Consider the following 40,780-nt stretch of genomic DNA (forward strand, 5'->3'; position numbering starts at 1 on the left):
ATGCCCTTGAGGTAGTCGTCACCCAGGTGCGGCCCGGTCACTTCCGCCGGGCGCAGGAACGGCAGCGCCAGGCACCAGGCGCACACCTTGCCGCGTGCGTTGGTCAGTGGAATCAGTAGCCGCTCGGCATCGAGCTGGCCTTCGTCGAGCCAGTGCACCCGGCCCAGGGCATGGGTGCGCAGACGCCGCATCAGCGCCGCGGGCAGCTCGACCCGCGAGCCGGAATCGTGGTTGCCGGCGATCATCACGATGTCGAGCTTGGGCTGTTGCTCGTGGGCACGGACGATGAAGTCGTACAACCGCTCCTGGGCCTTGACCGGCGGGTTGACGGTGTCGAACAGGTCGCCGGCGATCAGCAAGGCATCGGGCTGACGCAGTTGCAGTTGGCCGAGCAGCCATTCAAGGAAACAGGCATGTTCGAAGTCGCGATCCTGGCCGTGCAGGCTCTGACCAAGGTGCCAGTCGGAGGTGTGAAACAGACGCATGAATGACCTGTGTGATGAAGTCGGGCCAGCAGCGGGCCAGATGGGGAGGAGGGCGGTGCGCGTGGCGGCTATGGTAACTCATTGGCAGCGTTCGCCGGGCATGTGCGAAGGTGCCATGTGGGCGTTGGCTATCCCGAATCGGCAGCCTTTGCAGCGCCTGACGGCGGGCCGTGAACCCGCCTGGGGCACGGCTTTCCTGGCTGCCAATTTGGGCTAACGCCTGCGCCTGCAGGGGCCTAGGATCGAAAACGTCAGCACCCACTACAACAAAGTTCTCGGCCCATGCGCCGATATGACGATCGGCGTTGACTCAACCTACAGCGACTGCCTCATACAATAAGGTCAAGATCATGAGCGTATCCGAGAGTTCGCCGGCAGCTTCCACAGAGCTGCGGCGCGGCGCCCTGAGCGTCGGTTTCATCATCTTCTTCGTCATCTCGGCCGCCAGCCCCCTGAGTGTGCTGGCCGGTGGTTTCCCGATCGGCATCATGCTCGGCAATGGTGCCGGCACACCGGCGTTGCTGCTGCTGGCCCTGGCCGTGCTGCTGACCTTCGCCGTCGGCTACACCACCATGGCCCGCCACGTGACCAACGCCGGCGGCTTCTATGCCTTCTCGTCACGCGGCCTGGGCGGCATGGCGGGCGGCGCTTCCGGGGTGCTGGCGATGCTGGCCTACAACATCCTGCAGGTGGGCTTGTACGGCATGTTCGGTGGCGTGGTGTCAGGCACCATGTCCAGCGTGTTCGCCATCGACCTGCCGTGGTGGGCCTATTCGCTGATGGCCATGGCCAGCATCGCGGTGCTGGGCTACCGCAACATCGACCTCTCGGCGCGGGTGCTGTCGTTCATCGTGGTGGCCGAATACCTGGCGATTCTGGTGCTGGACATCGCCATTCTGCGCAGCGGTGGTGACAGCGGGGTCAATTTCGACTCGTTCAAATCTGAATACGTATTCAGCGGCACGCCGTCGATCGGCCTGCTGTTCTGCTTCGCCGCCTTCATCGGCTTCGAGGCCACCACCATCTATGGCGAGGAAGCGAAGAACCCGTCGCGGGCCATTCCCATCGCCACCTACGTATCGGTGCTGCTGATCGGCTGCTTCTATGCGCTGTCGATCTGGTCGATGGTGGTGGGCGTTGGCGCCGACAAGATCGTCTCGGTGCTGCAGGGGCTGGCGGATCCGACCACCTTCATCTACGGGCTGTCAGATCACTTCGTCGGCCCGCAACTGACCCAGGTCATCCGCGTGCTGTTCATCGTCAGCATCTACGCCGGCCTGCTGGCCTTCCACAACTCGGCGGCGCGCTACTTCTACGCCATCGGCCGCGACGGCCTGCTGCCGCGGGCGCTGGGCTCGACCCATCGCATCCACCAGAGCCCGCACCGCGGCTCGGCCTTGCAAAGCCTGATCGCGGCGGTGGTGGTGCTGATCTTCGCGGCCATGGAAGCCGACCCGATCCTGCAACTGTTCGCCTGGTTCTCGAGCCTGGCCACGCTGTGCCTGATCCTGCTGATGGCGATCACCTCGGCCGCCGTGCTGATGTACCTCAAGCGCAATCCGCAGCTCAAGCTGGGCGTGCTGCGCCGCGTCGTGTTCCCGGTGTTCTCGTGCCTGGCGCTGAGTTTCGTGCTGATCATCGCGGTGGTGCACTTCGAGGTGCTGACCGGCTCCAGCAAGGCGCTGTCCTACGCGCTGTGCTCGCTGATTCCGGCGGCGTTGATCGTCGGCCTGGTGCTGGCCGCACGCTTGCGCCGCAGGTCCCCGACCTGCTTCGAGGCACTGGGCAGTCACAAGCTCTGACCTACAGGGGAGGGCGGCGCGCCTAGCGGCGCCCTTCAAGCGCCATACGCACGGCAAGGCCGATGAGCACCGTACCCATCAACCAGCGCTGGACGATCTGCCACAACGGCCGGCTGACGAAGAACGCCGCGATGCTGCCGGCCATGACGGCGATCAGCGCGTTGACGCTGACACTGATGACGATCTGCGTGAAGCCCAGCACCAGCGACTGCGCCAGCACGCTGGCATGCTCGCCGGGGCTGATGAACTGCGGCAACAGCGACATGTACATGACCGCGATCTTCGGGTTCAGCAGGTTGGTGACCAATCCCATCATGAACAGTTTGCGCGGGCTGTCCTTGGGCAGGTCCTGCACTTCGAAGGCCGAGCGCGCACCAGGCTTGAGCGCCTGCCAGGCCAGGTACAACAGGTACAGCGCACCGCCCAGACGCAGCGCGTCATAGGCGTGCGGCACCGCCAGCAGCAAGGCGGTGATGCCCAGCGCCGCGCAGGCCATGTACACGACGAACCCCAGCGCAACGCCGCCGAGGGAAATCAGGCCGGCTGCGCGGCCCTGGCAGATCGAGCGAGAGATCAGATAAATCATGTTCGGACCGGGCGTCAGCACCATGCCGAGCGATATCAGCGCGTAGGCCAGCCAGTTGGACAGTTCGGGCATGCAACGACTCCTCAGCACCGGGGCAGTCGCGGCCAGCGCGCGTGCCCCAGGCGCGATCGACACAAGGGGATGGTGGCGCCGAGTGTGGCGCCTGCAGCAGGCCCGCGTTAGTCACAGATCGCCTGGAAAAACGCCATACAGCGCGGCGCGGTCAGGCGCTGCGGGTGGGCGCCGAGCGCTGTGCCTGGATGTTCTCGGCAATGCGCTGGGCCGTGTCGATCAGGCGGTCGCGTACCGCGTCCTGGCGCAGCAGACGGAAGTCGTGGCTGCTGCCCACCGCCGAGATACTGCCCAGCACATCCTTGTGCTCGACGCTGACGATCGGCGCGGCGATGCCGGTGAGGCCGGTGTTGAGTTCCTCGTGGGTGATGCAGTAGCCGTCGCGGCGAATCTTCTTCGCGGCGCGGGCGAATTCCGACCACGGGCGCTGGCTGTAGGGGTGAGCGGGGTCGTTGGCGATGTGCTGCTCGAACAGCTGTTGCAGGCGTTTGCCCTTCTGCGCGGCGACCAGCACTTTCGATTGCGCGCCGCGAAACAGCGGCAGCGGATGGCCGCGGCCAAAGGCGAAGGTCGCCGTGTCGTAGGCCTCGGTGATGTAGGTGTTGATGATGTGGCCGTCGTAGAAAACGCTGGCGAACACCGCAAGGCCGGTGTCGCGGGCCAGCTGGTTCATCAGCGCGCGGCCGGCACTGAGGATCGGATCGTACTGACGCATCATCCAGTCCAGTTCGATGATTCGCGGCCCCAGGCCGTAGCTGCCGGCACCGACTCGGGTGAGCAGGCCGGCTTCGCACAACTCCTTGACGTAGCGGTACACCGTGGCCCGCGACAGGCCCATGCGCTCGACGATGGTGTCCGGGTCGATTTGCAGTTGCTGCGCACCGAACAGGTCCAGCACGCCCAGCGTCTTGCTCAAGCTGCCCATGGCAGGCTCCTCATTAGGTGCGGTCGGGTGAAAAGGCGAGTCATTTGGCACTGCGATTGGCTGAGACTATATCGCTAATAATCGAGATTAAAAAGCGCCTTAAAATCTCATTTGTCTCATATTTTGAGTAAAAAACTAAAAATAGCTTGTCTGGATTTTCGAATGATGGAATAAATCCTGAAAAACAACGCCAGCCTGCGAGGCCCGACCCATGAATGGTGCTGAACTCATCCTCAAAGCCGCCGCCGCCAGCGGCGTCGAGTACTGCTTTGCCAACCCGGGAACCACTGAAATCCCGCTGGTGGCGGCCATCGCCAAGAGCCCGGCGCTGAGCTTCAAGCCAGTACTGTCGCTGTTCGAAGGCGTATGTACCGGTGCTGCCGACGGCTACGGGCGCATCGCCGGCAAGCCGGCCATGACCCTCACTCACCTGGGCCCAGGTTTTGCCAACGGCATCGCCAACCTGCACAACGCCCGCCGTGCCAACACGCCAATCGTCAACGTCATCGGCGACCACGCCTCCTGGCACGTGAATTACGACCCACCGCTTGCCAGCGACATCGAAGCGCTGGCCGGTGCGGTGTCCGGTTGGGTGCGCACCTCGAGGCATGCCGAGCGTGTCGGTGAAGACCTGCAAAGCGCCGTGCAGGCGGCCTGGCAGCCGCGTGGACAGATCGCCAGCCTGATTCTGCCGATGGACCTGCAAGCCGCCGAGGTCAGCGCCAGTGCTGGCGCCTTCGCCCCGCTGCAGGCGCCGGTGCGGCGCTTTGCCGGCGACAAGGTCGAGCAGGTGGCGCGCGAGCTGGCCGCAGGCAAGCGCCTGGTGTTCATCGTCGGTGATGTGGGCCTGAGCGCCGAAGGCCTGCAAGCGGCCGGGCGCCTGGCCAACCTGCCGGCGGTGCGTATGTTCGCCGAGACCTTCCCACGGGTCAGTCACCGCGGTGGCGGCCTGCCGGACCTGGACCGGCTGCCGTACTTCCCCGAAGTCGCCATCGAAATTCTCGAGCAGTACGACCTGGTGGTGTGCGCCGGTGTGCCCGAGCCGATCAGCTACTTCGGCTACGAAGGCATCCCCTCACGCCTAGCCGAACGCTCGCGCCTGCTGTCGCTGGCCGAGGTCGGCGACGATGTGGTCGGCGCGCTCTCGGCACTGGCCGATGCGCTCGATGCACCGGCCTTCACTCCGGTCGAACAAGGCATCGAGCTGCCGCCCGGCGAAGACGCGCTGAGCCCACAGTCGATCGGCCGCGTGCTGTCGGCAGCGCTGCCCCACGACTGCATCGTTTCCATCGAAGGCGGCACCTGCGGCTACCCGTTCTTCACCGCCTCGGCGCGGGCTGCCCGCCACCGGGTGCTGACCAACACCGGCGGCGCCATCGGCCAGGGCATTCCCGCAGGCTTCGGCGCGGCCCTGGCCGAGCCTGGCAACACGGTGTTCTGCCTGCAATCGGACGGCAGCGCGCAGTACACCATCCAGACCCTGTGGAGCATCGCCCGCGAACAACTGCCGGTGGTGATCCTGATCGCCGCCAACCACCGCTACGCCATTTTGCAGAACGAGCTGCGCCGCTACGGGGTGACCGAGTTCGGCCCGCAGGCCCTGGCGCTGACCGAACTGGATCGCCCACGCGTCGACTGGAAAGCCCTGGCCAAAGGCTACGGCGTGCCTGCCAGCAGCGTGCGCAGCAACGCCGAACTGCATGTGGCACTGGCTCAGGCCATTGCCGCGAAAGCCCCTTGCCTGATCGAAATGGAGCTGTGAACCATGAGTGAGATCGCGCTACTGCCCGCTGTTGAAACCTTTCTCGCCAAGCCCCAGCGCCTGTTCATCGGCGGCAGCTGGCAGGAGGCTACCCATGGCCGGCGCTTTGCCGTGGAAAACCCGGCCACGGCCACCGTGTTCAATGAGGTCGCCGAGGGCGATGAAGCCGACGTCGATGCCGCCGTCGCCGCCGCCCGCGCCGCCTTCGAAGGGCCGTGGCGGCGCGAGTCGCCGGCGCGGCGCAGCGTGCTGCTGTACCGCCTGGCCGAGCTGATCGAGGCGCACAACGAAGAGCTGGCGCAGCTGATCACCCTGGAAAACGGCAAACCCATCGGCAATGCCCGGGGCGAAGCGGCCAGCGCCGCCAATATCGTTCGCTACTTCGCCGGCTGGCCGACCAAGATCGAAGGCAGCACCCTGCCGGTGTCGCCGGCAAGCGGCGCGCCGATGCTCAACTACACCCTGCGTGAGCCGGTGGGCGTGTGCGCGCTGATCGTGCCGTGGAACTTCCCGCTGAACATGTGCGTGTGGAAGCTCGGCCCGGTGCTGGCAACCGGCTGCACCGCCGTGCTCAAGCCTGCCGAGCAGACCCCACTGGTGGCCGTGCGCCTGGTGCAGTTGATCGAGCAGGCCGGCTTTCCGGCGGGCGTGGTCAACCTGGTCACCGGCCTTGGCCTGCGCACCGGCGCGCCGCTGGCGGCGCATGCCGATGTCGACAAGATCGCCTTCACCGGTTCCACCCAGGTCGGTCGGCTGATCGCCCAGGCCGCCACCGGCAACATGAAAAAAGTCTCGCTGGAACTGGGCGGCAAGTCGCCGAACATCATCCTGCCTGACGCCGACATCGTGCGGGCGGCCAAGGGCGCGGCTGACGGCATCTTCTACAACCAGGGCCAGGTGTGCACCGCCGCATCGCGGCTGTACGTGCACGAGTCGGTGCTCGACCAGGTACTTGAAGAGCTGCGTCGGCATGCCCGCAGCCACGTCATCGGCGCTGGCCTGAACAGCTCCACCACCCTCGGCCCGCTGGTTTCCGAACGGCAACTGGCGACGGTCAACGGCTACCTGGAGCGCGGCGTCGCCGAAGGCGCCGAGCTGATCGCCGGTGGCAAACGCCCTGAACACCTGGAACGTGGCCACTTCGTCGAGCCGACCGTGTTCCTCGACCGCGCCGAACGCGCCTGCGTGGCCCGTGAAGAAATCTTCGGCCCGGTGCTGACGGTGATGAGCTGGTCGGACGTCGACGAGCTCGCGGTGCGCGCCAACGACTCGCCCTATGGTCTTGCCGCCGGTCTGTGGACCCGCGACCTGCGCTCGGCGCACCGCCTGGCGGCGCAACTCAAGGCCGGTTCGGTGTGGATCAACTGTTGGAACGTGGTCGATCCGGCCTCGCCCTTCGGTGGCTACAAGCAGTCCGGCTGGGGCCGGGAAATGGGCAAGCATGTGATCGACGCCTACACCGAGACCAAAAGCGTCTACGTCGACCTGGCCTGATCACACGACAACCGCTGAGCAAACGACAACAAGAGGAACGATCATGGATCTGCAACTACAAGACCGCGTCGCCATCGTCACCGGCGGCGGCATGGGCATCGGCAAGGAAGTGGCACGCTTTCTGTCCCAGGAAGGCTGCAAGGTGGTGATCTGCGCCCGGCGCATGGAATACCTGCGCCCGGCTGCCGATGAAATCAGCAGCGAAACCGGCAATGAAGTGCTGCCGCTGTTCTGCGACACCAACGACATGACCGCGGTGGATGAGATGGTCAAACAGGCCCACGCCCATTTCGGTCGCATCGACATCCTGGTCAATGGCGCCGCTGCGCCGTCGGGCGTGGTGCGCAACGACATCGAGTTCGCCGGCGACGATGAACTGCTGGCCGACATGAACACCAAGGTGATCGGCTACTTCCGCTGCGCCAAGGCGGTGACCCCGCACATGAAGGCCCAGGGCTTTGGCCGCATCATCAATATCGGCGGCCTCACCGGACGCAGCAGCAAGGTGCTGTCGGGCATGCGCAACCTGGCCATCGCGCACATGACCAAGACCCTCTCCGACCAGCTCGGCCCGTCGGGCATCACCGTCAACCTGATTCACCCAGGCGTGGTCGACACCCCACACATCCACGAGCTGTACGAGCGCGAAGGGGTCAAGCAGAACAAGACCGCGCAGCAGGTCGAGCAGGCCTACATCGACGCAACGCCGATCCGCCGCACCTTGCAGCCGATCGAAATGGGCTGGCTGATCGGTTTCCTGGCTTCGCCCAAAGCCGGCGCCGTGACCGGCGAATCCATCGGCATCGACGGCGGCCTGACCCGCGGCATCTTCATCTGAGGAGGCACTCATGAGCACTGGAACCCTGTTGGTGGCCACCGTTGGCCAAGCCGTGATCCGCAGCGCCGACGATGGCAAGACCTGGCATCGCCTGGGCCTGGGCCAGGATCTGGAATTCGACGCCATCACCCGCTCGCTGAGCGTGGCGCCGTCTGCGCCGGAAGTGATCTACGCCGGCACCGATGTCGGCCTGTGCGTCAGCCATGACGTCGGCGGCAAATGGACCCGCGTCGATTCGCCATTCAACGGCGAAACCGTGTGGAAGGTGGCGGTCGATCCGCAAGACCCGCAGCGCATCTTCGTCGGCACCGGGGCGCCGTCACGCGCCGTGCTCTGGCGCACCACCGATGCCGGGGCCAACTGGTATCGCGTACCGGTGGAAATCCCCGAGTTCTGCGACGGTGTCAGCAAGCCGCGCCTGCTGGCCTTTGCCTACGACCCTACCGACCGCCAGCAGGTCTGGTTTGGTCTGGAAGAGGGCGGGCTGTTCCACAGCCGCGACGGCGGCGACACCTTCACCCGCATCGACGACCGCCTGCTGTGGGACTACAACTCCGACATCCACAACATCGTCGTGCTGCCTAACCATGGGCAGAAAGTCATCGTCGTGGTCTGCGTCAACGCGGTGTACCGCAGCCTCGATGAGGGCGCGACCTGGACCGGCATCATCGGCGCCGAAGCCTTCGGCCTGTACTACGTGCGCGTGCTCAACGCGCCGCAGGGCAGTGAAGACACCCTGTACCTGAGCATTTCCGACGGCACCCCCGGCACCACCAGCAAGGTGCTGGTGTCGCACGACGCCGCGCAAAGCTGGGAAGTGCTGCCGCTGTCGCAGCAGCCCAACTCCTGCGTGTGGGCGATTGCCTTCAACCCGGCCAACCCCAAACAGATGCTTGCCGGCACCAAGTACGGCCACCTGTTCACCTCGGAAAACGGCGGCTTGGGCTGGCAGAAGCAGTGGCGCGAGTTCAGCGAAATCGCCGACGTGCTGTGGACCCCGGCGGTGGCGCAGATCAAGGCCGGACACAAATCCGTCGTTACCCAAAAGTGAGGGCCAGGCCATGCAGATCGACATTTTGCGCACGCACATTTCACTGTTCGTGACCGACCCGGACGCCTCCGCGCTGTGGTACGCCGACGTGCTCGGCATGCACGAAAGCGCGCGCGGCGAGGCCTGGGTGATGATGGCCTTCGGCAGCAAGCACCATGACATCGCGCTGATCAAGGCCGAGCCCGGCGCCCATCAGGGCGGCCTGGGCCTGCAGCACTACGGGCTGGAGGTGGCCGGCGACATGACCACCCTGCGCGAGCTGTACGGCATGTTGCTGAGCAAGGGGGTGGAGATCGTCAAGATCACCGATCACGAGATCGGCAATGGCCTGTACTTCCATGACCCGGACGGCAACCGCCTGGAATTCTTCTTCGAAACCGAACACGACGACGCGGTGGCCAAAGCGCGCTTCAAGGCCGCCGGAGCGCCGAGCCGCAACTTCACCGTCGACCCACTCTGAGCAGGAGCCTGCAGACATGAAAGCCAAGAATTTCGCCGACTATCACATTCGCAAGTGGTACAGCTTCACCGAAGAAACCCTGGCCAATGAAAGCGGCCAACTGGCCGATGGCGAGCCGCTGTACAAGTACGTCATCGCTGCGGCGATCCATAACCCGTACGCCGGGCGCTTCAGCGAGAACCTCGATGAGCTGATCGCCGCTTCGCCGCAACTGGGCGAGGAATTCGGCCGGCGCATCCAGGAACTGGCCGCCGGGCGCACGGTGATCAGCTACGGCAAGGCCTGCCTGGTCGGTGCCAATGGCGAGTACGAGCACGGCAACGCCTTCCTCACCAACCCGGCCGCCGATCCGATCCGCGTGGCGCTGGGTGGTGGCAAGTCGTGGGTGCCCTCGACCGGCAAGCGCGGCGCACCGGGGGTGACCATCGACATTCCGCTGGCGCACAAGGATGCCCTGTACGTGCGCTCGCACTACGACACGGTGTCGGCCTCGTTCGGCGACGGTCCGGCGGCCGATGAAGTGATCATCATCTGGGCGTTCGCCACCCGTGGCCGACTGCACGCACGCCTGGGCGGCCTGAGCGCTGATGCGATCCAGGGCGACAACGGCCTGACCTGATCCACCGACTCGGCATGGAGTAGCGCAATGCCTGCCAAAAGCCTGTTCCTGCATAACCGCACGTTGCTCTCGCTGCATGTTCTGCAGTGGGGCCGTGCCGATGCCACCCCGGTGATCCTCCTGCACGGTCTGCGCGCCTATGCGCAGACCTGGGAGTCGCTGGCCCATGCGCTGGGCGATGACTATTGCGTCTACGCCCTCGACCAGCGCGGACGCGGCCTGAGCAGTTGGGCCGCAGCGCGCACCTATTGCACCGACTATTACGTGCAAGACCTCGAAGACCTGGTCGAGCACCTGCAACTCGAGCGCTTCCTGCTGGTGGGCCATTCGCTCGGCGGGGCCAACGCCCTGGAGTACGCACGGCGTCATCCCGGCAAGCTGCTCGGGCTGGTGATCGAGGACATCGGCCCCGGCTCCTCGAGCGTCGGCGACGGTGCCGCGCGCATTCGCCGCGAGATGCAGCAGACGCCCAACCTGTTCAGCGACTGGGCCAGTGCCGAGGCGTTCTGGCGCAGTTCGCGTCCGGGGCTGTCGGCCCAGGCGCTGGCCTCGCGCCTGGAACACTCGATGAAGCAAACGGCCGATGGCATCGCCTGGCGTCACGACCAACAGGGCATTGCCGAGGCGCGCCTGAGCATCACCCCGACCGACCTGTGGCCGGCGGTGCGCGCGCTGGACTGCCCGACGCTGTTCATTCGCGGCGGCCGCTCGGATTTCCTCCCGGCGGCGACCTTGGCCGAGATGCAGGCGGCCAACGCCTGCGTGCAGGCGGTCGAGATACCCGACGCCAGCCATTACGTGCACGATGACCAGAGCGCTGCGTTCAACGCGGCGGTCAGCGACTTTTTCAACCGGCTGCGTGCCTAGACGCTGGAGCGACCGTGCGTGCCAGCGCCTGACCAACCCCAACAGCAACGTATAAGAAACGGGTGAACGATCATGAAACGCGAGACGACTCAGGTAGTCATCGTCGGCGGTGGACCCAACGGCGTCACTGCGGCCCATTACATGGGCCAGAACGGCATCGACTGCGTGGTACTGGAACTGGCCGAAGGCATTCTGCCGTACCCGCGTGCGGTGGGCATGGACGATGAAGCCCTGCGCGTGCTGCAGGGCATCGGCTTGGCCGACATCGCCGTGCGCGACATGATCTGCGACGTGCCGCTGCGCTACTACAATGCCCGCGGCGTGTGTTTTGCCGAGGTCAAGCCGACGGTGGCCGAGTACGGCTGGCCGATGCGCAACATCTTCATGCAGCAACTGCTCGAAGGCACCCTGCGCGAAGAGCTGGTACGCCATCGCAGCGTCGAGCTGCGCCAGGGCCATGAAATGCTCGACCTGAACCAGGATGAGCAAGGCGTGACCTTGCAGGTCAAAGGCGCTGATGGCGAGCCCTACGAGCTGCGCGCGCAGTTCGTCATCGGTGCCGACGGTGGCCGCTCGTGCGTGCGCAAGAAGCTTGGCATCGAGCTGCTGGGCATGACCCATCCGCGCAAGTGGGTGGTGGTCGATGTCACCAACGATTCGCTCGACGCTCCCTACACCGCACTGCACGCCGACCCCGAGCGGCCGTTCGTGTGCATCTACCTGCCGTACCGCCAGCGGCGCTGGGAGTTCATGCTCAAGGAGGGCGAGGACGAGGCGAAGATGTGCGAAGAGGCGACCATTCGCGGGCTGATTCGCAACCATATCGGCGATGCCGTGGATGAGCTGGAAATCGTGCGCATCCGCGCCTACACGCACAACTCTCGGGTCGCCGCGCGCTTCGTCGAAGGCCGCGTGGCGTTGGTCGGCGATGCCGCGCACATCTCCCCGCCGTGGGCCGGGCAGGGGCTCAACTCCGGGTTGCGCGACGTCGCCAACCTGGCCTGGAAGCTGGTGGCCGTGCTGCAAGGCCGCGCTTCAGCGAAGATCATCGCCAGCTACGACACCGAGCGCCGTGGGCATGCCACCGACCTGATCGGCCTGGCCGACAACATGGGCGCGGTGCTCGGCCTGACCAACCCGCTGATGGCCGGGGTGCGCGACTGGCTGTTCCAGGCGGTGAACACCGTCGACAACCTGCGTTCGCACCTGCTGGAGTTCAAGTTCAAACCCAAGGCGACGATCATCAAGGGCCTGGTGTTCCACGAGCGCGAAGAGTTGCGCGAGGGCGACCTGGTCGGCCAGTTGTTCGTGCAGCCCAACGTCGAGGACTGCGAAGGTCAGCGCCGGCGCCTGGACGAGGTGATGGGCAGCTCGTACGCGGTGCTCGGCTACCGGGTCAACCCGGCGGCGCCGCTCAGCGAGGCGACCAAAGCCTACTGGGCCACCTGGAACACCCGCTTCATTCAGGTCAACCGCTCGCGCAGCGGCGGGCGCAACCAACCGCTGCGCGCCGACGGCGTGATTAGTGTGGAAGACGTCGATAACCGCCTGGGCAACTGGTTCTCCAAGGTCCGCGACTGCGTGGTCGTCGTGCGCCCCGACCGCTTCGTCGCCGCCATCACCACTCCCGAGCGGCTGGAAAGCGTGCTGGCCAAACTTCAGGGGCAACTGTCATGAGCTTGTTGGTGGATCTGCCGCAGCGCCTGTTGCGGGCCAGCGATCAGGCCCAAGCATTGCCGCCGAGCCAGGGCGAGGGGCTGAATGTCAGCGCAGGTTACGCCTTGCAACGCCAGGGTGTGCAACAGCGCGAGGCGCGCGGTGAGCGGGTCAGTGGCTGGAAGGTGGCGTTCGCCGGTGAGGCTGCACAGCGGCGCTTTGGCCTCAGCGAGCCGGTGTATGGCGCGTTGACCGATGCCATGCAGGTGGCGCCCGACGAGCCAGTGGCGCTGAGCCGGCTGATTCGGCCGAAGCTGGAAATCGAAGTGGCGCTGACCCTGGGCCGCGACCTTGCGCCAGGCTTTCATAGCGACGAAGCGCTGCTCGACGCCATCGCCGACATCGCCCCGGCCTTCGAGATTGCCGACTGCCGCTGGCAGGGCTGGTCGTTCGCAGCCGGTGCGTTCCTTGCCGATAACGCCGCGGCCGGCCTGTACTGCCTGGGCGAGGGCGTTCGCTACCAGCCCGAGCAGCACCGCCAGCTCGACTTTTGCCTGAGCCTCGATGGCCGGGTACTCGGTGAAGGCCGCAGTAGCCTGAGTGCAGACTCGCCGCACGAGAACCTCTGCTGGCTGATCCGCCGGGTGCTGGCTGACCGGCAGCACCTGCGTGCCGGGCAGGTGATCCTCTCGGGCGCGCTGTTGCCGCCGATCGATGTGCAGGCCGGTGAGTACCGTCTGGACATGCTCGGCACCCGCCTGGCCTTGCGCTTCACCACGGCCGACGCGGCTGTCTGAAACCGCTGTGCCCGAGACTGCGCCAGCCCTTGCGGCTGGCGCAGTCATTGCTGTGCTCACTGCATGTCGGTGGCCTGTACCCACAGCACCGCATCCTGGGACAGTGTCTTGCCCTGGTAGGTCTTCTTCGTGCCGATGTCCAGCGCCGCAATGCCCCACCAGCCGGCCCGCGGCAGGCCGATGGTGACGATGCCCAGGTCATCGGCGTAGGTGCTCTGCACATTGAACGAAGCCTGCGGCGCCTTGACTTGGGCCGTCTTGGCAAAGCCGTTGGCGGTGAACTCGACGGGGTGGTTCAGGTACTCGATTTCCACCTTGGCGAACGGCACCGGCTTACCGTCGGCCAGCACCCGGGCGCGGAAGACGCCGCCGGTCCAGTTGGCGTAGGGCTTGCTCAGCGGCTGGATTTCCACCGGCAGGTCCTGGGGTTCGGACCAGTTGCCCGGCACCCCGCCGACATTGATCACCAGCTTGGTGAACTGCTGGATGTACAGGCCTTCCTCGGCTTCAAGATACGGCTCGGGTTCGAGCACGAAGGTGTGATCGCCCAGGCTGCGCACCAGCTCGCGGGGCAGTGAGGCGCGGTAGGCCGTCGCCGCGTTGTCCGGGCTGTGCCATTGCACCGGACGCAGGTAGCTGCGCAGGTCGGTTTTCTCGCCGCGGGCGCTGATGTGGTTGAACGCCAGCGGGGTGCCCATGGCCATGGTCGGGCCGCCGCTGAACGGGTGGGTGAACACTGCCGCCAGTTCCAGCGGGTGCGCCCGTGGCAGGGCGGTGTCGTCGACGTACAGCACCTGGAAATGCGCCTGGGCGGCGCCGCTCAGGCTCAGGGCGGTGGCGACGGCCAGGGCTTGCAGGGGGCGTTGATAGGTCATGGGCGTGCTCATTGGGTGATGTCGAAGGACTGCAGCGTGGCGTCATGGCCGTCGCCGCCGAGGAAGGTCACGGCGTAGTCGCCGTTCGGCGCCTGGAAGCGGTAGCTGCCATCGGCCGCCACCGGACCTTCGAGCAGCACCTTGCCGCGGCTGTCGCGGACCTGGATGGTGCGCCCGGCGGCCGAGCTGCCGTCAGTGAAACCGGCTTCGCATTTCACCCCGCCGGCGTCCTCCAGGTAGCAGTCGAAGGCCGGGCCGTGGGCGAAGGCAGCCGGTGCCGAAAGCAGCGCGGCGGCCAGCAACAGGTGAGCGGTGGTGTTCATCGGGTGTGTGTCTCCAGGGTCGTGGTCGCCACTGCGCCGGGTGCGGTCGCCGGCTCGGGCTTGGCGTCGAAGGCCTTGAGCAAGGCCTCGAGATTGCTGCGCAGCAGGGCGTCGTAACGCACCGATGGGTCAGCCAGCAGGCCGGGGTTGCCGCTGTCGAGAATCACCAGGCGTGCACCGCCTGCGCTGATGGCGGCGGCAATGTCGTCAGCCGGAGGCCACTTGTGCACCACCACGCGAATGTCACGCTCACGCAGGTAGGCGCTCAGCGCGGCGCGGTCGGCGGCGCTCCAGTCCAGGTCCTGGCGGGCGAACACGCCCTCGACGTACACGCCGAATTCATCGAACAGGTAGCTGAACTCGGTGGCCAGCGACAGCACCCGCACATCGTTCAGCGCCAGCATGCGTGCGCCGTACTCGGCCTTGAGCTGGCGCAAGCTGCTTTCCAACTGGCTGAGGTTGACGGTGATGCGCGGCGCATCGGGCGGTGACAGCCGCGCCAGGTCGGCGGCGATCAGCGCGGCCATGCGCATGGCGTTGACCGGACCAAGCCAGACGAACGGCGACAGCGGCTGCTCGGCCGTGCTCGGCGCGGCCCAGGGCACGTCGTTGGCCGGCACGCGCACCACCGCCACAGCCGGCTTGTGTGCATCCCACGAGCGCGAGGCGTCGATCTCGACGGTGCGCAATTGCTGCCGGCGCGCTGCCGCGTACAGCGGGTCGGCTGGCCACAGGCGGCTCAAGGTGACCACCGCATCGGCGCGCTGCAACGGTGCCGGGTCCAGGCGCGGCAGGGCGCTGGCCAGGCTTTCCATCGGCACCGCCTGCTGCTGCGGCACGCGCACCACCTCGATCTGCGTGCCTTCACTGAGCTGCGCGGTCAGCGCATGCAGCGCGGGCAGGGCGACCAGCACCTGCTGACGCTTGCCCTCGGCCATGGCGGCCAGCGGCGTGCTCAACAGCACGGCCAGCAGCAGCGTGAAGAGTGTCTGGGATGGACGACGGGTTCGGCTCATGCGCTGGCTCCCCTGAAGCGCGGTGAGGTCGCGCGGATGACGGTGGTGGCGAGGAACACCAGCGCCGCGACCAGCACGATCGCGCCACCGGTGGGCACCGGGATGTGAAATTGCATGGGCAGCAGAATGCCGACCACGCACGAGAAGGTGGCGATCAGCACGGCCAGGCCGACCATCGCCGGCAGCGAGCGGGTGACGTTGCGCGCCGCTGCGGCAGGAATCAGCAGCAGCGCCTCGACCAGCACCGCGCCGATGATTTTCAGGCAGGCCACCGTGACCAGCGTCACCAGCACCACGAACAGGTACTCGACCGTGCGAATCGAAATACCGCGGGCATGCGCCAGGCTCGGGTTGAGGCTGGCCAGCAGCATGGCGTTGTACAGCGGCAGGCCGATCAGTGCGCAGGCGAGCATGACTGCCAGCAGCACGTTCATGTCGGTGTGGTCGACCGCCAGGATCGAGCCGAACAGCACGCTTTCCATCACATGGGTGTTGATCTTCGCCGAGACGAACAGCAGCAGCGAGGCGCCCACGGCCAGCGAAATCGACAGGAACACGCCGATCAGCGTGTCGTTGGCCAACTGCGTGCGCTGCTGGGTGTACTTCAGGGTCAGGGCGAACAACAGGCAGAAGCCGAACATCGACAGGTACGGCGAGGTGTACGACTCACCGACCAGTACGCCGATGGCAACCCCGGTCATCGCCGCGTTGCCGATCGACTGGCTGAAGAAGGCCATGCGCTTGATCATCACCATCGAGCCGAGCACCCCGAGCAGCGGGCCGATCAGCATCGCGCACAGCAGCGCGTTGATGACGAAGGTGTATTCGAAGGGCTGCGGCAGCACGCCGCTGGCGGCGAGCGCTTGCAGTTGTTCGCGGATGAAATCGTAGAACGCGTTCATCGGGCAGCTCCAGGCAGGTCGTCGAGCAGGCTGGCCGGGCCGTGGGCCAGCACGCGCTGGTTGATCAGCGTCACCGACTGGGCGATACGCCGAACCTGCTGCAGGTCGTGGTTGACCCACAGCACGGTGACGCCGCCGGCATGCAGCTCGCCGACCAGCGCCTCGAGCAGACGCACGCCGCCTTCGTCGATGCCGGCGCTGGGCTCATCGAGCAGCAACAGGCGCGGCGCCGGGCTCAGCGCCTGGGCCAGCAGCACGCGCTGGCGCTGACCGCCGGAGAGACTGCCGAACGCCTGTGCGCCCAGCTCGCCCACCCCGGTGCGTTGCAGCGCCTGCGCGTAGACCGCCCGTTGCCGCCGACCGGCGCCGAAGAAGGCCGGGCGGCGCTGGCCGAGCAGGGCCATGACGTCGTTCACCGTCATCGGCACGTTGCGGTCGAAGTCCAGCGATTGCGGCACGTAGCCCAGCGGTTTCGAGGCGCCTTCAACGTGGATGTGCCCGCTGTGCGGCATCTGCCCGAGCAGGCTGCGCAGCAGCGAGGTCTTGCCGCCGCCGTTGGGGCCGACCAGGCAATGCAGCGCGCCAGGTTCGATGCGAAAGCTCACCTGGTCGAGCACCGTCTGCCCGCCCAGGCGCAGCGATACGTCATCGAACACCACGGCCGGGCCGCGTACTGCGCTGGCCTGGCTCATGGTTGGGTGTACTCCACGGCGGCGGTCAGAGTTTCCAGGTTCTCGCGCATGGCGTTCTCGTATTCCTCGGCGCTGTAGGCCGAGCCTGTGATGTGCGACAGGGCGAAGACTTTCACCCCGGTGGCGTCCTCGATCGGTTTGGCCAGGTCGAGGGAGAAGTTCTTCTCGGCGAACAGCACGCGCACGTTGGCGTTCTTGATGGTGTCGAGGGTGTTGGCCAGTTGCCGGGCGGTCGGCGCCACGCCGTGGCGCGGTTCGATCACCGCAGTGACGAACAGGCCGAACTCCTGCAACAGGTAGTCGTAGCCGGCGTGGGTGGTGGCGCAGCGAAACTGCGTCAGGTCGAGCGCGGCGAAGCGGCTCATGTACTGCGCCCGCATGGCGCGGATACGCCCGGCGTAGGCCAGCGCATTGTGCCGGTAGACGCTGGCGTTGCGCGGGTCCAGCTCGCTCAGGCGCCGGGTGATCTCGAACACCTGCTGGATCGCTGCGGTGGTGGAGACGAAGGTGTGCGGGTTGACCACCTTGAGCCCGTCCTGGTCGCCGCCAATGGGGATCAGCGCCACGGCGGCATTGGCCTGGATCAGCGGCAGGGTGTCCTGACGGCCGGCGGCCTTGACGATTTCTCGCGCCCATTCATCGTGGCCGATGCCGTTGACCACTAGGGCGTCGAGCTTCATCGCCCGGGTGATGTCGTCGGGCTGCGGCTGGTAGTTGTGCGGGTTGGCCTCGGCCGGAATCAGCGGCACCACGTCGGCGCGGTCGCCGACGATGTTGGCCACGAAGCTGTAGTAGGGGTGCAGCGTGACACCGATCTGCAACCGCTTGCCGGCGCCGGGGTCATCTGCGGCCAGGGCGATCAGCGGCAGCAGCATCAGCAGCGCCAGCCAGCGGTACAGGCGTGCGCGGTAGAGGGCTTGGGCATTCATGGCGGGGTTCCTTGTACGCGTTCAAGTTCACGGCTGCCGTCGTAGGGAATGACCTGACGCCAGCCTTCGCCGACCAGTGACTCGGCCTTGACGATGGCCGGGTAGGGCGCATTGGGGTTGGAATGAATCCAGATCGTTGCCTGGTTGGCCCACATCACCCCGGCATGGGCATGGCCGATGACCAGCAGGTAGGCGCTTTGTCCTGGCGCATGGCCGCCGCTGCCGTAGTACACGGTGGCGCCCTGGCCCTGGGTGGCCTGGGACACCTCGCTGGTGGGCGCGGCGTCTGCGGCGTGGCTGGCCTCGGGGTTCTGGTGGCCCAGGTGGGTGCCTGGCAAGACCAGTTGCCAGTGCACCTCGCCGTTGCTGCGCCAGAAGCCGTCGCGGTAGAACGGCGGCAGCAGCATCTTCTGGGCGCGCTCCAGGCTGATCCACTCGCCGGTGTCGTCGTTGTTCCAGATGATCTCTTCGCCAGCCGGCAGTAGCGCGCTGTGAATCGCCTGATCGACCGGCCCCAGGCCGTCGAAGGAACGCACCTGCCAGCTCAGCGGCGTTGGCGGGCCGCCGCGCTCGGGCCGCCACGCCAGGTAGCCGGCGACGCTGAGCAGCACCGCCAGGGTGACCATCAGCAGCATCAGCGTTTCGCCACGCCCCGAACGGGGTCGGATACGGGTGAGGGTGGGCGGGTTGGGCGTGTTCATCAGACGAAGGCAATCCAGCGCCCGAGGAAGATCACCCCGGCCCACAGCGCCATCGAGCCGAACCCGGCCAGACGCGCCGGGCGTGGCGGCGGCAGGGTGGTGTCCCACTCGCTGATGCGGCGGAACGCGCCAAGGTGAAACACCGCCATGTTCAGCCCGGCCAGTGCCAGCAGCGCCAGCTTGCCGAGGAACATCGGGTTCTGTGCGTAGGTGCTGGCGTTGGCGATGAACATCAGCGAGCCGGTGAGCACACAGGCCACGAACGCTACCCAGGTGAAGGGCAGCAGTTCGGCGATCAGGCGCTGCGCACTGCGCCGATGCGCGGCCAGGCCCAGCAGGCGCAGGTCGACCACGGTGATGGTGCCGAACACCAGGGCGATACCGATCACATGCACCGACTCCAGGGCCGGGAAGGCGTTGGCCGACTCGCGAATGGTGGTGGCGAGTGCGGTGGACTCGAGGCTTTGCAGCAAGGCTTGAAGGTCCATGGAAAGTACCCGGTTGAGGTCAGAGTGAAGGTGCTCAGATCGCGTAGGCGATCCAGCGGCCGCAGAAGATCACCACGCACCACAGGCCCATCGACAGCCAGGCCAGCGGCGCCAGGCCGGGGCGCTCGATGTCGTTGCCAGGCCCCTGGCGGCTGCGCAGAAAGGGCCGGCGCACTTGCCAGGCGAGCATGAAGGCCACCACTACCAGAGCCATCTTCAGCCAGAACACGCTGTTGACCAGAACCCGGTCCGGCTCGCCGATGGCCATCACCAGCCCGCTTGCCAGCAGCACCAGCAGCGCGCCGCGCATCCACGGGTAATAGCGGCGAATCACCTGGGCGGTGGGCAGGTCGCGGGCGAACAGGCCGGCCAGGCGCAGGTCGGAAAGCACCGCGCTGGCGAAGATCACGGCGATGGCGATGATGTGCAGGCTCTGTACGCTGGGCACCACCCAGAGCAGGTCACGGATGGCACTGCTCACGGGCGTGGCGTACAGCCAGTCGACGATCGGTAGGGATGACATGGGGCGTTCTCTCGCAGCGAACGGGGTTAGAAATCCTCGGGTGCCGCGATCGGGCGCAGGCCCGCGGCATCTTCGGGCAGCAGGTAGCCTTGCTCGACCGAGGCGCGTTTGGCGTCGTCGAAGGCCTGTTGGTACTGGCTGAAGCTGCCGTAGCGCTGGCGCAGTCGCTGCGCCGAGTAGGGCACCTTGGTGTCGTAGATCAGCCCGCAGCCGCTTTCCTGGTCGGTCAGGTAGGTGGCGCTGGGCACCTGCACCCAGGGCGGGCGTACACCGCCTTGCATATTGCCGGTGGCCGCATCGCGCACCACCGTCTTGCCCTCGCGCAGTACCCGTGGCGCCTTGGGCATCGGCGTGCCCTCGCGAACCCAGCGGTCCATGCCGTCGAGCAGCGCTGCGACCACCAGTTGCACCGGCTCGTCAGACAGCGTGCGGCATTGCGGGTCGTCGCCCTTGCCGATGTCGGCGGCCACCTGTTCGGTGTGCTCGGTGCCCAGGTCGGCCAGGCGCAGGTGCGGCATGCCGGTCACCTCGAAGTAGCGCAGCTTGGGTTGGTCGCTGTCGGCGGGCAGGGCGATGCCTTCGAGTACGTCGTGCATCAGTTCCGACTGGCTGTAGACGGTGACGAAGGGCACGTCATCCGGCATCTGTCGCGGCACCCGAAGCACCTCGCCGCCGACTTCGCCGTAGGCCATGCGCCCGGTCATGTAGGCGTCGATCAGCGGCCTGCCGTCGGGCATGCGCCACTGTTGGTGACGGCCCTGGTCGAGGTAGTCCATCCACACCTGCGCGGTGACGGCCCAACTGTCGACATACACCCGCTCGACCTTGAGTCCGGCCAGCGGGCCGTGGGCCTCGTTGCTCTTGAGCAGCAGCGCCAACTGCGCGCCGATGCCCTGGGATTGCGGCGCGAAGGGGTCGGGGCCATCGCCACGCTGGAACCGCTGCGGGTCGTAGTAGCTGGCAAGCGGCGCATAACGGGCGTAGTCGAAGCGGCGCATGAAGTCGAAGTTGACGATGCGCCCGTACTGGGCGATCTGCGCGGCGGTGTCTTCGGGCGTGGCGGCGATGAACTTGGGGTCGACCTCGGGCTTGTTGATGTTCAGGGTGTAGCCGACATAGGCATAGCCGCGGCGCAGCAGGTAATCACGGGTCAGAATCCAGCCGGCAGCGCGCTCACCGAACCAGCTGAACGGCTCGATCACCACGGTGCCGTTGAAGCGTGCCGGATCGGCCGGTTTGCGCACCAGTATCCGCGTGGTGTACGGCGCTTGGAGCAGAACCTTGCCGGCGGCGGTGATGGCCGGGGCGGTGCCTTGCAGGTAGTACTCTTCTTCGACGTAGCCGTAGTGCGCAAGATCGCTGTACTCGGTGCCCTGGCGCTTGGCCGACGACAGCGGCAACTGGCCTGATGGCGGCACCGCGCTGACGCTGGGCATGCGCGGGACTTCAGCGAAGGCAGGGCTGCTCAGCAGCAGCGCGAGCAGGGCGCCAGGCAACAGGCGAGTGCGGGCACAGGGCATCAGGGGTGGCATCGGCAACCTCCTTGAATGGGTCGGTGGGCGGTAGCGTCAGTCGCGCTTGAGGTGGGTCTTGCCGTCGCTGTCGACTTCCAGCTGGTTGTTCTCGCAGACGTATTCGTGAATGCGGTAGTCCGAGCGCTTGTAGTCGAAGGTGAAGCGATAAGGCCCGGTGAGCACCTGCGGGTCGTCGATCTGCACCCGGTTCTCCAGCAGGTCGGGGCTTTTCAGGCGCAGGCGCTCGGTGATGGTCATCTCGCTGCCGTGGGGCACGTCGTAGAACATCACATCGTCGGTGCGCACGCCGCGGGTCTGCACCACCAGGGTGTCGCCTTCCCAGTGACCGCGCGAATAACCCTGGTAGCTGGGGTCCAGATCCTTGAGCGGCGGCATCGGCTCGTTGAGGACGATGCGCCGCACCTGCTGCAGGTATTCGCCAAGCACGATCACTTGCTTGTCGTCGTGAATGATCTCGATGGGAAACAGCGCCGCCATCATCACCGGCATGCCTTCGGGCAGGCAGCGCGAGCTGGTGGTGACCAGCGGTGTGCCGGCTTGGTTGGCGGCAGCCTGGCGCTTTTTCAGCTCGGCGTATTCACGGGCATAGGCCGGCTTGAGCGGCATCGGGCCGCCGGGGTGTACCGGGTCGTCCGGGTCCTCGCCGAACCAGTCGTCCGGGGTGCGCTCCCAGGTGCCGCTGATGTCGGCGCGCGGGCTTGCTTTTGCCGCGTCGGGCGCTGCACCGCTGAGGGTGCTCAGGGTGCTGAGGATCAGGCCCAGGGCCGTGCAGGCCAGGGCGTTGCGGTGGGTCGATTTCATTGCCAGCGTCTCCAGCCAGGGGAATGTTCACGCGCAGGAAGGGGCGGCCTCAGCCACCGCCAGACAGCGTCACCTCAGCGGTCTTGATCTCTACCAGCAGCCCGCCGGGGTCACCGTTCTTCAGCGGCTTGAAGGTCAGCTCGGCGGCATCGCCTGCCTTGATCGAGCCGGCTTTCCAGCCGGCGCGGCTCATGGCGTTGACGCTGCCGGTCTCGATTTTCAGCTGCTGTTCGGGCGGGCCAGGCACATCGAAATAGATCGAGATATGCGGGTTGCTCCACACGAAGCGGGCGACCACGCCTTTGACGGTGATGGTCTTGGTCTGGTCGAAAATGGCGAAGGAGTGGTGCGCCGTGGCAACGGCGGGCAGCGCGATGCAGGTGACCAGGGCCAGCAAGCCCAGGCCCTTGCGCAGGGATGACATCGGTTTCATGGCGAGCGCCTCGGTTCTTATACGTTCTTATGCGCCCAGCCTACGACCAGCCCGGCACCTGGCCGTATCCGAAAACGGCAACTGCTGCCGATGGGCATGGCGCTGGCCTAGCAAGGCCTGCATGTGCTGATTTGGGTTAACGCTCGCCCGCGCCAGGTCGAACACTCAGCGCTCGCCTCACAACAATAAGAACAGGAGAGACGTCATGCGCATTTCCCGCCGTCCGTCGTTATTGCCGTTGCTCGCACTCTGTGCGCTGACGCCGCCGACCCAGGCGTACGAGCTGTACAACGAAAACGACGGCGCCACGGTGCTCAACGCAGAACTCGGCGCAGGCTTTGGCTGGTACAGCGCCTCGCGCAATTACCGCGGCGACCCGGAGCACTATCCGGGGCGCATGCACTGGCAGGAGGGTTATGCCAAGTACGGCCTGACCGGCAGCACCGACAAGCTCGGGGCGGGCTCGGTGTATGGCGGGGTGAGCATGCTCAGCTCGGGCACCTGGGGCGACGGTGATATCGGCGCAATCACCGCCGGCACCGAGCGCACCAGCGCCCTGGAAGATGCCTTTCTGGGCTGGCGTTCTGGGGATGCGATTGCCTGGCTCGGGCAGGACGGTGTGGACTTCTCCTTTGGCCGGCAACTGGTCACGGTGGACGGCTTTCTGATCACAGACGATGGCTTCAACACCGGCAAGGCCTTCAGCCCGATTCCGGGTGTCAGCGACGGGCGCTTCGACCGCGGCGGCGCGTTCTACCTCGGCCAGCGCCTGGCCTTTGGCAATACGGCGGTGCTCAAGCTTGGCGGCACTGAAGGCTTGCATGGCAGTTTGATCTGGCTGAAGTCGGACAACCCCGGGCAGTCGAAGACCGAGATGGCCGTGGCCACGGTCGACTACAGCACACCGATCGGCTCGCTCGGCTCGACCTACGTGCGCGGGCTGGATGTCGACCAACGCTACGTGTTCGGCGACCGCGGCGAGCGCAAGGGCATGAACATCTACAGCATTCGCGGGCAGGGTAACGCCGGCATCGACAACGCCGATTTCGCCTTCGAAGTGGCGCGCCAGGAGAAACGCTCCGGCTCGCAGCGCGGCATGTTCTTCGATGCCGGCTACACCTTCGTCGATGCGCCCTGGCAACCCACCGTGAGCTACCGCTACTCGCGCTATTCCGAAGGTTGGGACTTCTTTTTCCAGGGCGGCTACCGCGGCCGTTACCAGGGCGAGGTGGCGGTCAACTATGGCGGTTCGGTGACGGCCAACATGGAAATCAACGACGTGCTGCTGCAACTCAAACCCACCGAGCGCCTGACCCTCAACGCCATGGCTTTCGATTTCAAGCAGATGTCACGCCGTGATGAGCTGGACTTCAGCGCCCGCGAGATCGACCTGTTCCTCGACTGGCAAGTGACCGACCACGTCACCCTGTCGCCGCTGGTGGGCTTCTACAAGCCCGACAAATGGCAGGGCAACGGCGGTGTGCAGAGCGGTAGCGCCGATACCAACGTGTACTTGCAGTTCATCGTCTGGTTGTCGTTCTGAGCCAAGCACGAACGCTACAGCAGTGCCAAAGTAGCAAAGCCAGACGTGCATCGAGGGTGTATCACTGCTGGTACCGCAGTGTCGCGGTACCAGCCAGAGGATCGAACCATGTGGAAAAAACCGGCATTCACCGATTTGCGTATCGGCTTTGAAGTGACCATGTACTTCGCCAACCGTTGAACGCGGCGTGTGGGCGAGCCGGTGAAAGGTTCGCCCCCGCTAAGGTCTGATTGCAAAGCGCCGCAGATGAATTAGGCTCACGCTCACAAGGACAGAACAACAATAAAAGGCGTTTCATGAGCGCGAATCTGAGTCAGCTGCGCAAGTTCGTTTCACCGGAAATCATCTTTGGCGCCGGCTGCCGGCACCATGTCGCCAACTATGCCCGCACCTTCGGCGCGCGCAAGGTGTTGCTGGTCAGCGACCCTGGCGTGACGGCTGCCGGTTGGGTGGCGGATGTCGAACGCAGCCTGCAGGGCCAAGGCATCGACTACTGCCTGTACAGCGATGTCTCGCCCAACCCGCGCATCGAGGAAGTCATGGCCGGGGCCGAGCGCTATCGCAGCGAGCAGTGCGATGTCATCGTCGCGGTCGGCGGCGGCAGCCCCATGGACTGCGCCAAGGGCATCGGCATCGTGGTCGCCCATGGCCGGCACATTCTCGAGTTCGAAGGCGTCGACACCATTCGCGTGCCGAGCCCACCGCTGATCCTGATTCCCACCACCGCCGGTACCTCGGCCGACGTCTCGCAGTTCGTCATCCTCTCCAATCAACAGGAGCGCATGAAGTTTTCCATTGTCAGCAAGGCCGTGGTGCCTGATGTCTCGCTGATCGACCCGGAAACCACCTTGAGCATGGACCCGTTCCTCTCGGCCTGTACCGGCATCGATGCCCTGGTGCATGCCATCGAGGCGTTCGTGTCCACCGGCCACGGGCCGCTGACTGACCCCCATGCCCTTGAAGCCATGCGCCTGATCAACGGCAACCTGGTGGAAATGATCGCCAACCCGGCTGACATTGGCCTGCGCGAGAAAGTCATGCTGGGCAGCATGCAGGCCGGCTTGGCCTTTTCCAATGCCATCCTTGGCGCGGTGCACGCCATGTCCCATAGCCTGGGTGGTTTTCTCGACTTGCCCCACGGCCTGTGCAACGCGGTGCTGGTCGAGCACGTGGTGGCCTTCAACTACAGCGCCGCGCCTGATCGCTTCAAGCTGATCGCCCAGACCCTGGGCATCGATTGCCGCGGCCTGACCCACAACCAGGTGCGCCAGCGCCTGGTCGAACACCTGATCGCCTTGAAGCGCGCCGTGGGTTTCCACGAAACCCTGGGCCTGCATGGGGTGGGCAGCAGCGATATTCCGTTCTTGTCGCGCCATGCCATGGGCGATCCGTGCATCCTCACCAATCCGCGCAGCTCGAGTCTGCGTGATGTCGAGGTGGTCTATGGCGAGGCCCTCTGAGCCCAGCGCCGATGCCTTGGCTGGGTTGCTCGGGCTGTCCAACCACACCGTGCGCAAGAGTCATTACCCCGAGCTCGCGGTGCGCCTGGAGGAGCTCGAGGCCGAACGCAATCGCTACAAATGGCTGTTCGAACACGCGGTGCATGGCATTTTCCAGGCCAGCGTCGCCGAAGGCATGCGCGCTGCCAATCCGGCCTTGGCGCGCATGCTGGGCTACGCCGATCCGCTGGCGGTGATGTTTTCCCGTACCGAGCTTGCCGGCCGGCTGTTCGAAGGTGGCTCCAGCGAACTGCTGGCCATCGTCGAGGTGTTGCAGCGAGAGCAAGCCTTGCTCGGCTATGAAACGCGCCTGCGCCGACGCGATGGCAGTTGCCTGGATGTGTTGATGAACCTGTTGATGCGCCCGGACGAACCGGGTGTGGTCGAGGGCTTTGTCGCCGACATCACCGAGCGCAAGCAGGCCCAGTCGCGCCTGGAGCAGCTCAATGACCAGCTGGAGCAGCGCGTGGCCGAGCGCACCAACGAGCTGATCGAGGCGCGCGATGCCGCGCAGGCGGCCAATCTGAGCAAGGACAAATACCTGGCCGCTGCCAGCCATGACCTGCTGCAACCGCTCAATGCCGCGCGCTTGTTGATTTCGACCTTGCGTGAGCGGCCGTTGGCAACGGCCGAGCAACTGTTGGTGGAGCGTGCTCACCAGGCCCTTGAGGGGGCCGAAGACCTGCTGACCGACCTGCTGGATATTTCTCGCCTGGATCAGGCCAACATCACCCCCGACCTCGACCTGTATCGGCTCGATGAGGTGCTGCTGCCGCTGGCGTCCGAGTTCCAGCCGGTGGCCGAAGCGGCCGGGTTGGGCCTGCGGGTCAGGGGCGGAACTGCGGTGCTGCACACCGATCTGCGCCTGCTGACACGGATTCTGCGCAATTTTCTCAGCAACGCCTGCCGCTATACCGAGCGCGGCGGCGTGCTGCTGGGCTGGCGCCGCCGCGGTGCGCACTTGCGTATCGAGGTCTGGGACAGCGGCCGGGGCATTGCCCGCAACCGCTTGCAGGCGATCTTCCTTGAGTTCAACCAGCTGGATGTCGGGCGCGCGGCAGATCGCAAAGGGGTAGGGCTGGGCCTGGCCATCGTCGAGCGCATCGCGCGTATCCTGCGTTGCCCGGTGACGGTGCGCTCGTGGCCAGGGCACGGCTCGGTGTTCGCCATAGACATTGCGCTGTCCAGCGAGTCACCGGCGCCACGTTTGAACCTGCTGCCGGCGCCGCTGCTGGGTGATCCGCTGCCGGGGAGGCGCCTGCTGGTACTGGACAACGAACTGAGCATTCGCCTGAGCATGGCCACGTTGCTCGCGCAGTGGGGCTGCCAGGTGCTGACCGCCACCGACCTCGAGGAAGCGCTCGAGGTGCTCGAAGGCCGGGCGCCGGAACTGGTGCTCGCCGATTACCATCTCGACCTCGGGCGCACGGGCTGTGACGTGGTGCGTGAACTGCGCGGCCATTTCGCCTGTCATATCCCCGCCGTGATGATTACCGCCGATCGCAGCGAACAGAGCCAACGCGCGATTCAGGCGCTTGAGGCACCGTTGCTCAACAAACCGGTCAAGCCCGGCAAGTTGCGCGCCGTGCTCAGTCAGCTACTGAGTTGAACTCGCGGACCGCTCGGCCGCTGTCCTGCGGAAATCGGCCAATTGGCGTTCATTTAGGTTGCCCACCGCGACGTGGCACCTTAGACTGCCGCCCCCTGTAAAAGAGTGCCTGATTGGCGCTTGAAGAATTCCGTTGCCGGTGCCCGTCGCCCGCGACATCCGAATCGCCCAAATGCACCTTTTTTCATAGAGAAGTCGATGACCAAGGAACAGTTACTGGCCATGTCGGCCGATGACTACATGAATGCCGATCAGCTCGCATTCTTCACGTCGCTGCTGCAAGCGATGAAAGTTGAGACCCACGAGCGCATCCAACTCAGCCGCGACACCATCGAGAGCCTCGATACCCCCTCCGACCCTGCCGACGTCGCATCGGTCGAGGAAGAGCGGCACTGGCTGGTCAACGCCATCGAGCGCGATCAGCGCCTGCTGCCGCAGCTGGAAATGGCCTTGGGCCGAATTGGCGATGAAAGCTTCGGCTGGTGTGATGACAGCGGCGAGCCTATCGGCCTGCAGCGCCTGCTGATCAGCCCGACCACCAAGTACTGCATCGAAGCACAGGAGCGCCACGAACAGCTTGATCGCCACCTGCGTCAAGTCTGAAGCGCGTTTCAGTACAAAAGCCCCGCAGATGCGATCTGCGGGGGCTTTTGTCGTTTACATGCCTGCCGTTCGTGCAGGGGCTTGTGGCTGTTCAGCGTTCCAGCGAGCGCGCTAACAGGCAGGCATCGAGATGTCGACGGCGGAAGCCTCTGACCCGTCCAGTGGCCTGTTCGGTGATGTGGAAGAACTCGATACCGGCAGGAACTACCACGAATCGCGGTAGGGCTTTTTCATTTTGGCAGTAAGAAAAGTGTCGAAACTCTCGACGACTTTCGCTGTTTTCGTGCATATTCGTTCCCCTGCAACGGATGAATGAATGCCCCGGGCGGTTCCAGCCTGAAGCGGGGCACATCTATCGCATCTTTCCTGACCAACGTGTTGTCAGACATTGCGCTTCTTCCCAATAGAAAATGCCAAGCGCCTATTTGAGGAAGAAGCCTGCGTGAGGATGTAATCATTCTTGCGAAGTGCGTCGTCGACTTCGACAGACGCTATAGACAGGGATCAGTAGTCTTCCACTTCATTTTGAAGTTCGGCCGCTTGGCGAGTGCATTGGCGCACCGTCAGGAGTGGTTGTAACCGTCTCGAGGATTCCTTCATTGGCAGTCAGTAGTTTGGATACCCATGCGCTGTTTGTTCTGGGCGATGTACGGGCCAGGATGGTCAGGTTGTTTCAGGGACGCTTCGTGTATGTGACAGAGCAAAACCCTGAGGGCCTGTACATGGCCGAAATCGATCTGCAAAGTGCGCTCGTGGTAGACGACAAACAGCACCTGGAGCTCAAGGTCGGTGATCATTTCCGCGCCGCCGTATTGCCCAGCCGCGAAGGCGGCAAACTGGAAGTGCGCTTCCGTGACCTCAAGTTCACCATCTACGACATTGGCGACTATGCGTTCGTCTCGACTGCAGAAGGCGACGGCGTGGTGCTGCGTGAAGGCCATACGGTGATGCTGATATTCGCGGCCCAGCAGCAGATTACCGAGGGCATGGGCAAGCAGCTCAAGGCAGTGACCGGCAAGGTCGCCAAATGGCGCAAGGGTGAGCTGACCACCTTCAAGGCCAGCGAATGAGCGACCCTGCAGGCGGCCCTTCAGGGCGCGCTGCGTTTCACCTCGAGCACCAGCGCCAGGCGACTGCGCTGGCTGAGCGATGGTGGGCACGCCGGAGCGACTTGCAGGGGGGCTGGTTGAACTGGGTAGCGGGTCAGTTGTACCAACTGACCCCTGCGGCCTATGCGGCCATGGTCCGACGTGAGCTGCAACGTCTGGCTGAGCGCCAGGATTAATTGCCGCCGTCGCGGCCACTGACCTCTTCCGGCACATCTTCCCCGGCAGCCCGTTTGCGAAACAGCGCCGCCCGGGCCAGCAGCAGGGTGGTGACCGGAACGGTGATCGACAGCAGAATCGGAATCAGCCAGGCGTGCAGCACAGGGCTTTGCTTGAGCCCGGAGAAATACAGGATCGAGGCCAGCGCCACGCACCAGGCGCCGAGGGTGGAGGCCAGCGCAGGCGGGTGCATGCGCTGGAAGTAATCCTTCAGACGCACCAGCCCCAGCGCGCCCAGCATGGCGAAGAGGCTGCCGGCCAGAAGCAGGCCGGCGGTGGTCAGTTCCAGCCAGAAGGGTAGGGTCTGGGTCATTCGATCACCTCGCCGCGCAAGAGGAATTTGGCCAGGGCAAACGACCCGACGAAGCCGAACAAGGCAATCAGCAGAGCGCCTTCGAAATAGGTGTCACTGGCGTAGCGGATGCCCAGCACCAGCATCATCAACATGCCCAGAATGTACAGGTAGTCGAGCGCAAGCACCCGATCCTGCGCTGAGGGTCCGCGGAACAGCCGCACCAGCGCCAGGGCCATCGCGATGATGAGGATGAACAGACTGGCGAGTACGGCGTTGGCAAGCAGCCCGGTCATTCGAAAATCTCCATCAGTGGACGCTCATAGACCCGTTTGAAGTGCTCGATGAAGGCGTCCTGGTCGTCCAGATCGAAGACATGCAGCAGCAGAGTGCTGCGGTCCAGCGCCAGTTCCGACCAGACGGTGCCTGGCACCACAGTGGTGATCATCGAAAGCGCCGCCAGCCCATGGGCGTCACGCAGGTCGAGCGGAATGTGCACGAAGGCAGAGTGCGGAGGGCGAATGCCGCAGCGCAGCACGCCGATGGCCACCTGCAGGTTGGAGCGCAGCACATCCAGACCAACCCGGCAAACCAGTTTGATCACCACCCAAGGCCGCCGCACATGGGCATGTTGCGGACGCAGCGGCGCCATCAGCAAGGGCGCGAAGATCGCCAGGATGGCTGCCAGCAGGATGTTGCCGGCACTCACTGACAAGTTGAGCAGCAACCATAAGACGAACAGCGCCAGCGACAGCAGCGGGGCGGGGAACACTCGGCTCATGGCTGCACCTCGGCATTCTGTGTGGTCGGGCCTGGCAGCGGACGGCTGGACAGCACGGCATTGATGTAGCGCTCAGGCGTTTGCAGGCTCGCCGCCGTGTCCTGGGTATAGCGCAGCAGCGGCTCTGCCTTGACGCTGAGGATCAGGCACAGCCCCAGCAGAATGACGATGGGCAGGCATTCGTAGCGACGCAGCACCGGTGAAGGGCGCTCTTCCGGTTTCCAAAAGCGCTGAATACCCACTCGCCCGAACGCGATCAGCGACGCCATGCCGGAAAGAATCAGCAGCGTGGCCAGCGTCCAGCCGGCAGGCGACAGCGGTTGCTCAGGTTCGACACCCAGGCCCAGCGGGTTGAACAGGGCGCTGATCAGGCCGAGCTTGCCGATGAAGCCGGAAAGCGGCGGCATACCGATGATCAACAGCGCGCAGGCAATGAAGCTCAGGCCAAGGAAGGCCATGGTCCAGGGGATGATCTGACCGACCACGACCTTTTGCTGATCGTCCAAGTTGATGCCTTTGGGCGGATGCAGTGATTCCAGTGGTGAAGGAAGTGCGTCTTCCTCTTCGTACAGAGGCTGTTCATTGGCGGAGCGCGAGCGCTCGATGAGTTCGGCGAGCAGGAACAGTGCGCTGAGCGCCAGGGTCGAGCTGACCAGATAGAACAGCGCGCTGCCAGTGAGAATCGGCTGGCCGAAACCGATGGCCGCCAGCAGGGTGCCGGCCGAGACCAGAATGCTCAGCGCAGCCATGCGCTCGAGACGTTGCGCGGCGAGGATCGACACGGCAGCCACGGCCAGTGTCGCCAGCCCCCCGTAGATCAGCCACTGCCCACCGAAGTGCGCCGATGCGCCGGCCTGACCCGAGAACAGCAGGGTCCACAGACGCAGTGTCGCGTAGAAGCCCACTTTGGTCATGATGGCGAACAGCGCTGCTACCGGCGCGCTGGCCGAGGCATAGGCTGGGACCAGCCAGAAGTTCAGCGGCCAGATGCCCGCCTTGGCCAGGAACGCCATGGCCAGAATGGCCGCACCCGCATGCAGCAGGCCACGGTCGGCCTCCGGCACCAGCGGAATCTTCAGTGCCAGATCGGCCATGTTCAGTGTGCCCGTAACGCCATAGAGCATGGCCGCACCGATCAGAAACAGCGACGAGGCGAACAGGTTGATGGCGATGTAGTGCAGGCCCGCCCGCACCCGGGCACGCCCCGAACCATGCAGCAACAGGCCGTAGGACGCGGCCAACAGCACCTCGAAGAATACGAACAGATTGAACAGGTCGGCGGTCAGGAAGGCACCGTACAAGCCCATCAATTGCACCTGGAACAGGGCATGGAAGCTGGCGCCAGCATTGGCCCAGCGCGCCCGCGCGAACAGCAGTGCGCTGACCCCGATCACCCCGGTCAGGGTCAACATCAGCGCTGACAAGTGATCCAGTACCAGCACGATACCGAAGGGCGCCGGCCAGTTGCCGGGAAGATAGACGCCGATGGACTCGGCAGCGCCCTGGTTTCTCACCCACAGCAGCAGCGTGACGGCGATGCCCAGGCCCAGGGTGCTGGAGAGCAGGTTGAGGCGCGCCTTGAGCTGGCGGTGTTTCTCGCCGAGCATCAGCATCAGCGCCGCAGTCAGCAGCGGCAACAGAATCGGCAGGACGATCATCTGGTTCATGGCGCTCATTCGTCACGCTCCCGGCCATCGACATGGTCGGTGCCGGTCAGGCCGCGTGAAGCCAGCATGACCACCAGAAACAACGCGGTCATGGCGAAACTGATGACAATGGCGGTGAGTACCAGGGCCTGCGGCAGCGGGTCGGTGTAGTTGAGCAAGTCTTGTGGAACGCCATCCTTGATGATCGGCTCCTTGCCGATGAACAGGCTGCCCATGCTGAAGATGAACAGGTTGACGCCGTACGACAGCAGGCACAAACCCATGATCACCTGGTAGGTGCGGGGGCGCAGAATCAACCACACCCCCGATGCGGCAAGCACGCCGATAGCAACTGCAATCACTTCTTCCATCAGGCGGCTCCTGCTTGGCTGGTTTTGGCGGGGCCGCCGGGGCGATAGGCGCGCACCGACTGGTGGGCCAGTGCGGTAAGAATCAGCAGGGTCGACCCCACCACCACACTGAATACGCCGACGTCGAACAACAGGGCACTGGCCACATGCATATCGCCCAGCACCGGCAAGTGCAGGTGCGCCGTATGGGTGGTCAGGAACGGGTAGCCCATGACCATCGCACCCACCCCGGTGAGGGTGGCGAACAGCAAGCCGGTACCCATCCAGCGCAAGGGACGCAGGCTCATCTGCGCTTCGACCCACTGCGTGCCAGCCACCATGTACTGCAGGATGAACGCCACCGACATCACCAGGCCGGCGACGAAACCACCGCCTGGCTGATTGTGACCGCGCATGAACAGGTACATGGACACCAGCAGTGCCATCGGCAGCAACAGACGAACCAGCGCCGCCGGCACCATCATGAAGCCCAGCGCCGTATCGGCAGCGTGGCGCGGGTTGACCAGGTCGGTGATGACATCCGGCGCCAGCCTGCGCTGCTGCGAAGGCGGCTGCATGCTCTCCTTGGGCGGGCGGAAACGACGCAACAGGGCGAATACGGTCAGCGCCACGGCCACCAGCACGGTGATTTCCCCAAGCGTATCGAAGCCGCGGAAGTCCACCAGCATCACGTTGACCACATTGGTGCCGCCGCCTTCAGGCAGTGCACGGCTGAGATAGAACGAGGAAATCACGTTCGGCGTCGGCCGCGTGAGCATGGCGTACGACAGCACCGCCATGCCGCCGCCGACCAGAATGGCCAGCACCAGGTCGCGCAAGCGGCGCATGCGCGCCTTGTCCAGGCTGCCGGGCAGCGGCGAAACCCCTTCCAGGCGTCGAGGCAACCAGCGCAGGCCGAGCAGAATCAGCACCGTGGTGACCACCTCGACCACCAGTTGGGTCAGGGCAAGATCCGGTGCAGAGAACCAGACGAAGGTTATGCAGGTCATCAGTCCGCAGACACTGACCATGATCAGGGCTGCCAAGCGGTGATACTTGGCCTGCCAGGCGGCGCCAATGGCGCAGGCAATGGCGATCAGCCACAACGCGACGAACACGCCGGAGCCAGGAATTTTCGGTCGCTCACCCCAGCTCAGGCCGCTGTAGAGCATGGGCGCCAGGCCTGCGAGGAAGGCGGCTACCACCAGCATGAACAACTGCGTCTGCAAACGTCGGCTGGTCATCAGTTCTTCGGTACGCCGTGCCAGCAGCATCAGGCGCACCTGGCCGTGCTCGAACATGCGCTTGCCGTCGAGACGTCCGATCAAAGGTGGGCAGGGGAAGCGGCCACGTCGCAATTGCTTGCGTAATAGTAGGTACAGCACTACGCCGCCCGACATCGCCACCAGACTCATGACCATGGGTGCGTTCCAGCCGTGCCAGATAGCCAGGCTGTATTCGGGCAATGTACCGCCGACAACCGGCAGCGCAGCGGCGGCGAGCAAAGGGCCGACCGATTGCGCTGGGAATATGCCCACTACCAGGCAGGTGAGCACCAGCAGTTCCACCGGCGCGCGCATCCAGCGCGGCGGCTCGTGTGGCGTATGTGGCAGATCCTGGGCGGGCGGCCCGAAGAACACGTCGACCGTGAAGCGAAGGGCGTAGGCCACACTGAACGTGCCGGCCAGTGTGGCGATCACTGGCAGGGCAATTTCGACCCAGGCACTGGAGGTGATGAACACCGTTTCAGCGAAGAACATTTCCTTGGAGAGGAAACCGTTCATCAACGGCACACCGGCCATCGAGGCACTGGCGACCATCGCCAGCGTGGCGGTGTAGGGCACCAGGCGAATCAGGCCGCTTAGGCGCCGTATGTCACGGGTGCCGCTTTCATGGTCGATGATCCCAGCCGCCATGAACAGCGACGCCTTGAAGGTGGCGTGATTGAGAATGTGGAAAACCGCGGCGACCGCCGCCAGCGGGCTGTTAAGACCCAAAAGCAAGGTGATCAGACCCAGGTGACTGATGGTCGAATAGGCCAAGAGTCCTTTCAGATCGTTCTGGAACATCGCGGCGAAGGCGCCCAGCAGCAGGGTGCACGCGCCTGCACCGCCGACGATCCAGAACCACTCTTCACTGCCTGACAGCACAGGCCACAGCCGCGCCAGCAGAAACACCCCAGCCTTGACCATCGTCGCCGAGTGCAGATAAGCCGACACCGGTGTCGGCGCCGCCATGGCATGGGGCAGCCAGAAATGAAACGGGAATTGCGCGCTCTTGCTCAACGCGCCGATCAGAATCAGTGGCAGCAGCACCGGATAAAGCGCGTGCTGGCGAATCACATCGCCCGCTGCGAGCACATCGCCAAGGTCATAACTGCCGACCACATGACCCAGCAGCAGAGCACCGATCAGCAGACACAAGCCCCCGGCGCCGGTCACCATCAGTGCCATGTACGCACCGCGCCGAGCATCGCCACGGTGGTGCCAGTAGCCGATAAGCAGGAAAGAGAACAGGCTGGTCAGTTCCCAGAAGAACACCAGCTGAATGAGGTTGCCGGAGATCACCACGCCAAGCATGGCGCCCATGAAGGCCAGGAAGAAGGCGAAGAATCGCGGCACCGGGTCTTGCGGCGACATGTAGTAGCGCGCGTACAGCGATACCAGGGTACCGATGCCCAGCACCAGGAGGCTGAACAGCCAGGCGAAGCCATCCATGCGCAAGACCAGGTTCAGGCCCAGGCTCGGCAGCCACAGAAACTCCTCCCGAATGACGCCACCATCGGCGATCTGCGGATACATGAGCGCCACCTGGACGGTACCGACCAAGGCAACGAGCCCCGCAAGAATGGACTCGGCGTTGCGCGCGTTGTGCGGCAGGACAGCCGCCAGGCAACTGCCCATGAAGGGCAGAAGCAATAGCACTATCAAAGACATAGCGTTCCAATCGGCAGGAGTTTGCAGGGGATAATACGTGCCGGATTGTTGAGAACCAACACGTAAGCTGTCGCAGAATCCTACAAAACAGCGGCAACCCAATGATTTTTTATGACATTTCTTTACGTAGAGGCAGCGCTGCGGTGGGATCGTTGCTACGTTTTGTCACCATCGAGCTGACCGGGTTCAATGCATTTGGCCGCTGTGTCGCGTCGGCTGAATTTCAGTTCGCTGACGATCACCGCCAGTACGATCAGTAGTGCTCCAATCAAGGCAACCCCCGGCAGACGCTCACCAGCGAGGCGACCGACGATACCCGCCCATACCGGCTCTCCCGCGTAGATCAGCGTAGCGCGTGTCGGTGATACCGAGCGCTGTGCCCAGTTCATCGCCACCTGAATGATCGCGCTCATGGCCCCCAGGCCCAGGGCGCTGGCCACCAGCAGCGTCGACCACTGGGGCACCGACTCCTGGGTTGGCAGCATCATCAGAAAGGACAGTAGCGAGGCAGTGGCCAGTTGCACCACCGTCACGCGGCGTACGTCGACGCGTCCGGCGTAGCGGCTGATCAGAATGATCTCGGCAGCGATCGCGACCGCGCTGATCAGCGTCACCACTTCGCCCTCATTGAGCTTGAGCATGCCGCCCTCAGGGCCCGCCAGCAGCATCAGCCCAACGAACGCCAGTGCGATCCCCAGGCTGGGCATGAGGCCGGGACGGCGTCCCAGCACGAACCATTGCAGAAGCGGTACGAATGGCACGTACAGCGCGGTGATGAACGCCGACTGACTGCTGCTGATCGTCTGCAGCCCCATGGTCTGCAGACCGTAACCGAGCATGATGGTGACACCGATCAATATGCCCGCCTTGAGCTCTGTCATCGTCAGTCGCGGCAAACTGCGCATGCACAGCAGACTGACGAACAGCGCCGCAGCGGCGAACCTCAGGCCTACGAAGAACATGGGTCCACTGGCCTTCATGACGTTGTGCACCAGCAGAAACGTTCCGCCCCACAGCATGGTAATGAACAGCAGCACGCACTCCGCTTTGCTGACCCTGAGCGTCACGTTGAGGCGGCTGGAGTTGGTATTGCCAATCATGGTGTTGCACGCTCGAAATGGGCGGCGCACACTCGCCGCGAGATGCGCAGTATACTGCGCACTATCAGTTGATGGGTGATTCGATGCACACACATTCCGAGCGACCAGGCTCCGTGCTCCAGCACGTCAGCCAGAATATCCGCCAACTGCGTGTCGACTCAGGATTCAGCCAATCGGCCTTGTCCGAGCGCTCGGGGGTCAGTCGGCGCATGCTGGTCGCGATCGAAGCCGGTGAAAAGAACGTCAGCCTCGCCACGCTGGATTTGATCGCGGCGGCCCTCGCTGTGCCTTTCAGCAGACTGGTGCAGGCGCCCGACCAGCGAGATCTGAGCCGTATCAATGAGCTGGCGTGGGCCGGCCGATCGGCTGGCAGCAAGGCGCTGCTGCTGGGTGCCAGCCAGGCCACGCGGGAAGTCGAACTGTGGGAGTGGCGACTGGAACCGGGTGAATGTTATTTCAGCGAGGCGGATGCCGAGGGTTGGAGCGAGCAGATCTATGTCGCCGAAGGGTGCCTGACCTTGGTCATCGAGGACGTCGAGCGGCGTGTGCATGCTGGAGAGTTTCACGTCTTCGCCAGCAACTGCCGCTACAGCTATCGAAACGATGAGTCATCGCTGGTGCGGTTCGTGCGCAATGTGGTGATCTGAGATGCAGGTCAGCGGGTGTGCCTTCCTTTTACAAGGTGATGTGCTTTTGTAGGAAAAGACGCTAAGTGTTGTTGAATCTGCCTTATTAGCGCTTGGCCACCCGCTACTGGAAATCCTCGAGCTCAGCGCTGCTAGAGTAGGGCGCTTGATCAAATCGCAGTCGGAGTGTGCATGAACAATCAGTCGCCTGTTTTGTCAACGGTGCCTCAGCGTCTCCAGCGGATGCGTAGCGTCATGCAGCGGGAAAAGATCGACGCGCTGCTGGTGCCTTCCGCCGACCCTCATCTCTCTGAGTATCTGCCTGGACACTGGCAGGCTCGTCAGTGGTTATCAGGTTTTCAGGGGTCTGTCGGGACGCTGGTGGTGACAGCGGATTATGCCGGTCTCTGGGTCGACAGCCGCTATTGGGAGCAGGCTGCCACGGAACTCGATGGCAGCGGCATTCAGTTGGTCAAGGCCGGACCTGATCAGCCGGATGCGACGCAGTGGCTGGTCGAGCACACGCCGCAAGGCGGGGTGGTGGGTGTCGATGGCGAGGTATTGGCGCTGACCACCGCCCAGTGGCTCGAGCCACAGTTGCACAAGCGCGATGTCACGTTGTCGACCCAAGCTGACCTCTTTACCGAGGTTTGGTCCGACCGGCCCGCTCTGCCCGCAGCCCCTGTGTATGAGCATCCAGAGTCCTATGTGAGCCTCAAGCGCAATCAGAAGCTCGGACAATTGCGTGAGAGCCTGGGTGACATGAACAGCGACGCGCATCTGATCGCTGCACTCGACGATATCGCCTGGCTACTGAATCTGCGCGGTAGTGACATTGCCTATAATCCGCTGTTCCTGGCCTTCTTGTTGATTGAGCAGCACACCGCGACATTGTTCGTCGATAGAAGCAAGATTGCTGAGCCCCTGCGCCGCTCGCTGGAAGCCGATGGCGTGGAGTTGCGCGACTACGCAAGTGTTTCTCAAGGGCTCGGGCAGCTCCCGACAGGCACTCGCCTGTTGATCGACCCACGTCGTGTCACCATCGGACTGATCGACCACCTGCCCAGCGGGGTGGTGCAGGTCAAGGGCGTCAGCCCTATAGAACTAAGCAAGGCCTGCAAGCCTGAGCAGGACATCAAGCATGTGCGTCACTTCATGGAGCAGGATGGCGCTGCGCTGTGTGAGTTCTTTGCCTGGCTCGAATCACATCAGGGCAAATGCACGATCACTGAACTGACCATCGACGAGCAGATCACTGCCGCCCGGGCAAGGCGTGAGGGATTCGTATCGCCGAGCTTCGCAACCATCGCGGCGTTCAATAGTAATGGCGCGATGCCTCACTATCGCGCTACGCAAGAGTCTCATGCGGTCATCGAAGGCGATGGCTTGTTGTTGGTGGATTCCGGTGGCCAATACCTGGGCGGCACGACTGATATCACCCGAATGGTGGCCATCGGCACGCCGGGCATCGAGCAGAAGCAAGACTGCACGCGAGTATTGAAGGGCTTGATCGCATTGTCACGGGCGCGCTTTCCCAGAGGTATTCGCGCGCCGATGCTCGATGCGATCGCACGGGCGCCGTTATGGTCGGAAATGGTCGACTACGGTCACGGTACCGGACACGGGGTAGGTTACTTTCTCAATGTTCATGAGGGTCCGCAGAGTATCGCTTTTCGGGCGAATGCCAGCGAGCAGACCGTGATGCGCCCCGGGATGATCACCTCGATCGAGCCCGGCACCTACCGCCCTGGAAGATGGGGCGTGAGAATCGAGAACCTGGTCGCGACGCGAAACGTAGGTGCGGGCGACTTTGGAACATTCCTTGATTTCGAAACGTTGACCCTGTGCCCGATCGATATCCGCTGCCTGATGATCGACATGCTCGATGCTCGGGAAAAGGCCTGGCTGAACGAGTACCACCGAAGGGTATTCGAGCGTCTCGCTCCGCTGCTCGAGCGCGACGCGCTGGTTTGGCTTGAACGAAACACGCAGCAAATCTAGAGGCGGGCGGGGCAGCGTGTCGCTGCCCCGTCACCGATCACTTGCAGATCACGATCATGCTGCGGCTGGTATAGCCGGCGGGATTGATGCCGAAGAGATAATCACCCGGTTCGCCGTCGGCTTCTCCCGAGCGCGCCACGACTCTATACCCTTTGCTGCTGCAAGCGCTTTGCGCCCTGTCGTAGCACCTGTCCCAGGAAGAAGAAAGGCCAGAACAGTTGATATGCAGTCCCTTCTTGCCCCTTTTCACTTCGGTTTTTGCAGTGGCGGCACACCCAGCTAGCGCCAGGATGGCCAGGATGAGTATAAGACGTTTCATTCCTGTCCTTAATACTGACCGCACATCGGCCCAGGTTATCGTGATTACAGCACGCATGTCCGAGCTGCAACTTAGGCCGCGGTCCTTACAGCCTGAGGTGGTTAAAGTCGCAGACAGCTTAAGACAGGCTCATGACTGAAACAAAGGATTTTGTTTCAGAAGTAAACGATTCTCATCTTAGTCCGCTGCGATGGGGGCCGGCACCTGGCGCCTCATCGTCAAAGTGGCACCCACCGATGCGGTGATGATCGCCAGGATTGCCAGCCATTGGATGTTGGTCAACATCTCGCTCAAAAAAATCAATCCGGATAGCGCTGCAATGACAGGCTCCATGCTCATGAGCGTCCCGAATGTGCGCGCAGGCAAACGCGTCAGTGCGATCATCTCGAGGCTGTAGGGCAGGGCGGTGGAGAGAATGGCAATACCTAGAGCCACCGGAATCAGTACCGGGTTCAGCAGCGCGCTGCCGGCATGAACGATTCCGACGGGTGCGATGAACAGCGCGGCAATGACCACGCCCAGGGCAGCACTCTGTACCCCATGCTCTGCTCCGGCTTTCTGCCCATACAATATATAGAGTGCCCAGCAGGCGCCGGCACCCAGTGCGTAACAAGCCCCCACAGGATCGACTGCAGCCGTTGAGTTGCCCAATGGCACCAGCAGCAGTAGCCCGATGATCGCCAGCGCGATCCAGACGAAGTCCAGGGCGCGGCGTGATCCAAGCAAGGCAACCGCCAGGGGGCCGGTGAACTCCAGCGCTACCGCGATGCCGAGCGGAACCGTTCGTACTGACATATAGAACATCAGGTTCATGCCGCCCAGTGCCATCCCATAGATGATGATGCTGCGCAGGGCGGCGCGGTCCAGTCGCGCTCGCCAGGGCCTCAATAAAGCCACCATTATCACGCTGGCGAAGATCAGTCGAAGCGCGGTGGTGCCTTGGGCGCCCACCAGCGGAAACAGACTTTTTGCCAGTGAAGCGCCTGACTGAATCGAGATCATCGCTATCAATAGCAAACCTACCGGGAACAGCGTGCCGGTCAGGTTGCGAGTGTTGGTATTCATCGCAGGTGGGCGGTCCATGGGAAATGAGTGCGCATTATAGTGCGCAATGTTCAGGCGGCGCTCAAGGGGGCCCGACTATTGATAGCAAGACGCGCTATGCATAAGCATGATTTGAAATAAGTGCTTGACCGCCCTCGGAATCTCTTTATACTGCGCACCACTTCCGGGGCAAACGGAACGGAAAACTCCTTGAGTTTCAACGAGTTAGCTGTTCAGGTGGTGCTGAAAGTGCTTCGATCTGCTGATCGATAGCGGTGAAAAAGGTGGTTGACAGCGTTGTTTAACGCTGTATGATTCGCCTCCCGCTACGAGCGATCGCAGCGAGCCAAGTGTTTGAAGTTGAACGAGATTCTCGCAAAATACTTCGAAATAAACGCTTGACAGACTTAGAGGAAAGCGTAGAATGCGCGCCTCGGTTGAGACGAAAGGCTCAACCAAACGCTCTTTAACAAA

General features: G+C 64.1%; 43 protein-coding genes (1 of these 43 running past the window's edge). 19 read left to right on the plus strand and 24 right to left on the minus strand.

Annotated elements, in window-relative coordinates; genetic code table 11:
- Positions 1 to 485 carry the start of an exonuclease SbcCD subunit D C-terminal domain-containing protein gene (locus H618_RS0117460; RefSeq protein ID WP_028696289.1) on the minus strand. 754 nt of this gene lie to the left of the window's left edge, so only the first 485 of its 1,239 coding nucleotides appear in the window; the start codon lies at positions 483 to 485; the stop codon falls past the left edge of the window.
- A 350-nt stretch (positions 486 to 835) separates the two neighbouring features.
- Between H618_RS0117460 and H618_RS0117470 the strand changes: the two genes are divergently transcribed.
- Complete coding sequence (locus tag H618_RS0117470; RefSeq protein WP_028696291.1) at positions 836 to 2,287, plus strand: APC family permease; 1,452 nt, start codon at positions 836 to 838, stop codon at positions 2,285 to 2,287.
- Positions 2,288 to 2,309: 22 nt separating this feature from the next.
- Here the strand turns inward: H618_RS0117470 and H618_RS0117475 are convergent, their stop codons facing one another.
- A complete protein-coding gene (locus H618_RS0117475) occupies positions 2,310 to 2,945 on the minus strand; it encodes a LysE family translocator (RefSeq protein WP_028696292.1) in 636 nt (211 codons plus the stop codon).
- Between the two features lie 151 nt (positions 2,946 to 3,096).
- Complete coding sequence (locus tag H618_RS0117480) at positions 3,097 to 3,870, minus strand: IclR family transcriptional regulator (RefSeq protein WP_028696293.1); 774 nt, start codon at positions 3,868 to 3,870, stop codon at positions 3,097 to 3,099.
- Between the two features lie 211 nt (positions 3,871 to 4,081).
- On the opposite strand from H618_RS0117480, the gene H618_RS0117485 reads away from it, so the two are divergent.
- The 9 genes from H618_RS0117485 to H618_RS0117525 all read left to right on the plus strand — a co-directional run bounded on the left by H618_RS0117485 (position 4,082) and on the right by H618_RS0117525 (position 13,414).
- On the plus strand, positions 4,082 to 5,632 hold the full coding sequence (locus tag H618_RS0117485; RefSeq protein WP_028696294.1) for an acetolactate synthase large subunit: 1,551 nt from the start codon (positions 4,082 to 4,084) through the stop codon (positions 5,630 to 5,632).
- A 3-nt stretch (positions 5,633 to 5,635) separates the two neighbouring features.
- A complete protein-coding gene (locus H618_RS0117490; protein WP_028696295.1) occupies positions 5,636 to 7,126 on the plus strand; it encodes an aldehyde dehydrogenase family protein in 1,491 nt (496 codons plus the stop codon).
- A gap of 43 nt (positions 7,127 to 7,169) precedes the next feature.
- Positions 7,170 to 7,964, plus strand: coding sequence for an SDR family NAD(P)-dependent oxidoreductase (locus tag H618_RS0117495; RefSeq protein ID WP_028696296.1), 795 nt, complete (start codon positions 7,170 to 7,172; stop codon positions 7,962 to 7,964).
- Positions 7,965 to 7,974: 10 nt separating this feature from the next.
- Positions 7,975 to 9,015 carry a VPS10 domain-containing protein gene (locus H618_RS0117500; protein WP_028696297.1) on the plus strand — a complete coding sequence of 347 codons (1,041 nt, stop codon included), beginning with the start codon at positions 7,975 to 7,977 and terminating at the stop codon, positions 9,013 to 9,015.
- Positions 9,016 to 9,025: 10 nt separating this feature from the next.
- The gene (locus H618_RS0117505; protein WP_028696298.1) at positions 9,026 to 9,475 is read left to right on the plus strand and encodes a VOC family protein; all 450 of its coding nucleotides are present in this window, start codon (positions 9,026 to 9,028) and stop codon (positions 9,473 to 9,475) included.
- A gap of 16 nt (positions 9,476 to 9,491) precedes the next feature.
- Positions 9,492 to 10,094 carry an amino acid synthesis family protein gene (locus tag H618_RS0117510; protein WP_028696299.1) on the plus strand — a complete coding sequence of 201 codons (603 nt, stop codon included), beginning with the start codon at positions 9,492 to 9,494 and terminating at the stop codon, positions 10,092 to 10,094.
- A gap of 27 nt (positions 10,095 to 10,121) precedes the next feature.
- Positions 10,122 to 10,961 carry an alpha/beta fold hydrolase gene (locus tag H618_RS0117515; RefSeq protein WP_028696300.1) on the plus strand — a complete coding sequence of 280 codons (840 nt, stop codon included), beginning with the start codon at positions 10,122 to 10,124 and terminating at the stop codon, positions 10,959 to 10,961.
- Between the two features lie 72 nt (positions 10,962 to 11,033).
- Positions 11,034 to 12,638 carry a bifunctional 3-(3-hydroxy-phenyl)propionate/3-hydroxycinnamic acid hydroxylase gene (locus H618_RS0117520; RefSeq protein ID WP_028696301.1) on the plus strand — a complete coding sequence of 535 codons (1,605 nt, stop codon included), beginning with the start codon at positions 11,034 to 11,036 and terminating at the stop codon, positions 12,636 to 12,638.
- Complete coding sequence (locus H618_RS0117525) at positions 12,635 to 13,414, plus strand: 2-keto-4-pentenoate hydratase (protein ID WP_028696302.1); 780 nt, start codon at positions 12,635 to 12,637, stop codon at positions 13,412 to 13,414. Before H618_RS0117520 ends, H618_RS0117525 begins: the two co-directional genes overlap by 4 nt.
- A 56-nt stretch (positions 13,415 to 13,470) precedes the next feature.
- Here the strand turns inward: H618_RS0117525 and H618_RS0117530 are convergent, their stop codons facing one another.
- Genes H618_RS0117530 through H618_RS0117585 form a run of 12 tightly spaced genes read right to left on the minus strand, consistent with a single transcriptional unit; the run spans position 13,471 to position 22,632 of the window.
- Positions 13,471 to 14,289, minus strand: coding sequence for a DUF4198 domain-containing protein (locus H618_RS0117530; RefSeq protein ID WP_028696303.1), 819 nt, complete (start codon positions 14,287 to 14,289; stop codon positions 13,471 to 13,473).
- Between the two features lie 8 nt (positions 14,290 to 14,297).
- The gene (locus H618_RS0117535) at positions 14,298 to 14,612 is read right to left on the minus strand and encodes a hypothetical protein (protein WP_028696304.1); all 315 of its coding nucleotides are present in this window, start codon (positions 14,610 to 14,612) and stop codon (positions 14,298 to 14,300) included.
- Positions 14,609 to 15,628: a metal ABC transporter solute-binding protein, Zn/Mn family gene (locus H618_RS21855; RefSeq protein WP_245586792.1), complete on the minus strand. Its 1,020-nt coding sequence runs from the start codon at positions 15,626 to 15,628 to the stop codon at positions 14,609 to 14,611. The genes H618_RS0117535 and H618_RS21855 overlap by 4 nt, the downstream gene beginning before the upstream one ends.
- Positions 15,625 to 16,530 carry a metal ABC transporter permease gene (locus H618_RS0117545; protein WP_028696305.1) on the minus strand — a complete coding sequence of 302 codons (906 nt, stop codon included), beginning with the start codon at positions 16,528 to 16,530 and terminating at the stop codon, positions 15,625 to 15,627. Before H618_RS0117545 ends, H618_RS21855 begins: the two co-directional genes overlap by 4 nt.
- Positions 16,527 to 17,222, minus strand: coding sequence for a metal ABC transporter ATP-binding protein (locus H618_RS21860; protein WP_050577343.1), 696 nt, complete (start codon positions 17,220 to 17,222; stop codon positions 16,527 to 16,529). Before H618_RS21860 ends, H618_RS0117545 begins: the two co-directional genes overlap by 4 nt.
- A complete protein-coding gene (locus tag H618_RS0117555; RefSeq protein ID WP_028696306.1) occupies positions 17,219 to 18,151 on the minus strand; it encodes a metal ABC transporter solute-binding protein, Zn/Mn family in 933 nt (310 codons plus the stop codon). Before H618_RS0117555 ends, H618_RS21860 begins: the two co-directional genes overlap by 4 nt.
- Entirely contained in the window at positions 18,148 to 18,852 is a 705-nt protein-coding gene (locus H618_RS0117560; RefSeq protein ID WP_028696307.1) for a DUF6162 family protein, read from the minus strand. The genes H618_RS0117555 and H618_RS0117560 overlap by 4 nt, the downstream gene beginning before the upstream one ends.
- A complete protein-coding gene (locus tag H618_RS0117565; protein WP_028696308.1) occupies positions 18,852 to 19,340 on the minus strand; it encodes a DUF6644 family protein in 489 nt (162 codons plus the stop codon). Before H618_RS0117565 ends, H618_RS0117560 begins: the two co-directional genes overlap by 1 nt.
- Positions 19,341 to 19,374: 34 nt before the next feature.
- On the minus strand, positions 19,375 to 19,863 hold the full coding sequence (locus H618_RS0117570) for a DUF6644 family protein (RefSeq protein WP_028696309.1): 489 nt from the start codon (positions 19,861 to 19,863) through the stop codon (positions 19,375 to 19,377).
- Between the two features lie 26 nt (positions 19,864 to 19,889).
- Positions 19,890 to 21,395, minus strand: coding sequence for an alpha/beta hydrolase domain-containing protein (locus tag H618_RS0117575; RefSeq protein WP_028696310.1), 1,506 nt, complete (start codon positions 21,393 to 21,395; stop codon positions 19,890 to 19,892).
- A gap of 36 nt (positions 21,396 to 21,431) precedes the next feature.
- Positions 21,432 to 22,199, minus strand: a complete 768-nt coding sequence (locus H618_RS0117580; protein ID WP_028696311.1) for a hypothetical protein — start codon at positions 22,197 to 22,199, stop codon at positions 21,432 to 21,434.
- A 49-nt stretch (positions 22,200 to 22,248) separates the two neighbouring features.
- Entirely contained in the window at positions 22,249 to 22,632 is a 384-nt protein-coding gene (locus H618_RS0117585; RefSeq protein ID WP_028696312.1) for a DUF6152 family protein, read from the minus strand.
- Between the two features lie 205 nt (positions 22,633 to 22,837).
- Between H618_RS0117585 and H618_RS0117590 the strand changes: the two genes are divergently transcribed.
- From H618_RS0117590 to H618_RS0117615, 7 genes are all read left to right on the plus strand, one after another.
- Positions 22,838 to 24,175 carry an alginate export family protein gene (locus H618_RS0117590; protein ID WP_028696313.1) on the plus strand — a complete coding sequence of 446 codons (1,338 nt, stop codon included), beginning with the start codon at positions 22,838 to 22,840 and terminating at the stop codon, positions 24,173 to 24,175.
- Positions 24,176 to 24,283: 108 nt separating this feature from the next.
- Positions 24,284 to 24,355, plus strand: coding sequence for a pyrroloquinoline quinone precursor peptide PqqA (gene pqqA, locus H618_RS22610; RefSeq protein WP_009394664.1), 72 nt, complete (start codon positions 24,284 to 24,286; stop codon positions 24,353 to 24,355).
- A 116-nt stretch (positions 24,356 to 24,471) separates the two neighbouring features.
- Positions 24,472 to 25,635 (plus strand): alcohol dehydrogenase-like regulatory protein ErcA, encoded by a 1,164-nt coding sequence (ercA, locus tag H618_RS0117595; protein ID WP_028696314.1) that lies wholly within the window; start codon positions 24,472 to 24,474, stop codon positions 25,633 to 25,635.
- Positions 25,619 to 27,283 (plus strand): PAS domain-containing hybrid sensor histidine kinase/response regulator, encoded by a 1,665-nt coding sequence (locus tag H618_RS0117600; RefSeq protein ID WP_028696315.1) that lies wholly within the window; start codon positions 25,619 to 25,621, stop codon positions 27,281 to 27,283. The genes ercA and H618_RS0117600 overlap by 17 nt, the downstream gene beginning before the upstream one ends.
- A gap of 198 nt (positions 27,284 to 27,481) precedes the next feature.
- A complete protein-coding gene (locus tag H618_RS0117605) occupies positions 27,482 to 27,886 on the plus strand; it encodes a TraR/DksA family transcriptional regulator (protein WP_028696316.1) in 405 nt (134 codons plus the stop codon).
- 599 nt (positions 27,887 to 28,485) lie between these two features.
- Entirely contained in the window at positions 28,486 to 28,956 is a 471-nt protein-coding gene (locus H618_RS0117610; RefSeq protein ID WP_028696317.1) for a hypothetical protein, read from the plus strand.
- Positions 28,953 to 29,171, plus strand: coding sequence for a hypothetical protein (locus tag H618_RS0117615; RefSeq protein ID WP_028696318.1), 219 nt, complete (start codon positions 28,953 to 28,955; stop codon positions 29,169 to 29,171). The genes H618_RS0117610 and H618_RS0117615 overlap by 4 nt, the downstream gene beginning before the upstream one ends.
- On the opposite strand, the gene H618_RS0117620 is transcribed toward H618_RS0117615, so the two are convergent.
- The 7 genes from H618_RS0117620 to H618_RS0117650 form a co-directional block, all read right to left on the minus strand.
- Positions 29,168 to 29,524, minus strand: coding sequence for a Na+/H+ antiporter subunit G (locus H618_RS0117620; RefSeq protein ID WP_028696319.1), 357 nt, complete (start codon positions 29,522 to 29,524; stop codon positions 29,168 to 29,170). The genes H618_RS0117615 and H618_RS0117620 overlap by 4 nt on opposite strands.
- Entirely contained in the window at positions 29,521 to 29,799 is a 279-nt protein-coding gene (locus H618_RS0117625; RefSeq protein WP_028696320.1) for a K+/H+ antiporter subunit F, read from the minus strand. The genes H618_RS0117620 and H618_RS0117625 overlap by 4 nt, the downstream gene beginning before the upstream one ends.
- The gene (locus tag H618_RS0117630; protein ID WP_028696321.1) at positions 29,796 to 30,284 is read right to left on the minus strand and encodes a Na+/H+ antiporter subunit E; all 489 of its coding nucleotides are present in this window, start codon (positions 30,282 to 30,284) and stop codon (positions 29,796 to 29,798) included. The genes H618_RS0117625 and H618_RS0117630 overlap by 4 nt, the downstream gene beginning before the upstream one ends.
- Positions 30,281 to 31,960, minus strand: coding sequence for a monovalent cation/H+ antiporter subunit D (locus H618_RS0117635; RefSeq protein ID WP_028696322.1), 1,680 nt, complete (start codon positions 31,958 to 31,960; stop codon positions 30,281 to 30,283). The genes H618_RS0117630 and H618_RS0117635 overlap by 4 nt, the downstream gene beginning before the upstream one ends.
- The gene (locus H618_RS0117640) at positions 31,957 to 32,301 is read right to left on the minus strand and encodes a Na+/H+ antiporter subunit C (RefSeq protein ID WP_028696323.1); all 345 of its coding nucleotides are present in this window, start codon (positions 32,299 to 32,301) and stop codon (positions 31,957 to 31,959) included. The genes H618_RS0117635 and H618_RS0117640 overlap by 4 nt, the downstream gene beginning before the upstream one ends.
- Entirely contained in the window at positions 32,301 to 35,216 is a 2,916-nt protein-coding gene (locus H618_RS0117645) for a monovalent cation/H+ antiporter subunit A (RefSeq protein WP_028696324.1), read from the minus strand. Before H618_RS0117645 ends, H618_RS0117640 begins: the two co-directional genes overlap by 1 nt.
- Positions 35,217 to 35,371: 155 nt before the next feature.
- The gene (locus tag H618_RS0117650; protein WP_028696325.1) at positions 35,372 to 36,316 is read right to left on the minus strand and encodes a DMT family transporter; all 945 of its coding nucleotides are present in this window, start codon (positions 36,314 to 36,316) and stop codon (positions 35,372 to 35,374) included.
- Between the two features lie 83 nt (positions 36,317 to 36,399).
- Between H618_RS0117650 and H618_RS0117655 the strand changes: the two genes are divergently transcribed.
- Together H618_RS0117655 and H618_RS0117660 are read left to right on the plus strand one after the other, a co-directional pair.
- Entirely contained in the window at positions 36,400 to 36,963 is a 564-nt protein-coding gene (locus tag H618_RS0117655) for a helix-turn-helix domain-containing protein (RefSeq protein WP_028696326.1), read from the plus strand.
- A gap of 171 nt (positions 36,964 to 37,134) precedes the next feature.
- A complete protein-coding gene (locus tag H618_RS0117660; protein WP_028696327.1) occupies positions 37,135 to 38,943 on the plus strand; it encodes an aminopeptidase P family protein in 1,809 nt (602 codons plus the stop codon).
- Positions 38,944 to 38,980: 37 nt separating this feature from the next.
- Here the strand turns inward: H618_RS0117660 and H618_RS0117665 are convergent, their stop codons facing one another.
- Together H618_RS0117665 and rhtA are read right to left on the minus strand one after the other, a co-directional pair.
- The gene (locus tag H618_RS0117665) at positions 38,981 to 39,262 is read right to left on the minus strand and encodes a hypothetical protein (protein ID WP_028696328.1); all 282 of its coding nucleotides are present in this window, start codon (positions 39,260 to 39,262) and stop codon (positions 38,981 to 38,983) included.
- Between the two features lie 177 nt (positions 39,263 to 39,439).
- Entirely contained in the window at positions 39,440 to 40,327 is an 888-nt protein-coding gene (gene rhtA, locus H618_RS0117670) for a threonine/homoserine exporter RhtA (protein WP_028696329.1), read from the minus strand.
- Positions 40,328 to 40,780: the final 453 nt, after the last annotated feature.

Source organism: Pseudomonas cremoricolorata DSM 17059 = NBRC 16634 (genome assembly GCF_000425745.1).
GTDB lineage: Bacteria > Pseudomonadota > Gammaproteobacteria > Pseudomonadales > Pseudomonadaceae > Aquipseudomonas > Aquipseudomonas cremoricolorata.

Coding starts and splice junctions, on each gene's coding strand:
- H618_RS0117470 (WP_028696291.1), top strand. CDS start 836: ATGAGCGTATCCGAGAGTTCGCCGGCAGCTTCCACAGAGCTGCGGCGC.
- H618_RS0117475 (WP_028696292.1), bottom strand. CDS start 2,945: ATGCCCGAACTGTCCAACTGGCTGGCCTACGCGCTGATATCGCTCGGC.
- H618_RS0117480 (WP_028696293.1), bottom strand. CDS start 3,870: ATGGGCAGCTTGAGCAAGACGCTGGGCGTGCTGGACCTGTTCGGTGCG.
- H618_RS0117485 (WP_028696294.1), top strand. CDS start 4,082: ATGAATGGTGCTGAACTCATCCTCAAAGCCGCCGCCGCCAGCGGCGTC.
- H618_RS0117490 (WP_028696295.1), top strand. CDS start 5,636: ATGAGTGAGATCGCGCTACTGCCCGCTGTTGAAACCTTTCTCGCCAAG.
- H618_RS0117495 (WP_028696296.1), top strand. CDS start 7,170: ATGGATCTGCAACTACAAGACCGCGTCGCCATCGTCACCGGCGGCGGC.
- H618_RS0117500 (WP_028696297.1), top strand. CDS start 7,975: ATGAGCACTGGAACCCTGTTGGTGGCCACCGTTGGCCAAGCCGTGATC.
- H618_RS0117505 (WP_028696298.1), top strand. CDS start 9,026: ATGCAGATCGACATTTTGCGCACGCACATTTCACTGTTCGTGACCGAC.
- H618_RS0117510 (WP_028696299.1), top strand. CDS start 9,492: ATGAAAGCCAAGAATTTCGCCGACTATCACATTCGCAAGTGGTACAGC.
- H618_RS0117515 (WP_028696300.1), top strand. CDS start 10,122: ATGCCTGCCAAAAGCCTGTTCCTGCATAACCGCACGTTGCTCTCGCTG.
- H618_RS0117520 (WP_028696301.1), top strand. CDS start 11,034: ATGAAACGCGAGACGACTCAGGTAGTCATCGTCGGCGGTGGACCCAAC.
- H618_RS0117525 (WP_028696302.1), top strand. CDS start 12,635: ATGAGCTTGTTGGTGGATCTGCCGCAGCGCCTGTTGCGGGCCAGCGAT.
- H618_RS0117530 (WP_028696303.1), bottom strand. CDS start 14,289: ATGACCTATCAACGCCCCCTGCAAGCCCTGGCCGTCGCCACCGCCCTG.
- H618_RS0117535 (WP_028696304.1), bottom strand. CDS start 14,612: ATGAACACCACCGCTCACCTGTTGCTGGCCGCCGCGCTGCTTTCGGCA.
- H618_RS21855 (WP_245586792.1), bottom strand. CDS start 15,628: ATGAGCCGAACCCGTCGTCCATCCCAGACACTCTTCACGCTGCTGCTG.
- H618_RS0117545 (WP_028696305.1), bottom strand. CDS start 16,530: ATGAACGCGTTCTACGATTTCATCCGCGAACAACTGCAAGCGCTCGCC.
- H618_RS21860 (WP_050577343.1), bottom strand. CDS start 17,222: ATGAGCCAGGCCAGCGCAGTACGCGGCCCGGCCGTGGTGTTCGATGAC.
- H618_RS0117555 (WP_028696306.1), bottom strand. CDS start 18,151: ATGAATGCCCAAGCCCTCTACCGCGCACGCCTGTACCGCTGGCTGGCG.
- H618_RS0117560 (WP_028696307.1), bottom strand. CDS start 18,852: ATGAACACGCCCAACCCGCCCACCCTCACCCGTATCCGACCCCGTTCG.
- H618_RS0117565 (WP_028696308.1), bottom strand. CDS start 19,340: ATGGACCTTCAAGCCTTGCTGCAAAGCCTCGAGTCCACCGCACTCGCC.
- H618_RS0117570 (WP_028696309.1), bottom strand. CDS start 19,863: ATGTCATCCCTACCGATCGTCGACTGGCTGTACGCCACGCCCGTGAGC.
- H618_RS0117575 (WP_028696310.1), bottom strand. CDS start 21,395: ATGCCACCCCTGATGCCCTGTGCCCGCACTCGCCTGTTGCCTGGCGCC.
- H618_RS0117580 (WP_028696311.1), bottom strand. CDS start 22,199: ATGAAATCGACCCACCGCAACGCCCTGGCCTGCACGGCCCTGGGCCTG.
- H618_RS0117585 (WP_028696312.1), bottom strand. CDS start 22,632: ATGAAACCGATGTCATCCCTGCGCAAGGGCCTGGGCTTGCTGGCCCTG.
- H618_RS0117590 (WP_028696313.1), top strand. CDS start 22,838: ATGCGCATTTCCCGCCGTCCGTCGTTATTGCCGTTGCTCGCACTCTGT.
- ercA (WP_028696314.1), top strand. CDS start 24,472: ATGAGCGCGAATCTGAGTCAGCTGCGCAAGTTCGTTTCACCGGAAATC.
- H618_RS0117600 (WP_028696315.1), top strand. CDS start 25,619: ATGGCGAGGCCCTCTGAGCCCAGCGCCGATGCCTTGGCTGGGTTGCTC.
- H618_RS0117605 (WP_028696316.1), top strand. CDS start 27,482: ATGACCAAGGAACAGTTACTGGCCATGTCGGCCGATGACTACATGAAT.
- H618_RS0117615 (WP_028696318.1), top strand. CDS start 28,953: ATGAGCGACCCTGCAGGCGGCCCTTCAGGGCGCGCTGCGTTTCACCTC.
- H618_RS0117620 (WP_028696319.1), bottom strand. CDS start 29,524: ATGACCCAGACCCTACCCTTCTGGCTGGAACTGACCACCGCCGGCCTG.
- H618_RS0117625 (WP_028696320.1), bottom strand. CDS start 29,799: ATGACCGGGCTGCTTGCCAACGCCGTACTCGCCAGTCTGTTCATCCTC.
- H618_RS0117630 (WP_028696321.1), bottom strand. CDS start 30,284: ATGAGCCGAGTGTTCCCCGCCCCGCTGCTGTCGCTGGCGCTGTTCGTC.
- H618_RS0117635 (WP_028696322.1), bottom strand. CDS start 31,960: ATGAGCGCCATGAACCAGATGATCGTCCTGCCGATTCTGTTGCCGCTG.
- H618_RS0117640 (WP_028696323.1), bottom strand. CDS start 32,301: ATGGAAGAAGTGATTGCAGTTGCTATCGGCGTGCTTGCCGCATCGGGG.
- H618_RS0117645 (WP_028696324.1), bottom strand. CDS start 35,216: ATGTCTTTGATAGTGCTATTGCTTCTGCCCTTCATGGGCAGTTGCCTG.
- H618_RS0117650 (WP_028696325.1), bottom strand. CDS start 36,316: ATGATTGGCAATACCAACTCCAGCCGCCTCAACGTGACGCTCAGGGTC.
- H618_RS0117655 (WP_028696326.1), top strand. CDS start 36,400: ATGCACACACATTCCGAGCGACCAGGCTCCGTGCTCCAGCACGTCAGC.
- H618_RS0117660 (WP_028696327.1), top strand. CDS start 37,135: ATGAACAATCAGTCGCCTGTTTTGTCAACGGTGCCTCAGCGTCTCCAG.
- H618_RS0117665 (WP_028696328.1), bottom strand. CDS start 39,262: ATGAAACGTCTTATACTCATCCTGGCCATCCTGGCGCTAGCTGGGTGT.
- rhtA (WP_028696329.1), bottom strand. CDS start 40,327: ATGAATACCAACACTCGCAACCTGACCGGCACGCTGTTCCCGGTAGGT.